49 protein-coding genes and 1 pseudogene (2 of these 50 only partly in view) are annotated in these 56,189 nt (G+C 71.9%); 24 read left to right on the top strand and 26 right to left on the bottom strand.

The window, feature by feature from the left end; genetic code table 11:
* Positions 1-989 carry the 5' portion of an RICIN domain-containing protein gene (locus BLV96_RS44335; protein ID WP_086677919.1) on the bottom strand. It extends 94 nt beyond the left edge of the window, so 989 of the gene's 1,083 nt are visible here — the first part of the coding sequence; its start codon is at positions 987-989; the stop codon falls past the left edge of the window.
* A gap of 224 nt (positions 990-1,213) precedes the next feature.
* Here BLV96_RS44335 and BLV96_RS44330 point away from each other — a divergent pair, with 224 nt between their 5' ends.
* From BLV96_RS44330 to BLV96_RS44315, 4 genes are all read left to right on the top strand, one after another.
* A complete protein-coding gene (locus tag BLV96_RS44330) occupies positions 1,214-1,474 on the top strand; it encodes a hypothetical protein (RefSeq protein WP_244180940.1) in 261 nt (86 codons plus the stop codon).
* 250 nt (positions 1,475-1,724) lie between these two features.
* Positions 1,725-3,083 carry an RICIN domain-containing protein gene (locus BLV96_RS44325; protein WP_086677920.1) on the top strand — a complete coding sequence of 453 codons (1,359 nt, stop codon included), beginning with the start codon at positions 1,725-1,727 and terminating at the stop codon, positions 3,081-3,083.
* A gap of 52 nt (positions 3,084-3,135) precedes the next feature.
* Complete coding sequence (locus BLV96_RS44320) at positions 3,136-4,149, top strand: LacI family DNA-binding transcriptional regulator (RefSeq protein ID WP_086677921.1); 1,014 nt, start codon at positions 3,136-3,138, stop codon at positions 4,147-4,149.
* Positions 4,150-4,217: 68 nt separating this feature from the next.
* Positions 4,218-5,675 carry an arabinofuranosidase catalytic domain-containing protein gene (locus BLV96_RS44315; protein WP_279627575.1) on the top strand — a complete coding sequence of 486 codons (1,458 nt, stop codon included), beginning with the start codon at positions 4,218-4,220 and terminating at the stop codon, positions 5,673-5,675.
* A 50-nt stretch (positions 5,676-5,725) separates the two neighbouring features.
* Here BLV96_RS44315 and BLV96_RS44310 read toward each other — a convergent pair whose 3' ends face one another.
* On the bottom strand, positions 5,726-7,339 hold the full coding sequence (locus tag BLV96_RS44310) for a glycoside hydrolase family 27 protein (RefSeq protein WP_086677923.1): 1,614 nt from the start codon (positions 7,337-7,339) through the stop codon (positions 5,726-5,728).
* Positions 7,340-7,361: 22 nt separating this feature from the next.
* Positions 7,362-8,711 carry a glycoside hydrolase family 43 protein gene (locus BLV96_RS44305; protein ID WP_244180939.1) on the bottom strand — a complete coding sequence of 450 codons (1,350 nt, stop codon included), beginning with the start codon at positions 8,709-8,711 and terminating at the stop codon, positions 7,362-7,364.
* 255 nt (positions 8,712-8,966) lie between these two features.
* Here BLV96_RS44305 and BLV96_RS44300 point away from each other — a divergent pair, with 255 nt between their 5' ends.
* Genes BLV96_RS44300 through BLV96_RS44290 form a run of 3 tightly spaced genes read left to right on the top strand, consistent with a single transcriptional unit; the run spans position 8,967 to position 14,828 of the window.
* Complete coding sequence (locus tag BLV96_RS44300) at positions 8,967-10,934, top strand: alpha-L-fucosidase (RefSeq protein WP_086677925.1); 1,968 nt, start codon at positions 8,967-8,969, stop codon at positions 10,932-10,934.
* Between the two features lie 26 nt (positions 10,935-10,960).
* The gene (locus BLV96_RS44295; protein WP_086677926.1) at positions 10,961-13,333 is read left to right on the top strand and encodes a ricin-type beta-trefoil lectin domain protein; all 2,373 of its coding nucleotides are present in this window, start codon (positions 10,961-10,963) and stop codon (positions 13,331-13,333) included.
* Between the two features lie 28 nt (positions 13,334-13,361).
* A complete protein-coding gene (locus BLV96_RS44290) occupies positions 13,362-14,828 on the top strand; it encodes an arabinofuranosidase catalytic domain-containing protein (RefSeq protein WP_086677927.1) in 1,467 nt (488 codons plus the stop codon).
* A 291-nt stretch (positions 14,829-15,119) separates the two neighbouring features.
* Here the strand turns inward: BLV96_RS44290 and BLV96_RS44285 are convergent, their stop codons facing one another.
* Complete coding sequence (locus BLV96_RS44285) at positions 15,120-16,052, bottom strand: alcohol dehydrogenase catalytic domain-containing protein (RefSeq protein ID WP_086677928.1); 933 nt, start codon at positions 16,050-16,052, stop codon at positions 15,120-15,122.
* 91 nt (positions 16,053-16,143) lie between these two features.
* Here BLV96_RS44285 and BLV96_RS44280 point away from each other — a divergent pair, with 91 nt between their 5' ends.
* Positions 16,144-16,716 (top strand): TetR/AcrR family transcriptional regulator, encoded by a 573-nt coding sequence (locus tag BLV96_RS44280; protein ID WP_086677929.1) that lies wholly within the window; start codon positions 16,144-16,146, stop codon positions 16,714-16,716.
* A gap of 4 nt (positions 16,717-16,720) precedes the next feature.
* Here BLV96_RS44280 and BLV96_RS44275 read toward each other — a convergent pair whose 3' ends face one another.
* The 3 genes from BLV96_RS44275 to BLV96_RS44265 all read right to left on the bottom strand — a co-directional run bounded on the left by BLV96_RS44275 (position 16,721) and on the right by BLV96_RS44265 (position 21,451).
* Complete coding sequence (locus tag BLV96_RS44275; RefSeq protein WP_086677930.1) at positions 16,721-19,408, bottom strand: glycoside hydrolase family 9 protein; 2,688 nt, start codon at positions 19,406-19,408, stop codon at positions 16,721-16,723.
* A 150-nt stretch (positions 19,409-19,558) separates the two neighbouring features.
* Positions 19,559-20,311: a GAF and ANTAR domain-containing protein gene (locus BLV96_RS44270; protein WP_086677931.1), complete on the bottom strand. Its 753-nt coding sequence runs from the start codon at positions 20,309-20,311 to the stop codon at positions 19,559-19,561.
* 87 nt (positions 20,312-20,398) lie between these two features.
* Complete coding sequence (locus BLV96_RS44265) at positions 20,399-21,451, bottom strand: YeiH family protein (RefSeq protein ID WP_208608495.1); 1,053 nt, start codon at positions 21,449-21,451, stop codon at positions 20,399-20,401.
* A gap of 96 nt (positions 21,452-21,547) precedes the next feature.
* Between BLV96_RS44265 and BLV96_RS44260 the strand changes: the two genes are divergently transcribed.
* From BLV96_RS44260 to BLV96_RS44250, 3 genes are read left to right on the top strand one after another with little or no spacing between them, the layout of a single operon-like run.
* Complete coding sequence (locus tag BLV96_RS44260; protein WP_086677932.1) at positions 21,548-22,303, top strand: GntR family transcriptional regulator; 756 nt, start codon at positions 21,548-21,550, stop codon at positions 22,301-22,303.
* A 9-nt stretch (positions 22,304-22,312) separates the two neighbouring features.
* Positions 22,313-22,993 carry a response regulator transcription factor gene (locus BLV96_RS44255; protein WP_086677933.1) on the top strand — a complete coding sequence of 227 codons (681 nt, stop codon included), beginning with the start codon at positions 22,313-22,315 and terminating at the stop codon, positions 22,991-22,993.
* On the top strand, positions 22,990-24,294 hold the full coding sequence (locus BLV96_RS44250; protein WP_167379928.1) for a sensor histidine kinase: 1,305 nt from the start codon (positions 22,990-22,992) through the stop codon (positions 24,292-24,294). The genes BLV96_RS44255 and BLV96_RS44250 overlap by 4 nt, the downstream gene beginning before the upstream one ends.
* Here BLV96_RS44250 and BLV96_RS44245 read toward each other — a convergent pair.
* Together BLV96_RS44245 and BLV96_RS44240 are read right to left on the bottom strand one after the other, a co-directional pair.
* The gene (locus tag BLV96_RS44245) at positions 24,291-25,499 is read right to left on the bottom strand and encodes a DUF1501 domain-containing protein (protein ID WP_086677934.1); all 1,209 of its coding nucleotides are present in this window, start codon (positions 25,497-25,499) and stop codon (positions 24,291-24,293) included. The genes BLV96_RS44250 and BLV96_RS44245 overlap by 4 nt on opposite strands.
* Complete coding sequence (locus BLV96_RS44240; protein WP_086677935.1) at positions 25,496-26,797, bottom strand: DUF1800 domain-containing protein; 1,302 nt, start codon at positions 26,795-26,797, stop codon at positions 25,496-25,498. Before BLV96_RS44240 ends, BLV96_RS44245 begins: the two co-directional genes overlap by 4 nt.
* A 139-nt stretch (positions 26,798-26,936) precedes the next feature.
* On the opposite strand from BLV96_RS44240, the gene BLV96_RS44235 reads away from it, so the two are divergent.
* A complete protein-coding gene (locus BLV96_RS44235; protein WP_086677936.1) occupies positions 26,937-27,308 on the top strand; it encodes a helix-turn-helix domain-containing protein in 372 nt (123 codons plus the stop codon).
* Between the two features lie 35 nt (positions 27,309-27,343).
* A complete protein-coding gene (locus BLV96_RS44230; protein ID WP_086677937.1) occupies positions 27,344-27,754 on the top strand; it encodes a VOC family protein in 411 nt (136 codons plus the stop codon).
* Positions 27,755-27,758: 4 nt separating this feature from the next.
* Here the strand turns inward: BLV96_RS44230 and BLV96_RS44225 are convergent, their stop codons facing one another.
* Positions 27,759-28,112 (bottom strand): hypothetical protein, encoded by a 354-nt coding sequence (locus BLV96_RS44225; protein ID WP_086677949.1) that lies wholly within the window; start codon positions 28,110-28,112, stop codon positions 27,759-27,761.
* A gap of 64 nt (positions 28,113-28,176) precedes the next feature.
* Between BLV96_RS44225 and BLV96_RS44220 the strand changes: the two genes are divergently transcribed.
* The gene (locus BLV96_RS44220; RefSeq protein ID WP_086677950.1) at positions 28,177-28,707 is read left to right on the top strand and encodes a DinB family protein; all 531 of its coding nucleotides are present in this window, start codon (positions 28,177-28,179) and stop codon (positions 28,705-28,707) included.
* Here the strand turns inward: BLV96_RS44220 and BLV96_RS44215 are convergent.
* From BLV96_RS44215 to BLV96_RS44205, 3 genes are all read right to left on the bottom strand, one after another.
* Entirely contained in the window at positions 28,704-29,018 is a 315-nt protein-coding gene (locus BLV96_RS44215) for a hypothetical protein (RefSeq protein ID WP_086677938.1), read from the bottom strand. The genes BLV96_RS44220 and BLV96_RS44215 overlap by 4 nt on opposite strands.
* A gap of 45 nt (positions 29,019-29,063) precedes the next feature.
* On the bottom strand, positions 29,064-29,975 hold the full coding sequence (locus tag BLV96_RS44210) for an aminoglycoside phosphotransferase family protein (RefSeq protein ID WP_244180938.1): 912 nt from the start codon (positions 29,973-29,975) through the stop codon (positions 29,064-29,066).
* Positions 29,976-30,197: 222 nt separating this feature from the next.
* Positions 30,198-30,602 (bottom strand): histone-like nucleoid-structuring protein Lsr2, encoded by a 405-nt coding sequence (locus tag BLV96_RS44205; protein WP_086677940.1) that lies wholly within the window; start codon positions 30,600-30,602, stop codon positions 30,198-30,200.
* Positions 30,603-30,857: 255 nt separating this feature from the next.
* Here BLV96_RS44205 and BLV96_RS44200 point away from each other — a divergent pair, with 255 nt between their 5' ends.
* Positions 30,858-31,601, top strand: coding sequence for a D-Ala-D-Ala carboxypeptidase family metallohydrolase (locus tag BLV96_RS44200; protein WP_086677941.1), 744 nt, complete (start codon positions 30,858-30,860; stop codon positions 31,599-31,601).
* An 18-nt stretch (positions 31,602-31,619) separates the two neighbouring features.
* Here the strand turns inward: BLV96_RS44200 and BLV96_RS44195 are convergent, their stop codons facing one another.
* The 5 genes from BLV96_RS44195 to BLV96_RS44175 are packed head-to-tail and all read right to left on the bottom strand — an operon-like array spanning position 31,620 to position 36,216.
* Positions 31,620-32,525, bottom strand: a complete 906-nt coding sequence (locus BLV96_RS44195; RefSeq protein WP_086677942.1) for an acetamidase/formamidase family protein — start codon at positions 32,523-32,525, stop codon at positions 31,620-31,622.
* 25 nt (positions 32,526-32,550) lie between these two features.
* Complete coding sequence (locus BLV96_RS44190) at positions 32,551-32,865, bottom strand: NIPSNAP family protein (protein ID WP_086677943.1); 315 nt, start codon at positions 32,863-32,865, stop codon at positions 32,551-32,553.
* Positions 32,866-32,888: 23 nt separating this feature from the next.
* Positions 32,889-33,365 carry a nuclear transport factor 2 family protein gene (locus BLV96_RS44185; protein WP_091390351.1) on the bottom strand — a complete coding sequence of 159 codons (477 nt, stop codon included), beginning with the start codon at positions 33,363-33,365 and terminating at the stop codon, positions 32,889-32,891.
* Positions 33,362-35,125 (bottom strand): CocE/NonD family hydrolase, encoded by a 1,764-nt coding sequence (locus BLV96_RS44180; protein ID WP_086681956.1) that lies wholly within the window; start codon positions 35,123-35,125, stop codon positions 33,362-33,364. The genes BLV96_RS44185 and BLV96_RS44180 overlap by 4 nt, the downstream gene beginning before the upstream one ends.
* Positions 35,122-36,216, bottom strand: a complete 1,095-nt coding sequence (locus tag BLV96_RS44175) for an FAD-dependent oxidoreductase (protein WP_086681952.1) — start codon at positions 36,214-36,216, stop codon at positions 35,122-35,124. The genes BLV96_RS44180 and BLV96_RS44175 overlap by 4 nt, the downstream gene beginning before the upstream one ends.
* 101 nt (positions 36,217-36,317) lie before the next feature.
* Here BLV96_RS44175 and BLV96_RS44170 point away from each other — a divergent pair, with 101 nt between their 5' ends.
* A complete protein-coding gene (locus BLV96_RS44170) occupies positions 36,318-37,226 on the top strand; it encodes a LysR family transcriptional regulator (protein ID WP_086681949.1) in 909 nt (302 codons plus the stop codon).
* 166 nt (positions 37,227-37,392) lie between these two features.
* Here the strand turns inward: BLV96_RS44170 and BLV96_RS44165 are convergent, their stop codons facing one another.
* Positions 37,393-38,133, bottom strand: coding sequence for an SDR family oxidoreductase (locus tag BLV96_RS44165; protein ID WP_086681945.1), 741 nt, complete (start codon positions 38,131-38,133; stop codon positions 37,393-37,395).
* Between BLV96_RS44165 and BLV96_RS44160 the strand changes: the two are divergent.
* A pseudogene (locus BLV96_RS44160) lies at positions 38,119-38,388 on the top strand (winged helix-turn-helix transcriptional regulator); the annotation flags it as partial. The gene BLV96_RS44165 and the pseudogene BLV96_RS44160 overlap by 15 nt on opposite strands.
* Before the next feature lie 47 nt (positions 38,389-38,435).
* On the opposite strand, the gene BLV96_RS44155 reads toward BLV96_RS44160, so the two are convergent.
* Together BLV96_RS44155 and BLV96_RS44150 are read right to left on the bottom strand one after the other, a co-directional pair.
* Positions 38,436-38,660 (bottom strand): DUF6480 family protein, encoded by a 225-nt coding sequence (locus BLV96_RS44155; RefSeq protein ID WP_086681942.1) that lies wholly within the window; start codon positions 38,658-38,660, stop codon positions 38,436-38,438.
* Positions 38,657-39,613 (bottom strand): SDR family NAD(P)-dependent oxidoreductase, encoded by a 957-nt coding sequence (locus BLV96_RS44150; RefSeq protein ID WP_086681939.1) that lies wholly within the window; start codon positions 39,611-39,613, stop codon positions 38,657-38,659. The genes BLV96_RS44155 and BLV96_RS44150 overlap by 4 nt, the downstream gene beginning before the upstream one ends.
* Before the next feature lie 500 nt (positions 39,614-40,113).
* Here BLV96_RS44150 and BLV96_RS44145 point away from each other — a divergent pair, with 500 nt between their 5' ends.
* From BLV96_RS44145 to BLV96_RS44130, 4 genes are read left to right on the top strand one after another with little or no spacing between them, the layout of a single operon-like run.
* A complete protein-coding gene (locus tag BLV96_RS44145; protein ID WP_086681962.1) occupies positions 40,114-40,608 on the top strand; it encodes a SigE family RNA polymerase sigma factor in 495 nt (164 codons plus the stop codon).
* Positions 40,608-41,504, top strand: coding sequence for a hypothetical protein (locus BLV96_RS44140; protein WP_091390348.1), 897 nt, complete (start codon positions 40,608-40,610; stop codon positions 41,502-41,504). Before BLV96_RS44145 ends, BLV96_RS44140 begins: the two co-directional genes overlap by 1 nt.
* 32 nt (positions 41,505-41,536) lie before the next feature.
* Positions 41,537-42,370 carry a serine hydrolase gene (locus BLV96_RS44135; protein WP_086678479.1) on the top strand — a complete coding sequence of 278 codons (834 nt, stop codon included), beginning with the start codon at positions 41,537-41,539 and terminating at the stop codon, positions 42,368-42,370.
* Between the two features lie 40 nt (positions 42,371-42,410).
* Positions 42,411-43,184 carry a maleylpyruvate isomerase family mycothiol-dependent enzyme gene (locus BLV96_RS44130; RefSeq protein WP_086678480.1) on the top strand — a complete coding sequence of 258 codons (774 nt, stop codon included), beginning with the start codon at positions 42,411-42,413 and terminating at the stop codon, positions 43,182-43,184.
* 10 nt (positions 43,185-43,194) lie between these two features.
* Here the strand turns inward: BLV96_RS44130 and BLV96_RS44125 are convergent, their stop codons facing one another.
* From BLV96_RS44125 to BLV96_RS44105, 5 genes are all read right to left on the bottom strand, one after another.
* Positions 43,195-44,127 (bottom strand): hypothetical protein, encoded by a 933-nt coding sequence (locus BLV96_RS44125; protein ID WP_086678481.1) that lies wholly within the window; start codon positions 44,125-44,127, stop codon positions 43,195-43,197.
* Positions 44,128-44,622: a chromosomal replication initiator protein DnaA gene (locus tag BLV96_RS44120; protein ID WP_086678482.1), complete on the bottom strand. Its 495-nt coding sequence runs from the start codon at positions 44,620-44,622 to the stop codon at positions 44,128-44,130.
* Positions 44,623-44,682: 60 nt separating this feature from the next.
* The gene (locus tag BLV96_RS44115) at positions 44,683-46,122 is read right to left on the bottom strand and encodes a flavin monoamine oxidase family protein (protein WP_086678535.1); all 1,440 of its coding nucleotides are present in this window, start codon (positions 46,120-46,122) and stop codon (positions 44,683-44,685) included.
* Between the two features lie 2 nt (positions 46,123-46,124).
* Positions 46,125-47,300: an LLM class flavin-dependent oxidoreductase gene (locus BLV96_RS44110; protein WP_158104174.1), complete on the bottom strand. Its 1,176-nt coding sequence runs from the start codon at positions 47,298-47,300 to the stop codon at positions 46,125-46,127.
* 226 nt (positions 47,301-47,526) lie between these two features.
* A complete protein-coding gene (locus BLV96_RS44105) occupies positions 47,527-49,812 on the bottom strand; it encodes an ATP-binding cassette domain-containing protein (RefSeq protein ID WP_086678484.1) in 2,286 nt (761 codons plus the stop codon).
* A gap of 211 nt (positions 49,813-50,023) precedes the next feature.
* On the opposite strand from BLV96_RS44105, the gene BLV96_RS44100 reads away from it, so the two are divergent.
* The 3 genes from BLV96_RS44100 to BLV96_RS44090 all read left to right on the top strand — a co-directional run.
* Positions 50,024-50,506, top strand: a complete 483-nt coding sequence (locus tag BLV96_RS44100; RefSeq protein WP_086678485.1) for a MarR family winged helix-turn-helix transcriptional regulator — start codon at positions 50,024-50,026, stop codon at positions 50,504-50,506.
* A gap of 426 nt (positions 50,507-50,932) precedes the next feature.
* Complete coding sequence (locus tag BLV96_RS44095) at positions 50,933-52,714, top strand: non-ribosomal peptide synthetase (protein ID WP_086678486.1); 1,782 nt, start codon at positions 50,933-50,935, stop codon at positions 52,712-52,714.
* A 57-nt stretch (positions 52,715-52,771) separates the two neighbouring features.
* A protein-coding gene (locus BLV96_RS44090) for a non-ribosomal peptide synthetase family protein (RefSeq protein ID WP_086678487.1) crosses the window boundary here: on the top strand, positions 52,772-56,189 show its 5' portion. It continues 998 nt past the right edge of the window; only the first 3,418 of its 4,416 coding nucleotides appear in the window; the start codon lies at positions 52,772-52,774; the stop codon falls past the right edge of the window.

The following is a 56,189-nucleotide window of genomic DNA, read 5'->3' as shown; positions in this document are numbered from 1 at the left end:
CAGAGCCCCGACTGGACTCCCGTGATCGTGCCGTTCGCCGTGATCGTCCACTGCTGGTTGGCCTGGCCGTGGCAGTCCCAGACGATCACCGGGGTGCCGTTGGCCGTTCCGTGGCCGGACGCGTCGAGGCACTTGGTCCCGCCGACGGTCAGCTCCTGGCCCGTCCGGGTCCACGCCTGGCCGGCCTGCCCGCCACAGTCCTGCAGCCGCACCTGGGTGCCGTCGGCGGCGCTCGCGGCGTCCACGCACCGGCCCGACTGCGTGCCGACGATCTGCTGGGCCGTGGACGTTCCCGCGGAGCCGATGCTCCCGGGCACCGACCGCAGCGCGCCGAACCAGGTGGCGGCCATCTTGTCGTAGCCGGTGGCTGTGGGGTGGACGCCGTCGATCAGGTCGCCGGTGGTCAGCGCGGCGTGCATGTCCACCAGGTGCACGTGCTTTCCCGCGTTCCGGTTGCTCTGCACGATCCCGGGAACGGCGGAGTTGAACGTGCGGGCCGCCGACTCCTGCCCGGGGTCGGCGAGCGGGATGATCGTCGCGACGAAGACCTCGGCGTCCGGCGCGGTCGCGGTGATGTGGTCGATCAGCCCGGACAGCCGGGCCGGCGCGCTGCCGGTGTCGTGGTTCTGCAGGATGTCGTTCGTGCCGATGTGCAGCAGGACCGTGTGCGAGCCGGTGTTCCGCAGCCAGCCGACGACGTTCGCGTCGATCTGGTCGATGCGCCAGCCGGGGTGGCCTTCGTGGTCGTGGTCGCCGAGGGCGGCCGGGCCGTTGTACTGCGAGCCGGTGAAGTCGACCCGGTAGCCGCCCGCGCTCAGGCGTTGCCACAGCCCGATCCGGTACCCGCCCGGGACTTGGGTGCCGTCGGTGATGGAGTCGCCGAGCGGCATCACCTTGACCCCGCCGTTGGATTCGGCGGCGGCCGGCGTGCCCGGCAGCAGGGCGCTCAGGAACAGGGCCGTCGCGGCCGCGATGAGCCGGATTCTCATGGTTCTCCTCGATCGGTCGGCCGGAGGTCCGCTGACGGATGTTCGTGACTCACGCCCGGCCATCGTCCCCGCCCCGGCCGGCGATGGGCACGGAAGCCGGGACGCCCGCCTTCGCACCTGCGGCAACGCGTGTAAGTTTCACGCCGGCCGCGCTGCTGTTGACTCGGTAACCGGGGCGCGAGGTATGGTCACTGGCCGGCGTCCATTGAGTCATACTCATCGGGGTGACCAGTGACGGGGAAACCGCACCACCGGTTCCGTACCGGCCCGGCCGCGGTGACGACGACTTCCACCTCGGGATCGCCACCGCGTCGCACAACCAGTTCCTCGTGGCGGCCGTGGGCGAAGCCCGCCGCCTGCAACGCCAGTCGAACATCATCGGGATGAACGGCGCGGTCGGCGGCCACGCGGCGGGCTCGGTCCACCTCGACAACACCCTGGAGGACTACCGCCGCGAGATCCAGCGCCGCCTCTTCGGCCGGTGAGTTCATTCCTTTGTGGACTCACCGGGGGTCTTGTCGTGGGCGGAATCCGTTGTGAGCGGGTAATTTTCACCGTGGATTGACCTTTGCCGTCAGTGGCTCTTATCTTGGCTCAGGGCCCTTCGGCCGGTAACCAGACAGCTTCGCAGTGCGCACCCCGCACCCGAGGACTTGGTCAGCGGTCGAATGTTAGCGCGAACACTGGGCCCCCCGGTGAACCGTGCCGGGCTCGACCGGTGGAAGGAGCCACACGATGAGGTTCAGACGTCTGCTCGCGTCCGCCGCGATCGGGGCGCTGCTGACGACGCCCGGGATCGGCACCGCGCACGCCGCCGCTCCCGAAGCGCCCCGGCCGTCGGTGGGCACCGCGGGCTGCGGCCAGGCCCCCGGGCTGGCGAGCGGCAGCCACACGATCTCCAGCGGCGGCCAGAACCGCGGCTATCTCCTGCGAGTGCCGGCGAACTACGACAGCTCCCACCCGTACCGGCTGTTCGTCGGACTGCACTGGCGCGGCGGCACGGCCGCCGACGTCGACTCGGGCGGGACCGACGGCTACAACTGGTCCTACTACGGGCTCCGGCGGCTCGCGGACAGCGCGGGCAACACCACGATCTTCGTGGCGCCCCAAGGCAACGGCAACGGCTGGGCCAACCCCGGCGGCCAGGACGTCACCTTCGTCGACGACCTTCTGCGGCAGCTCGAGACGGCGTTGTGCGTCGACACCTCGCAGGTGTTCGCCGGCGGGTTCAGCTACGGCGGCGCGATGAGTTACGCGCTCGCGTGCGCCCGGCCGGCGGTCTTCCGCGCGGTCGCCGTCTACTCCGGGGCCAACCTCAGCGGCTGCAGCGGCGGGACCCAGGCGGTCGCGTACATCGGGATGCACGGCATCGGGGACACCGTCCTGCCCATCGCGTCCGGGCGTTCGCTGCGCGACCAGTTCGTCCGGAACAACGGGTGCACCCCGCAGAACCCGCCGGAGCCCGCGAGCGGCAGCCGGACCCACGTCGTCACCGCCTACTCCGGCTGCCGGGCCGGCTACCCGGTGGTCTGGGCCGCGTTCGACGGCGGCCACGACCCCGGGCCGCGCGACGGGTGCGCCTGCAGCGGCTGGCAGACCTGGACCTCGGGCGAGGTGTGGAAGTTCCTCACGCAGTTCGATTCGCCGACCCCGCCGTCCGGGACGCCGGTGCAGGTCGGCGTGAACTACACCCTGGTCGCCGAACACAGCGGGAAGCTCCTGGACATCAGCGGTGTCTCGACCGCCGCCGGGGCCGCGCTGCAGCAGTGGACGGCCACCGGCGGGCAGAACCAGCAGTTCGACTTCCTGGACTCCGGTGCCGGCTACTACCGCGTCCGGGCCCGGCACAGCGGCCTGGTGCTCCAGGTGGCCGGGTCCGCCGCCGGCGCGGTCGTCAGCCAGCAACCCGATTCGGGGGCTCCGGCGCAGCAGTGGCGGGTCACCGACCAGGGCGGCGGGGTGGTCAGCCTGGTCAACCGGCTGAGCGGCCTGGCGATGGACGTCTGGGAAGCCTCGGCCGCCGACGGCGCACGGGTGTCCCAGTGGACGTCCACCGGTGCCGCCAACCAGCGGTTCCGGGTCCAGCGCGCCTGAGCCGCGGCTTCGAGCGAGCCCGTGAAGACAACGACGTCTTGGGAGAGCTGACGTGTCCGTCGCCGAGTCACCCGAACTCCGTCCGACCCTGGCCGATGTGGCCCGGGCGGCCGGGGTGTCGACCGCCACCGCGTCCCGCGTGCTCAACGGCTTCGCCCGGGTGCGGCCGAAAACGCGCGAGCAGGTCGAGTCGGCGATGTCGGCGCTGGGCTACGCCCGCCAGCGGGCCGCGCGGGCGGCGACCGGGCCGACCGGCTCGGTGGCGCTGGTGGTGTGCGAGGAGGTGCCGCGGCTGTTCGGCGACCCGTACTTCGCCCGCGTCGCGGCCGGGGCCGGCAAGGCGCTGAACGAGGTCGGGCTGCAGCTGGTGCTGATCACCGTGCCGGCGACGGAGAACTACCAGACGCCGGTGGTGCGGTACCTCGACGGCGGGCACGTCGACGGCGCGCTCGTCATCGGGATGCACGGGCGCCGGCCGCTCGACCTGGGCTGGCTCGGCATTCCGGTGGTGTTCGGCGGCCGGCCGGTCTGCGGCCGCTTCTCCTACGTCGACGTGGACAACCGGGGTGGCGCGAGGCGGGCCACCCAGCGCTTCCTCGACGCGGGGCGGCGGACGGTGGCGACCATCGCCGGGCCGCAGGACATGACCGCCGGGGTGGACCGGCTGCTCGGCTACCGGCAGGCGGTGGCGGGTGCCGGGCACGGCGACCGCGGCCTGGTCGTCTTCGGGGACTTCGGGCAGGCGTCCGGTGAGCACGCCACCGCGCGTCTGCTCGACCGCCGGCCGAACGTCGACGCGATCTTCGCCGCGTCGGACATGATGGCGGTCGGCGCGTTGCGGGCCCTGCGCCGGGCGGGGCGGCGGGTGCCCGGGGACGTGGCCGTCATCGGGTTCGACGACCTGCCGATCGGCCGGCGCACGGAGCCGCCGCTGACGACGGTGCGCCAGCCGATCGAAGAGATGGGCGCGCGGATGACGGCCGAACTGCTGGCGATGCTCGGCGGTTCGGACGGGCCGCGCCGCGCGGTGCTCGACACCGAGCTCGTCACCCGCATTTCCGGGTGAATCCACCCTGATCCGTCAGCGCCGACAATCGCATCGCGGCGGGATCCGCGGTGCCCGAAGGAGGATTCGTGACCACTCGAGTCAACCCGGTGCGGGCCGTCCTGGTCCTGGCCGTGCTGGTGGCGGCCGCCCTGGCCGGCGCGCTGCCGGCGGCCGCGGCGACGACCCCGCTCACGAGCGCGGCGTCGGGCCGGTGCCTGACCGTGGCGGGCGGTGCCGACACACCGGGCACGGCGCTGGAGATCCGGGACTGCGCCGGCCAGGCGAGCCAGGCCTTCGAGTTCACCGGTGCCGGTGAACTGCGGGCGTTGGGCGGGACGCGGTGCGTCGACGCCTACGGCAACCGGACGGCGCCGGGGACGGCGGTGATCATCTGGTCCTGCACCGGCGGGGCGAACCAGCAGTGGCGGCAGAACGCCGACGGGACGGTCACCGGCGTCCAGTCGGGGCTGTGCCTCGACGTGACCGGCGCCGGGACGGCCAACGGCACCGCGGTCATCCTGTGGACGTGCCACGGCCAGGCCAACCAGCGGTGGACCACCGGGACCTCGCAGCCCACCGGCTCGGGCCCGTGCGACCTCTACGCGTCGGGTGGTACGCCGTGCGTCGCCGCGCACAGCACGGTCCGCGCGCTGTACCGGTCCTACGGCGGGAAGCTGTACCAGGTCCGCCGCGCGTCCGACAACGGAACCCGCGACGTCGGCGTCCTGACCGCGGGTGGTGCCGCCGACGCGGCTGCCCAGGATTCCTTCTGCGGCGGCACTTCCTGCGTCATCACGGTGGTCTACGACCAGTCCGGGCGCGGGAACGACCTGTGGTACCAGGGGTCGAGCGTGGTTCCCGGCTCCAGCCAGAGCAGTCCCGCGAAGGCGGCCACGGAGTCGCTCACGGTCGGCGGCAGCAAGGCCTATTCGCTGTACATCAACCCGGGCAACAGCTACTGGCGCGACGGTCACCTGACCGGCGTGCCCACCGGCAGCGCGCCCGAGGGCATGTACATGGTGACCAGCGGGACCCACGTCAACAGCGGCTGCTGCTTCGACTACGGCAACAGCGAGACGACCCGCAAGGCCGACGCGGCCGGGGCCATGGACGCGCTCAACTTCGGCAAGCAGTGCTGGTTCGGCGGCTGCTCCGGCACCGGCCCGTGGGTGCAGGCCGACCTCGAGTGGGGGCTCTACCCCGGTGGCAGCCAGACGTGGAACCCGAACCAGCGGGCGTTCGGCGGCAAGTTCGTCACGGCGGTGCTGAAGAACAACGGGACGTCCCGGTTCGCCATCAAGGGCAGCGACGCGCAGTCGGGCGGCCTGACGACGTTGTGGGACGGCGGCCTCCCGAGCGGGTACAGCCCGATGAAGAAGCAGGGCGCGATCGTGCTCGGCAGCGGCGGCGACTGCTGCAAGCCGGGCGGCGGCGCCAACCTGAGCGCGGGGACGTTCTACGAAGGCGCGATGGTCGCCGGTTATCCGTCCGACGCGACGGAGAACGCGGTGCAGGCGAACATCGTCGCCGCCGGTTACCGCTGACCCACACGACAGGCCCGGGCCGTCCTCGGACGACCCGGGCCTGTCGTGTGTCAGGCGCGTCCCCAGCGCTGGTTGGGTTGACCGTTGCAGGCCCAGAGGATCGCGTGCGTCCCGTTGGCGGTGCTCGCTCCTTCGGCGTCGAGGCACAGTCCGGAATGGACACCGCGGATCGAGCCGTCCTGGGCGAACGTCCACTTCTGGTTGTCCTGCCCGGTGCACGGCCTGCTCGTCACCTCGGCGCCGCTGGTCGTGCCGTCGAGGCACTTGTCGCCGAACACGCGGATTTCGCCGTTACCCCAGGTGGTCCACAGCTGGTTCGCCGCGGTTTGGCAGTCCCACAGCAACGTGCCCGCGCCGGCCGCCGTCGAGGCGTTGTCGACGTCGAGACAACGGCCGGACCCCGCGCCGCGCAGCCGGGACGTCGTGGCCGCGAGCGGGGAACCGCCGGACACCCGGTACGCCGCGACGCCGTGCGCGGGCACGCTCGCGCTGATCGCCCCGCCGGTCGAGGACGTCGCGCCGGTCCACAGGTCGGTCAGGGTGAACGCCGTGCCGGCGAGCCCGGCCTGCGCCGCGGTCGTGCTGACAGTGGTCGTCCCGCTCCCGCGGTTGAGCAGCCCGACCGCCACCGATCCGTCGGCCAGCGGCTTGGCGAAGACCTCGACGGCGCCGTCGTCACGCACCCGGCGGCCACCCGCGCCGAGCCGGTCCTGGTCGACCGCCAGCAGCCGCGGGTTCCGCAGCACCGCGCCGATGTCGGCCGACATCGTGCGGATGTCGTTGCCCGCCATCAGCGGCGCGGCCATGAGGGCCCACAGGGCGAAGTGGGCGCGGGACTCGGTCAGCGTCAACCCGGGCCGCCCGACCACGAGCATGTCCGGGTCGTTCCAGTGCCCCGGCCCGGCCTGCGCGGCCAGCGGGGCGGTGACGTCGAGGACGTTGCCCACCCCCATCGGGTAGCTGTTGGTGTTGCCGTTCTGCCAGATGTCGAGGAGGTCCTCGGTGGTGCGCCAGAGATCGGCGACCTGACCCCAGTCGTACTTGTCGCCGGTGATGGCGTGGTAGCTGTTGGGGTTGATGCTGTAGACGATCGGGCGGCCGGTGGCGCGCAGCGCGTCGCGCATCACCGTGAACCGGGCGACCTGCTCGTCGCGGGAGCCGGCGGGGGAGCACCAGTCGTACTTGAGGTAGTCCACGCCCCAGGACGCGAACGTGCCGGCGTCCTGGACCTCGTGCCCCGCGCTGCCGGTCGAGCCGGGGTAGGTGCCGGTGCGCTGGGCGCAGGTGCGGTCGGTCGGCACCTGGTAGATGCCGAACTTCAGGCCGCGGCCGTGGATGTAGTCGCCCAGGGCCTTCATGCCGCTCGGGAACTTCGACGCGTTGGCGCGCAGCGCGCCCTGGGAGTCGCGTTGCGGGTCGAACCAGCAGTCGTCGACGACGACGTACTGGTAGCCCGCGTCCTTCATCCCGGACGAGACCATCGCGTCGGCCGCTTGGCGGATCGCGGTTTCGGTGACGCCGCAGCCGAAGCTGTTCCAGCTGTTCCAGCCCAGCGGCGGGGTGAGCGCCGGGCTGCCGGGCGCGGCCGCGGCGGCCGGTGGCACGGTGAGCACGGCCAGCGCGGTGGCCGCGGCGGTGAGCAGGTGGCGCGGTCGAACGGGCATCGTCGCCCCTTTCCGGGAGTCGTCAGGCCGCGAACTGCCACCAGTTCACGTTGAACAGGTAGCCGCTGCCGCCGGTGAACCGGAGGTACAGGTCGTGGGTCCCGGTGGCGCCGGTGACCGGGCAGGACACGCTCGTCCAGGTCTGCCAGCCACCGGTGCCCCCGACGGTGCAGGTGCCGGCCAGGGTGCCGCCGGTGCTGTCGAGCCGCAGCTCGATCCGCCCGCCGGCCGCCGCGGAAGCGACTCGCGCGGTGAAGGACCGGGCGCCGGAACCGAAAGCGGCACCCTTGACCTTGATCCAGTCCCCGTTCTCGAGGTAGCCGACGTTCATCCCGCCCTCGGTGGACGGCTCGGTCTCGACGCCGGACTCCCAGGCGATCGTCTCGGCCTCTTGCCGCGAGTACGGGTTCAACGTGCCGACCTGCGGCGCGCCCGTGCTGGTCATAGTGATCGTCGGGATGGAGCCGTCGGCGTTGTAGGTGAACTTCTCCACGGCCACCGAGCGCGTGTAGCCACCGCCGCCCGGCAAGGCGCCGTTGTGGTAGAAGAAGTAGGAGTTGCCGTTGAAGTCGATCACGCCCGGGTGGTTGGTGAAGCTGCTGCCCTGGGTGGGCATGACCGTCCCGCGGTAGGTCCACGGCCCGGTCGGACCGGGCGCGGTCGAGTAACCGATGAACTCGGAGCAGCACTTCGCCGCGAAAACGTTGTAGTACAAGCCGTTGCGCTTGTAGACCCAGGGGCCTTCCTCGAACAGCGTCGGCCGGTTGGCGTCTCCCGTGCGCGTGCCGAACCCGGCGGTGGTAAGGGGGATCTGGTTCACCCCGCCGGAGTAGGAGATCATGTCGGCGTTCAGCTTCACGTACCACAGGTGCGGATTGCCCCAGTACAGGTAAGCCTGCCCGTCGTCGTCGACGAACACCGTGGGGTCGAACTCGCCGTTGGCGACGAGCGGGTGCCCGAGGGCGTCGTGGAACGGCCCGGTGGGGCTGTCCGCCACGGCCACGCCGATGCCCATCGCGCCGGTCGCCCGGACCGTCATCGGGACGTACCAGTAGAACTTGCCGTTCCGGTAGACGGTCTGGCCCGCCCAGGCGTTGGCGCTCGCCCAGCTGAAGCTCGCGAGGTTCAACGGCGAGCCGTGGTCGGTCCAGTTCACCATGTCCGCCGACGACCACACCCGCCATTCCTTCATGGTGAAGTACGTCGAGGCGTCTTCGTCGTGGCCGGTGTAGAGGTAGACGCGGCCGTTGTACACCAGCGGCGCGGGATCGGCGGTGTAGATGGTCTGGACGATCGGGTTGTCCGCCACGGCCGCGGCCGGGAAGAGCCCGAGCGCGCACAGCACCGCGACGACGAGGGTGACGACTTTCACGGGTGCTCCTTCGGTTGTGGTCACCGTTGCTCGCGCTCCGAGGCCAGGCGGGGAGCAGTCTGGCACGCTGATGTTCACGCTCACAAGCATTCGTCGCAACGCATGAAAGTTTCACGTCGTGCGAGCGGGTGCACGCTGGGAGTTCGCCGCATTCCTCGTTTTCCCGCGCAGGCAAAGCTTGACCCGCCGTAGCGCCCGAGCCTAAACAGAGTGTGTTAGCGCTAACTCAATCCGGCTCCGAGGAGGCTTCCCGCCATGCCCGAGTTCAGCCGCCGCGCCATGCTGGGTCTGATCACCGTGAGCGGCGCGGCGACGGCCGGGCTCCTGCGCGGCGGGATCGCGTCGGCCACCGCCGGACCGGGCAGCTACACGCCCACCTGGGCGTCGGTCGACCAGCACCCGCCCGCCGCGGAGTGGTTCTCCGACGCCAAGTTCGGCATCTACTTCCACTGGGGCGTCTTCAGTGTCCCCGCGTTCGGCAACGAGTGGTACCCGCGGAACATGTACGTCAGCGGGTCGAGCGAGAACAACCACCACAAGGCCGTGTACGGCGACCCTTCGGCGTGGCCGTACCACAACTTCGTCAACGGGGCCCGGGACAAGGCGGGCAACTGGGTGCAGTTCGCGCCCAAGCTCAAGTCCGCGGGCGGGAACTTCGACCCGGCCGAGTGGGCGCAGCTGTTCGCCGACGCCGGCGCGAAGTTCGCCGGGCCGGTCGCCGAGCACCACGACGGCTTCTCGGGGTGGAACAGCGCCGTCAACGAATGGAACTCGGTCGCCAAGGGGCCGCGGCTGGACCTGGTGCGGCTGCACGCCGACGCGATCCGCGCCCGGGGCCTGAAGTTCATGGTGTCGCTGCACCACGCCTACCACTTCACCGGCTACTACGACCACGTGCCCGCGCAGTCGGACGCGAGCCTGCGCAAGCTGTACGGCCAGCTGGGCTCGGCGGCGGAAAACCAGCTCTGGTACGACAAGCTGGCCGAGGTGATCGACGGCTATCAGCCGGATCTGCTGTGGCAGGACTTCAACCTGCCCCGCGTCGACGAGTCCCGCCGACTGAACTTCCTTTCGTACTACTACAACAAGGCCGTCGCGTGGAACAAGGACGTCGTCGCGACCTACAAGGACGGCTTGAACAACCGGGGCGAGGTCTTCGACTTCGAACGCGGCGGTCCGGGCGACATCCAGAACCCGTACTGGCTGACCGACGACAGCATCTCCTCGTCCAGCTGGTGCTACACGACCGGCATCGGCTACTACTCGATGAAGGCGATGTTGCACTCGCTGATCGACCGCGTCAGCAAGAACGGCACCATCCTGCTCAACATCGCGCCGACGGCCGACGGCACCATCCCGTCGGGACAGCGGACGATCCTGCTCGGCATCGGCGACTACCTCGGCCGCTTCGGCGAGTCGATCTACGCCACCCGCGCGTGGTCGGCCTACGGCGAGGGCCCGACGCAGATGGGCGGCGGATCGTTCACGACGCCGCGCGAGGGCACCAGCCGCGACATCCGGTTCACCCGCGGCAAGGACAACACCGTCCTCTACGCCACGGTCATGGGCTGGCCGGGCGGCACGCTGGACATCACCACGCTCGGCTCGGGCCGGATCAACCTCGCCTCGCTGAAGTCGGTGCAGCTGCTCAGTTCCACGGCCGGGTCGTACACCGACCTGCCCGACCGCACCCAGGACGGCTCCGGGCTGCACATCCGGCTGCCGTCGACGCCGTTCAGCGCCCCGGCGTACGTGGTGAAGCTGACGTTCTCCGGCCAGATCCCGTCCCTGGGCTCCGGCCCGGTCCCGACGAGCTGGGTGCGGATCGCCAACGTGACGACCGGTCTCGTGCTCGACAGCGGCGGGAGCGTCGCGGCCGGGTCGGTGCTCAAGCAGTGGTCGTACGACGGTTCCACGAACCTGCACTGGCAGCTGGCCGACCTGGGCACCGGCTACCACCGGATCGTCAACCGCACCAACGGCCTGGTCGCCGACAGCGGCGGCCGGACGGGCAACGGCGTCAACGCCGTGCAGTCCGCGTGGACCGGCGGCGACAACCAGCAGTGGCGGTTGACCGCGCTGGGCAACGGCCGCTACCAGATCGTCAACCGGGGCACCGGTACCGCGCTCGACGGCGCGGGCAGCATGACGGCCGGCTCGGCCGTGGTCCTGTGGGCCCCGAACGGCAGCACCAACAACCAGTGGACCGTCACGGCCGTCTGATCCCTTCGTCGGAAGAGAGAGCTGCCATGTCCCGAACCCCGCTGCGGATGGTGGTCGCCACCGTCGTCCTGGCCGCCGGTGTGGTGGCCGGTGCCGCACCGGCCGCGGCCGCCACCTCGATCACGATCGACGGCGGGTCGGCCGGGCGCACGTTCGACGGCGTCGGCGCGGTCAGCGGCGGCGGGGGCAACAGCCGCCTGCTGATCGACTACCCGGAGCCCCAGCGCGGCCAGATCCTCGACTACCTCTTCAAGCCCGGCTACGGCGCCGCGCTGCAGATCCTCAAGGTGGAGATGGGCGGGGACACCAACTCGACCAGCGGCGCGGAACCCAGCCACGCGCACTTCCGCGGCGACCTGGACTGCAACCGCGGGTACGAGTGGTGGATCATGGAGCAGGCCAAGGCACGCAACCCCGGCATCAAGCTGGTCGGCCTGCCGTGGGGCGCACCCGGCTGGATCGGCAACGGCACGTTCTTCTCCGACGACCTGACCGGTTATTACCTTTCGTGGCTCGGGTGCGCGAAGCAGCACGGGCTGACGATCGACTACCTCACCAGCGTCCAGAACGAGAAGCAGTGGAGCGCCGACTGGACCGTGACCCTGCGCAATGCGCTCAACGCCAACGGGTACAGCGCGGTCAAGGTCATCTCCGGCGACTCGTGGCCGGGGGACTGGGGACCGGCGAGCGCGATCTCGACGAACACCGCCTACCGGAACGCGACCGATGTTTTGAGCGCCCACTACACCTGCGGCTACCTCAGCGCGCAGACGTCGTGCAGCGTGCCTTCGAGCGTCACCGGTACCGGAAAGACGCTGTGGTCGAGCGAAAACGGCTCCCAGGACTACAACGACGGTGCCAAACCGCTGGCCCGCGGCATCAACCGCGTCTACCTCGACGGCAAGATGACCGCGTACCTCAACTGGGACCTCATCGCCGCCACCACGCCGAACATCCCCTGGCCGACTGTGGGCCTGGTGCTGGCCAACCAGCCGTGGTCGGGCTACTACTCGGTCGGCAAGGACGCCTGGGCGCTGGCGCACACCACGCAGTTCACCGCGCCCGGCTGGAAATACCTCGACACCTCCAGCGGGTACCTCGGCGGAAACCGCGCCAACGGCAGCTACGTCTCGCTGCGGTCCCCGAACTCCGGTGACTACAGCACGATCATCGAGACGATGGACGCCACGTCGGCCCAGACGCTGAACCTGAACGTCACCGGCGGGCTGTCGACCGGCCAGGTGCACGTGTGGGCGACGAACCTGAACTCGAACAACTCGGCGGACTTCTTCAAGCACACGGCCGACATCACGCCGTCCGGGGGAGCGTTCTCGCTCACCGCGCAGCCCGGTTACCTGTACACGATCACGACCACCACCGGACAGGGCAAGGGCACCGCGACCAGCCCGGCGCAGGGTTCGCTGAACCTGCCCTACAGCGACAGCTTCGACGGGTACGCGACCGGCAAGGAAGCCAAGTACCTGATGGACATGGAGGGCGCCTTCGAGACGTCCGCCTGCGGCGCCGGCCGCGCGGGCACGTGCGTGCGCCAGGCCGCACCGCAGAAGCCGATCCCCTGGAAGAAGTTCGTCGATCCCTACGCGCTGCTGGGCAACATCGCCTGGAGCGCCTACACGGTCAACGCGGACGTGCTGCTGGAGAAGTCCGGGTCGGTCCAGCTGCTCGGCCGGGTCGGCTCGCAGGACACGGGCAACCAGGGCGCGGTGAACGCGTACTACCTGCGGATCAGCGACACCGGCGCGTGGTCGATCCAGCGCAACAACACCAGCCAGCAGGTCACGACGCTGCGCAGCGGCACGACGACCGCGCTGGGCACGAACCGCTGGCACAAGCTGTCGCTGGGCTTCTCCGGCAGCACCATCACCGCTTCCGTCGACGGCGCCGTGCTCGGCACGGTCACCGACAGCACCTTCCCGGCCGGCCAAGCCGGGATCGGCACGAGCACGGGGGAGACCGCCCAGTTCGACAACCTTTCCGTGACCGGCACGGGTGGCGGGTCGACGTCGGTGCTGCGCAACACCGGCTCCGGCCGCTGCCTCGACGTCCCGAACGTTTCCCAGACGAACGGCACCCAGGTCGCGCTGTGGGACTGCAACGGCGGCGGCAACCAGCAGTGGACGCTCACTTCCGGGAAACAGTTGCTGGTGTACGGCGCCAAGTGCCTCGACGCCGAAGGCGCGAGCACCGCGGCCGGCACCCGGGCGATCATCTGGGACTGCACGGGCGGCGCGAACCAGCAGTGGAACGCCAACGCCGACGGCACGATCACCGGCGTCCCATCAGGACTGTGCCTCGGCCCGGGCGGCACCGCGAACAGCGCTCCGGTGACCCTGCAGGCCTGCACGGGCAGCGACGCCCAGAAGTGGACACGGAGCTAGCAGCATCTCGTCCGGACAAAGGAGTTCGATGAAAACACGATGGAGCAGAGCGCTTCGGACCACGGGAGCCGCGGTGGTGCTCGCCGCGGGCGCGCTGGCCGGCCCGGCCGTACCGGCGCAGGCCGCCACGCAGGGACCGTGCGACCTCTACGCCGCCGGCGGCACACCGTGCGTGGCCGCGCATTCCACCACCCGGGCGCTGTACGGCGGCTACAACGGGGCGCTGTACCAAGTCCGGCGGGCCTCCGACAACGCGACGCGGGACATCGGCCTGCTGAGCGCGGGCGGCGTCGCGAACGCGGCGACCCAGGATTCCTTCTGCGGCGGGACGACGTGCCTGATCACCGTCATCTACGACCAGTCCGGCCGCGGCAACCACCTCACGCAGGCGCCACCCGGCGGGTTCCAGGGGCCGGCCGCCGGCGGGTACGACAACCTCGCCAACGCGGCGGCCGCTCCGATCACCGTCGGCGGGCAGAAGGCGTACGGCGTGTTCGTCGCCCCGGGCACCGGGTACCGGAACAACAACGCCACCGGCACGGCGACCGGTGACCAGCCGGAGGGCATGTACGCGATCTTCGACGGCACGCACTACAACGGCGGCTGCTGCTTCGACTACGGCAACGCCGAGCGCAACAGCCGGGACAACGGCAACGGCACGATGGAGGCCATCTACTTCGGCAACATCAAGGTCTGGGGCTACGGCGCCGGGAACGGCCCGTGGATCATGGCCGACCTCGAAAACGGTCTGTTCTCCGGGATCAACCAGCGCTACAACGCCAACGACCCGAGCATCAGCCACCGCTACCTGACGGCGATCATCAAGGGCGCGCCCAACCACTGGGCGATCCGCGGCGGCAACGCGCAGTCCGGCGGCCTGTCGACCTTCTACGACGGCGCCCGCCCCAACGTGTCCGGCTACAACCCGATGCGCAAGGAAGGCGCGATCATCCTCGGCACCGGTGGCGACAACAGCATCGGCTCCGCGGGGACGTTCTACGAAGGCGTGATGACGTCCGGCTATCCCTCCGACGCCACCGAAAACGCCGTGCAGGCCAACATCACCGCGGCCGGGTACGGCACCGGCGGCAGCGGCACCACGACCGGGCCGCTGCACGCGGTCGGCGCCGGCAAGTGCCTCGACGTCCCGGGGTCCACCACCACACCCGGCACCCAGCTGCAGATCTACAGCTGTTCCGGCCAGGCGAACCAGAGCTGGACCCGCACATCGTCGAACCAGCTGACGGCCACCATCGGCGGGCAGACGCTCTGCCTGGACGCTTCGGGCAACGGGACGAGCCCCGGGACGAAGGTGGTGACCTGGTCCTGCAACGGCGGGGCCAACCAGCAGTGGACAGTCAACTCCGACGGCACGGTGACCGGTGCGCAGTCCGGGCTGTGCCTGGACGTGACGGGCGCGTCGACGGCCAACGGCGCGCTGGTCGAGCTGTGGACCTGCAACGGCGGCAGCAACCAGCGGTGGACGCTGGGTTGAGCACCTTCGAGGAAGGAACGGGATTGTGATGACCACCGGTTGGACCCGGCGAGCACACAACCGAACGCAGGCCGGCGGCGCAACTCGCACCCCCACCAGCCAGACCGCCCCGCAACCCCGATCCGAAGCCAGAACACGGCCGGCGGTGCCGGGTCAAGGCACGCTTTCCCGCCTTGACGCGGTACTGCCGGCCGTAGTCACAATCGGGCTTCGGGGTTGTGGGGAACCCGAGCCCGCGGCCTGCGGCAGCACGCCGCCTGGACGTGCCGGGCACCACTCCGCCACGACCGTTCAGCGAGGAGCCACCTGGAGCACCACCTTGCCACCAGGACGCTGTGACTGGCTCGTTTCGATGGCCTCCCGCCAGTCGGCGAGCGGGACGACCCGGGCGACCGGGATGCCGAACCGGCGCCGCGCGGCGAGCCGGGCGCACTTGCCGACGACGTCGTAGCGGTGGCCGAGAGGTCCCTCGGTAAACGCGTCGCGGGCACCGAGTTCGCGGGCGGCCGCCAGGTTGCTGATGGTCAGGACGTGGCTGGGGTCGGTGACCGTGCGGAGGAGTTCGGGAATGGTGGCGTCGTCGGGTGGTGAGACGTCGAGGACGACGTCGACCGGTCCGCCCGCCAGTTCGCGCACCCGCCCGGCCATGCCGCCGCCGTAGGGGGTGACCTCGGCTCCGGTGGCGCGCAGGGCTTCGGCGTGGGTCGGGCCCGCCGTGGTGAGCACGCGCGCGCCGGTCCGGCGGGCGAGCTGCACGGCGGCGAAGCCCGTGGTGGTGCCGCCGCCGCTGACGAGCAGGGTCGTGGCGGGGGTGATGGCGAGCAGGTCCAGGCCGAGCTGGGCGGTGTCCACGGCCATGGGCAGCGCGGCCGCGGCCGCCGGAGCCAACGCGGGTGGCCGGGGGAACCAGGTGTCGAGCACCGCCAGGTCGGACGCGCCCGCGGTCGGTCCGGTGAATGGGACGGGGCCGAAGACCGCGTCCCCGAGCCGGACGCCGGTCACGTTCTCGCCGAGGGCGTCGACCGTGCCGGCGACCTCGAGCCCGATCCCGCGCGGCAGGTCGCCGGGGTAGAGACCCCGGCAGAGCGCCAGGTCGGCGGGGTTGACGGTGCAGACCTCGACGGTGACGCGGAGCTGCCCCGGCGCCGGCTGGGGCGGCTCGGCCTCTTCCAGCCGCAGGACGTCGAGGGGTTCGCCGGTCCGGTGGAAACGCAGGGTGCGCATGGGGATCTCCCGAAGATGAGTGACAGCAGATGCTGTCGTCACTCGACGGTAGCACAGTGATGACAGCATCTGCTGTCGCTATGCTGGGCGCATGGCGCGTTGGGAAGGCAACACCCGTGAGCGGCTCGAGCGCGCGGCGCTGGAGCTGTTCCGCGATCAGGGCTACGACCGCACCACGGTCGCGCAGATCGCCAAGCACGCCGGCCTGACCGAGCGGTCGTTCTACCGCTGGTTCACCGACAAGCGGGAGGTCCTGTTCGCCGGCGACGAGCTGCAGGCCTGCCTGGAAGCGGGCATCGAAGACGTGCCCGCCGGCACCGGCGCGCTCGCGACGCTGATGGCCGCGTTCACCGCCGTGCCCCGCGTGCTGCGGCCGCCCGAACTGCTGATCGAGCTGCGTGGCGTCATCGCGGACAACCCGCCGCTGCGCGAACGCAGCCTGATCAAGGAAGCGATGCTGGCGGAGGTGACCGCCGCGGCGCTGTGCCGCCGGGGCCACGACGAGCAGACCGCGCGGCTGGCCACCGCCCTCGGCATGGCGATCCTGGCGTCGGCCACCCGGCGCTGGGTGCTCGGCGAACGGGCCGATTTCGCCGACCTGCTGGCCGGCAGCGCCGCGGACCTGCTCGCCGTCGCCGCCGACCTGCCGGACGAACCGGAGTAGCCGATCAGGGTTCGGTGCCCCAGACGAGGGCGCCGGCCTGGTAGGCGGTCGCGGTGGCGAGGTCGCTGTACGACGTCGTCGCGCGGTAGCTGTAGTCGTCGGCCTGGTCGAACGGCGTCCAGTCGGCCTTGGCGAGCCGGATCTGGAGCTCCCCGGTGTCCACGCCGGCGGCGAGGGTGCCGCCGCTGAAGCCGGCCTCGACGTAGGCGTCGGCTCCCGCGCGGGGAGTGCCGAGCTTCACCACGCGCAGCGTGACGTTGCCGCAGCCGACGACCGCGTAGTCGCACCAGACCTGGTAGCCGGGGTCGGCCGCGTCGCCGGTGAACCAGTAGCGCGCGGTGACGCCGGTCAGGGCGACGGAAGTGGTGCCGCGGTTGACGATCCGGAGGCTGGTGCGGATCTGGTTGTCGGTGGCTCCGCTCCCGGAGCGTTGCTGGACGGCGAGCGATCCCGTGCCGGTGGCGCCGCCGGTCGTCGTGGTCGTTACCGACACCGGACCGCCGGCCGCGGACCGGTTGCCGGCGGCGTCCCGGGCGCGCACCGAGAACGTGTACGCGGTGCCGGGCGTGAGGCCGGTGACCTGGTAGCCGGTGGTCGTGGTGCTGCCGATCGTCGCGCCGGCGGAGTCCAGCACGTCGTACCCGGCGACACCGACGTCGTCGGTGGCGGCGGTCCACAAGAGACTGACGCCGGTGCTGCCCGCGACGGCGGTGACCCCGGTCGGCGCCGACGGCGGCGTGGTGTCCTCTGTGGATGGTCCGGGCGGGCTGCCCCACAGCACGGCGGAGCCCTGGGCGAGCACCAGCCGCGAGGCGTTCGCGGGCGCGGACCCGCTGGGGGCCAGGCCGGTGTGCGACCAGTCGTTGCCGGGGTCCCAGGTGCCGGTGCTGGTGATCCGGAACTGCACTTCCTTGCGGTATCGGGACTGCCCGCCGGGAGCGACCCCGCCGGAGCACGTCACGTCGACGTAGTAGACCGAGCCGGAGAACTGGCGCACGGCCGGCGCGTCGCACTGGTTGTACGCGGAGGAAACCGAGATCTGGCCGGGCGTGGTGGCGCCGTCGAGCGTGAAGTAGTAGCGCAGCGAGCCGGTGAACGTGCGTGCCGGCCACGCCGACTTGTTGAGCACGTACGCTTTGACCTCGGTGAACGTGCTGCCGTCGGGCTGGTTGAGGGCGCCCTGCGCCAGGATTTCCGGGCCGTCCGGGGTTTCCGCCGGCGGGAAGGACGCCAGTGGCGCGCCGCCGTACTCGCCGTACAGGCGGGCCAGCGCGCCGGTGAAGCCGGCGTTGTAGTCGAGGGCGACCTCGTTCATCGTGTAGTTGCTGCGGTCGTCGGTGTACGCGTCATTGGGCGACGAGGGGCCGCCGACGAGCGCGCCGTACAAGGTGTGCCGGCTCTGCGCCGGTTCGGTCAGGCTGTCGGCCCAGGAGCCGTGCGCGGTGCGGTGGTGCGGGTTGCGGGGCGGGTTGACGCCGAACCCGACCTCGAAGCTCGCGCCGCGGGGGTTGTCGCCGAGTGCGTAGTCGATCTGCCGGACGCCGAAGGCGTGGTAGGTCGCCGCGCGCGTGGGATCGTTGGCGCGCAACCAGTCCGAGTAGGTCAGCGCCACGAACGCGGTGTTCGCCGCGTACCGCAGTGAGCCCCACTGGTCGAGCACGGCCTGGCCGCCGGGGGAGTAGGGCACGCGCTGACCGTTCACACCGGTGGTCCACCAGTCGAGCCAGCGGTTGGCGTCGGCGACGTACTCGGGATCGCCGGTGAGCTGGGCGAGCAGGACGTAGGCGCCGTAGGACTTGTCGTCCCAGGCCAGCGTCCAGCGGTAGGAGCGGGTGGTGGTCTGCGGTTCGGTGGCCAGCTTCTCGTACTCGGTGCGTGCCTTGGTGAGGTAGCCGCTGTCACCGGTGGCCTTGTAGAGCCAGATCGCGCCCCACACCAGCTCGTCCTGGTAGCCGCTCCAGGACTTGTAGAAGTTCTGGGCGTCGGTGATGCAGTTCGAGTAGGCGCCGCGGTGGTTGTCGGCGAACGAGTACAGCTGCTTGGCGTGCGTGAGCAGGGTGCCCGCGTAGGTGGGGTCGTCGGCCTGGAAGACCAGTGAGCCGGCGGCCAGCTGTGCGGCGGCCTCGCCGGCGAGGTCCGAGCCCGGGCAGGAGTCGTCGACGCGGTAGGCGGGGCGGGCCATGGTCATCGTCTCGGCGGGGCCCCACCACTTGTGGTCGTCGTCGCCCTTGCCGACCTGGCCGTACAGGACGTCGGGCTGCGGGTGCGCCTTGATCAGCCAGTCGGCACCCCAACGCAGGTTCGCGAGCAGGTACGGCCATTGGCCGGAGTCCCGGTAGGCGGCGCGGTTCTCCAGCCCGCCCCAGGCGAGCATGGTCATGCTGAACTCGAACGGCAGCCCGAACTTGACGTGGTCACCGGCGTCGTAGAACCCGCCGGTGAGGTCGAGGCCGGCGTCCTTGCCGTCGTCGAGGGCGGACGGACCGCGCCAGGAAACCCGGTTGCCGGCGGGCAAGGCGCCGGAGCGCTGGGCGTCGTAGAACCAGACGGCCTTCTGCAGCGCCTCGCCGTAGTCGAACTTCCCGGTGGCGGCGCCGGTTCCCGCGGACACCCCGGGGATCGCCAGGCTCAGGCCGAGCACGAGGAGTGCGACGACCACCCGGGAAATCGCCTTCGTCGTCGAAGTGCGCACGCCGCCTCCTGGAGTCTGGGAGCGCTTCCAGATTGGAGGGTATGGAGGTGGGTCGGTCGTGTAAAGGATCGGCGCTCGGACTGGGCGGTTCGGCGGCAGCGCGTGGAGCTGTCCGCAGCAATCCGGAGGACCGCGCTCTTGGGAGCGCTCTCAGGCAGGCGGGGGTGCCGGCTGGTTCGTGGCCGTGGTCACGAAGTTCCGGGCGACTTCCCGTAGTTTCAGGTTCTGCTCTTGCGACGCCTTGACGAGGAGTTCGAAAGCGTCGTCGGACGGGATGCAGTGCAGGGCCATGAGGATGCCCTTCGCCTGGTCGATCACCGCCCGGGAAGTCAGGGCGGTGCGGAGCTGGCCCATGGTTTCGCGGGCGGCCTGGTGCCGGCGGGTGCTGCGCAACGCGGCTTCGGCGGCGGCGGTGTACAGGTCCAGTAGCGCCGCGTCGAGAGCGCCGAAGCTGTTGCCGCCGGTGTCGTACAGGTTGAGCGAGCCGTGGTACTCGTGGTCGACGAACAGCGGAGCGGACAGGTAGGCGATGACCGCGCAGTCGTCCGCGGCCGCGGCGAACTCGGGCCACCGGCCGGCCGCCTCGCCGACCTTGACGCGCTGGACTTCGCCGGTGCGGGCGGCCTCCAGGCAGGGTCCTTGCCCGGCGTCGTACTGCGCCTGGTCGACGCGCAGCGCGTTGTCATCGGTCGCGGTCGCGGTGTAGGGGACGCCGTCGCGCAGCAGCGTGATGCTGGCGATCTCCGCGTCCGGGACCGCGTGCATGACCTGGTGGCACACCCGCCGCAGGACCACCAGCAGCTCCTCTTCCTGCGCGAAGGTACTGGCCAGCCGATCCAGCGCGGCGGTGACCTCGTCCACCCTTCGCGCGGCGTCCCGCTCGTGAAGCATCTCGTCGTCCATCCAGCGCTCCCTCCGGTCGTCCGGGAGACCACAGTAGGCGCCGGCCGCCCGGTCAGCGCGACAGTTGTGGGGACCTGCGGCTGCCGGTCAAAGGGCCCCGGTGAGTGCCTGGAGGCCGAGGCTCGCCGCCGCGACGGCGAGCCAGAGCAGGCCGCCCAGCAGCAGGGGCCGGGGCCCCGCCCGGCGCATGTCGGCCAGGCGCGTCGACAGCCCGATGCCGGCCAGCGCCGTCGTGATGAGGAACGCGCCCAGCGCCGACAGAGCCGGGTGCCACGAAGCCGGGACGACACCGAGGCTGTTCAGCGACGCCGCGGCGAGGAAGCCCAGCAGGAACAGCGGGACGATCTTCCGCCACGGCAGCGCGGGAACGCCGGAACCCGGCCGCCCCGCCTCGCGCCGGGCCTTCAGCACAGCCAGCACCAGGACGATCGGGATCAGCGTCAGCGTGCGGGTCAGCTTGACGACCAGGCCGTGGGACCCCGCGTCGCCGCCGTAGGCGTAGGACGCCGCGACCACCGACGACGTGTCGTTGATCGCCGTGCCCGCCCAGAGGCCGAACGCGTGCGCGTCCAGCCCGAGCAGGTGCCCCAGCGGCGGGAAGAGCAGCACGGCGGCGATGTTGAAGGTGAAGATCGTGCCGATGGCGTAGGCGACTTCCGCCTGCCGCGGCTTGATGACCGCGGTCGTGGCCGCGATCGCGGACGCGCCGCAGATCCCGGTGCCGACGCCGATCAGGGTCTGCGTGTCACCGCGGACGCCGAGCCACCGGCCCAGCAGCCAAGCGCCGCCGAGGGCGACCGCCAGCGTGCCGAGCATGACCGGCAGCGACTCCCCGCCGACCCGCAGCACCTGCGTCAGCGACAGCCCGGTGCCGAGGACCACGATCGACGCCTGGAGCACGGGCTTGGCCGCGACGGCGTAGCCCGGTGCCCACCGCTCGCCCCGCAGGCCGGGGACCACGGCGCCGGCGACCGCGCCGAGCACGATGCCGAACACCGGGCCGCCGACGACCGGGACCAGCTCGCCGAGACCGGTCGCGACGGCCGCGACGGCGACGGCGACCAGCAGGCCCGGCAGCGCCCGGGCGCCGCGGGCCGGCGGCGCCGGCGTCTCGGCGGGCGCGTCCCGGAATGTGGTCACCGGCTCCTCCACGGGTAAATGTACGTACAATCAAAGTAGATGATGTTCGGACATTTGGCCACGGGTAGGGTCGGGCGCGACAGCCGGGAGGAAGCCATGCCGCCGCGGACGCTCAGCCGCTCGGGCACCGAGCCGCTCTGGCGCCAGCTGCAGCACGAGCTGCTGACCAGGCTCGACGCGGGTGAGTTCACCGATCGCTTCCCGGGTGAGCTCGCGCTGGTCGACGAGTACGGCGTGAGCAGGCACACGGTCCGGCAGGCCCTGCGGCAGCTGCGCGCGGACGGCGTGATCGTGGCCGAGCGCGGCCGGCAGCCGCGCGTGGCGCCGCCGGCCGAGATAGCTCAGCCGATGGGCGCGCTCTACAGCCTCTTCGCGTCGGTGGAGGCCGCCGGCCTGCCGCAGCACAGCGTCGTGCGCACGTTCGACGTCCGCGCCGACGCCCTCGTGGCCGAGCGCCTCGACCTGGAAGCGTCCACCCCGCTGATCTACCTCGAGCGGCTCCGCCTCGCCGGCGACGAACCGCTCGCCCTCGACCGGGTCTGGCTCCCGGCGGACCTGGCGAAACCGTTGCTGCGGGCCGATTTCACGCACACCGGCCTCTACGCCGAACTCGCCCGGCGCACCGGGGTCAAGCTGGACCACGGCCGCGAAGAGGTGCACGCGGTCATCCCGACCGCGGCCGAACGCGCCCAGCTCGCCTGCGCGCACGACGTCGCGGCGTTCGCGATCAACCGGCTCAGCCACGCCCGCGGCCGCCCCGTGGAGTGGCGCCACACCCTCGTCCGCGGCGACCGGTTCGCGCTCACCGCGGAGTTCTCGGCGGCGGGCTACCGGCTGCTCGGACGCGCCTAAGCTGGCCGGGTGGACGAGCCGACCCCGCCGCGCATCCTGGTGATCGAGGACGCGGAAGCGATCCGGGTGCCGGTCGAGTCCGCGCTGGCCGGCGCGGGGTTCACCGTCCGTTCGCTGCCCGACGGCACCGGGCTGGAGGCGGAGTTCGCCCGCGCCCGCCCGGACCTGGTCGTGCTGGACGTCATGCTGCCCGGCCGGGACGGGTTCGAGCTGCTGCGGGTGATCCGGCGCGCGTCCGCGGCCGGGGTGGTGATGCTGACCGCGCGGGACGGCGTCGAGGACCGGCTGCGCGGACTCGGCGACGGCGCCGACGACTACGTCGTGAAGCCGTTCGTCCTCGCCGAACTGGTCGCGCGGGTGACCGCGGTGCTGCGCCGGACCGGGCGCACCCGGCCGGCCGTGGAAGTCGGCGGCCTCGTGATCGACGTCGAAGGCGGCCGCGCCCGCTACGGCGGCACCGACGTCGAGCTGACCGCCACCGAGTGGAAGCTGCTGCTGTACTTCGCCCGCCACCGCGACCGCGTGGTGTCCAAGACGCAGGTGCTCACGGCCGTCTGGGGCTACGGCGAATTGGCGCCCAACCTCGTCGAGGTCAACGTCAGCACGCTGCGCCGCAAGCTCGAAGCGCACGGCCCGCGCGTGCTGCACACCGTGCGCGGCCAGGGGTACGTGCTGCGCGGTGAGGCGTGAGCGGGCTGCGGACGGCGTCGCTGCGCCGGCGGGTCACCGTCACCGTGCTGGTGGTGCTCGCGCTGGTGCTGGTCGCCGTCGGCCTGGTCGTGGACACGGTGTTCCGCACGCAGGCCGAGCGGGACGTCAACGCGGTGCTGACCGCCCGCGTCCAGCTGGCGCAGCAGCTGGCCAAACAGAACACGGCCCCGCAGACCCTGCTACGGCGCGTCGAAACGCGCGGGGTGCAGGGCTCGCTGACCCTGCCCGACGGCACGGTCCTCGGCGGCCCCGGCCTGCCGGCGGATGCCCGGATCCGCCAGGTGCGGGCGACGCTGTCCGGGCCGGCGCGGATCAACGGCGCGAAGCTGACGCTCACCGCGGACGAGTCCCTGATCGCGGCGGCCGAGCAGAGCCTGCGGTGGGTGTTGCTGGCCACCGGCGTCGGCGCGCTGGTCGTCGCCGCGGTCGCGCTGCTGCTGGCCGTCCGGTTCGCGCTCGCGCCGCTGGACGCCATGACGCGGCTGGCCCGCTCGATCGTCTCCGGCGGCCGGGGCGGGCGGCTGGCCCCGGAGAAGTCCGGCACCGAGCTGGGCCGCGCGGCGGTCGCGTTCGACTCCGCGCTGGACGCCCTCGAAGGTGCGGAGCGGGCGGCGCGCGAGTCGGAGGAGCGGACCCGGCGGTTCGTCGCCGACGCGGCCCACGAGCTGCGCACGCCGCTGGCCGGCGTGCAGGCGGCCGCCGAGGCGTTGCTGCAGCAGCCGCCGGACACGCCCCAGGAGCAGCGGGAACGGCTGCAACTGCTGGTGGTCCGCGAGTCCCAGCGGGCCGGCCGGCTCGTCGCCGACCTGCTCGACCTGGCGCGGCTGGACGCGGGTGCCGAGCTCGACCGGGCGCCGGTCGCGCTGCGGGAGCTGGCGGCCGCGCAGGCCGAGCAGGTGCGGCTGACCACCCCGGACGTGACGGTCGAGGTCACCGGGCCGGACACGGTCGTCGTGGGTGACCGGGCGCGGCTGACGCAGATCCTGGCCAACCTGGCCGGCAACGCGGTCCGCGCGATGGCCGGCCGGGGCACGCTCACCCTGGAGGTCACCGCCGACGGGTTCACGGTGACCGACACGGGACCGGGCGTGCCGGGCCCGGAGCGCGAGCGGATCTTCGACCGCCTGGTCCGCTTGGACGCGGCGCGCGAGCAGGGCGGCTCGGGCCTGGGGCTGCCGATCGCCCGCGGTTTCGCCCGCGCCCACGGCGGCGACCTGTGGTGCGAGGCCGCCCCGGGCGGGGGAGCGCGGTTCCGGTTGACCGGTTTGCCGCCGGCCTAGGCGAACAGGCCCTCGATCCGTCCACTGTGGCCGGCGAGCACCTGGCCCGCGTCGGTGCCGAGGACGTCCTCCACCAAGGTCGCGTACACGTCGCGGAAGTCGGTCGACAGCTTCAGGTCGCCGTCGTCCAGGTCGGTCAAGCTCGGCTCGGCGCCGTGGAAGCCGCCCTGCACCCGGGGGCCGAGGACGAACACCGGGCCCGCCGTGCCGTGGTCGGTGCCCTGGCTCGCGTTCGCCGTGACCCGCCTGCCGAACTCCGAATACACCAGCACGGTCGCCTGCTTGCCGCGGTCGGACTTCGCCAGCCGCTGGACGAACGGCGTCAGCGCGCCGTCCAAATCGGTCAGCAGCCGCTGCTGGGTGCCGCGCTCGTCGGCGTGCGTGTCGAACCCGCCCAGCGACACCGAATACGCCCGCGTCGGCACGCCCGCCTCGATCAGCCCGGCGACGACGTCCAGCTGGGCCGCCAGTTCGCCCTTCGCCTTCTTCCCGGCGTCGCCGGGCTTGCCCAGGGTCGCCACGGCCCGGTGCAGGTCGGTGACCGACCGCGCCGCGCGCGCCTGCCAGAAGCCCTCGCCCGGCTGGGGCGTCCCAAGGTCCTCGAACGCTTTGCCCAGTGCGCCTTCCGGGAGCGTCAGCCCACCCACCGGCAGGGACGCCGCCGCGGTCCGTTCCCCGGCGAGCAGCGGCGGCAGCACCGGGTCGACCGACACCGCGCGCAGCGGGTCGTCGCCGGTGGCGTCCAGCCAGCGGCCGAGCCAGCCGGTCGGCACGGACGTCTCCGGCGACGCCGTCTGCCAGATCGCCATCGACCGGAAGTGGCTGTGGTCGGGCTTCGGGTAGCCGACGCCGCGCAGCACGGCGAGCTGCTTGCTGTCCCAGAGACCCTTGAACCCCTTCATCCCCGGGTTCAGCCCGAGGCCCTCGCCGAGGTCGAGCACCTCTTCCGGCCGGTACGCCAGCTCGGAGCGCGCGGCCTGGTACGCGGGGTCGCCCGCGGGGACGACGGTGTTGAGGCCGTCGTTGCCGCCGTAGAGGGTGACGACCACGAGCACGCCCGCGTCCGGGTCGAGGGGGTTCTCCTGCGCGGCCGACATGAGGTGGCCCCAGTCGACCTGCGTGGCGCCGGCGGCCAGGGCCGCGGCGGCCGTCACGCCGGTCGCGGTGAGGAACCGGCGGCGGTTCACCTTCTGCACGATCGTCACCCGCTCACTACGTATTCGGGGGCACAAGCGGCCACTGTGGACAGTTGACGGACGTTGCCGCCGACGCCGGCCAGCGCGGTGCGGGTCCGGTCCGACCACGCGTCGACGCCGAGCAGGTCGCCGATCGCCGCGGCCTTGTCCCGCGCCTTCGCCACCGCGCCGAGGTCGGCGTGCTCGGCGACGAGCTGGGCCGCGTGCAGGCGGGCCACGCCCGCCGACGTCGTCAGCCAGGCCCCGCCGGCCGCCCAGCCGCCGACGCTGGGGGGCTGGAACGGCACCTGGCCCATCCCGCGCAACGCCGCCAGCAGCTGGGTACGGGTCTTGTCCTCGAGCTTCGCCGGCCGCACGCCCAGGGCGCGCAGCAGCCCGGCCAGCCACTCGACGGGCTGCTTGACCAGCGACGTCGCGCTGTCGTGGAAAGCGGCTTCGTCGGTGATCGCGCGCAGCAGCGCGCGGATGTCGCGCCGGCTCCCGTACGCGGCGACCAAGCGGTTGAGCACGTCGGCCGGCGGCGGGGTCGCGGACACCAGCCGGAACCAGACGCGGCCCGCGACGAACGGCGCCGATTCCGGGCGGCTCAGCACCAGGTCCACAAAGGACTGGGTGGTGTAGTCGCCGTCGGTGCCGAGGATGTGCTTGACGCCGTCGTCGTGCCGCTTGGCGACCAGCTGCGCGCCGGTGGCGTCTCGCTTGGCGGTCCAGCCGGTGAGCGCGCGGGCGGCCTCGCGGACGTCGTCTTCGGTGTAGTGCCCGACGCCGAGGGTGAACAGCTCCATGAACTCGCGGGAGAGGTTCTCGTTGGGTTTGCCCGCTTTGTTGCTGTTGCCGTCGAGCCACAGCAGCATCGCGGGGTCGACGACCATGGCGCGGGCGAGGTCGGTGAAGCTGCCGAGGGCGTGGTCGCGCTGGGCCCGGTTCTGGGCGAGCATCAGCCGCGGGCTGCACACCTTCTGCTCACTGGTGGCGAAGTGGCCGTGCCAGAACCAGGTCAGCCGCTCGACGGAGGCGAGGTCGGCGGCCGCCATCCGGTCCAGCCACCAGCTCACGGCCTGCGTGGCCTGGGCCTGCGTCTGCTTCCGGGCCTGCTGTTTCGCGGCCGGATCGGCGTTCTTGCCGGGTTTGCCCGGCGGCGGGCCGGGATCGGGCATCGGCGTCGCCTCGGCGCCGGCGTCCGGTCCGGCGCCCAGCAGCCGGTCCCGCGTCTCGGCGAACCCGCGGTCGAGGTCGCCGGGCCGCGGCCCGAAGCCGAGCCGGTCGTGCAGCCGCCGGACGGCCGCTCGTTCGGAAAGCACCACCATGTCTTCGATGGTGGAACGCGGGAGTGCGTCGCGGCGACCGCTCGGAGCGGTCCTTAAGCCGATCCACAGCTACGCGGCCCCGGGACGCGTGTGGTGTGATCCGGGGGTGAGCCGTGCCGTGGAGGAGAGCAACCGCCGGATGCTGCGCGCCCGGGACACCATGGACCGCGACTACGCGAAGCCTCTCGACATCGCCGCTCTCGCTCGGGTCGCCCATGTCTCCGTTCCGCACTTCGGGCGGACGTTCCGGGCCACCTTCGGCGAGACCCCGCACCGCTACCTGCAACGCCGGCGGGTGGAACGCGCCATGTTCCTGCTGCGCTCGGGGGAGCGCAGCGTCACCGACATCTGCCTGGAAGTCGGCTTCACCAGCCTCGGGACGTTCAGCCGGACCTTCCGGGACATCGTCGGCGAGTCGCCGACGGCCTACCGGCGGCGGGGGCCGCTGGCCGGCGTGCCGACCTGCTTCGCCATGGCGTGGATGCGGCCGCGGGACGATCGTTTCGGATAAGCGTCCCGGCGGGCTCCTGCGTTAGCGTCGCCGCCATGCTCAACGCAATCACGATCTCGCAGATCTTCGTGCTCGACCAGGACCAGGCGCTCGACTTCTACGTCGGCAAGCTCGGCCTGGAGGTCCACACCGACGCCGACCTGGGCTTCATGCGGTGGCTGACGATCAACGTGCCCGGTCAGCCCGACCGGGAGATCCTCCTGGAGAAGCCCGGCCCGCCCCGGATGGACGAGGCGACGGCGGAGCAGGTCCGGGACCTGCTGACCAAGGGCGCGATGGGCGGCTCGCTGTTCTTCGCCAGCGACGACTGCCGCAAGACCTACGAGACGCTGCTGGCCCAGGGCGTCGAGTTCACCGACGAGCCGACCGAACGCCCGTACGGGATCGACTGCGGCCTCCGCGACCCGTTCGGCAACAGCATCCGGTTCAGCCAGCCGCTGTCCTGACCCTTCAGCGCAGCCATCGCAGCGCCGCGTCGACGCAGTCCTCGGGGCTGCTGTCGAACGCGATGGCCGCGGCGGGGGCGTGCCGGCGGACCAGGTCGACCACTCGCTCGAAGAGCTCGACGAGGGGTTCGTGGGTGCGGATGCCGCCGCCGATCACGACGCAGTCGTAGGGGTGGCCGGTCAGCGCCTCCTCGACGGCCTCTTCGGGTCGCTCGCCGGGGGAGACCAGGCAGTAGTCGGCCGCGATGCCGTGCTCGTCGAACCGGGCCCGGCCGCGGGCGATCGCGGCCTGGACCGGTTCGGGGTCCCAGCCTTCCAGCTCGGCGGGGTCCAGACCGATGACCAGCACTCGTGTCACCGCCGGAACGATACGCCGCCCACCGTGGTTGCCGGACGACCCGCGTCCGGCGACCATGGTGGGCATGTCCGGCATCCCGCCGCTGGCCGCGGAAGACCACACCTGCACCGGATGCGGACTGTCCTATCCCGAGCTCACGCTCGACACCGCCCGGGCGATCATCGGATCGCTGCCCGACGCGGTGGACGCCGTCGCCGGGTCCGCGTCCGGGCCGGACCTCCGGCGCCGGCCCGCGCCGGACCGCTGGTCGGCGCTGGAGTACCTGGTCCACCTGCGCGACGTCTGCGTGACGTACACGATCCGGGTGCACCGCGCCCGCACCGAGGACCGGCCCGTGCTCGAGCCGATGCTCAACGACCTGCGCGCCCGGCGGTTCCGCTACAACGACCGGCCCCCCGAAGGAGTGCGTGCCGAGCTCGCGGCCTGCGCCGCCGGACTCGGCGACGAGATCGGGCGGCTGACCCCGGCGGACTGCGAGCGCGTGGTGACCCGCCTGCCGGGCGAGCACCGCACGGCCCGCTGGCTGGTCCGCCAGGCGGCCCACGAGGTCACGCACCACCTCGAGGACATCAGGCGCTGCCTGAGCGCGGGCTAGGCCGTGCCCTGGTGTTCGTCACCGGTGTCGAAGAAACGGTCCACGTACTCTTCCGGCGGCAACGCGCTGTCACGCAGCAGCGAAAACACCTCGCTGCCGGACAGCAGCTCCCCGTTGCCCGTGGCATAGGCCTGGGCGAGCCCCACGTAAGCCGCCCCCATTTCCTTCGCGTACTCCCGCGCTTCCGCCTCGGCCAGCGCCAGCGCCGAGTCGACGTCGACCGCGTGCCACACCGTGACCCGTTCCTCGTACGACGGTTCGGCAGCTTCGGTCCACCGGAAGACGCACCGCACCCCGAACCACTCGGTCATGACTTCGCTCCCCCTCGGCTTCGCGGCAACCCGGACGCCGGAAACCTACGTGGTCGGGTGAACCAAGGCATCCCAGCCACCGAGCCGGCTCAACGCGGCGCCGAGGAAGGCGTCTCGGCGTTGCCCGAGAAGGCCGGCGTCGAGGTCTGTCCGGCCCTGGTCGTGCAGCGCCGGAATGCTGAACGCCATGTCGGCCAGGGTGCCCGACGCCGCGACGACGTCCCAGTAGGGGACCTGGTCCGCGGGTCGGCCGGTGGCCAGCTGCCAGCCTTCGAGGACCTGCTCGGCGGCGGGTGGCCCGAACATCAGCGCCGCGTCGAAGCGCGCCGCGCCGAGGTCGATGCCCGGCGATCCGGCGCCGGCGCAGTCCCAGTCGACCAGGCCGGTGCAGCGGTCGCCGGACCACAAGGTGTTGCCGTACCAGAGGTCGCCGTGCACGAAGACCGTCGGGCCGCCGGGCACGGGCAGCCGGTCCAGGCATTCTTCGGCCGCCGTCAGCAGCGCGGTGGTGCCCTTTTGACGGCGTTGGGCCGCGAAGTCCACATCGGCGATCGAGCGGGTCCGCAGCGGCAGCGCGGCCCGCGGTGCCAGCGGAACCGATTGCAGTGCGGCCGCGACGGCCCCCAAACCCCGCAGCCGTTCGGTGGACGCGGTCGGCGGGATCCGGCTGTGTCCGGGCAGGACCGTGGTCAGCACCGCCAGCGCCCCGGTCGCGGCACCGTCGAGATCCGTGGCGATCAACCGGGCCGCGGGGAGCCCGTGGTCACCGGCCACCCGCAGCGCCGCCACCTCGGTGGCGAACCGCAGGCGGTGGTCGGGATCGGCGGGGTCACCTAGCCGGAGGACGGCCGTTTCGACCCGGCCGGCCGGGTCGAAACCCAGCAGCCACGGATCGGCATCTTCACGCAGGCCGGTGACCGCGGCGACCCGGACGCCGCTTCCCACCGCGTCGGTCACCCAGCGCAGAACTTTCCCGGACGGCTTTGGCACCGCGATCACACCCCCGTGTCACGTCGGGATACCGAGTGACCACGATGGCACGGGTAGTGCGGGCGAAGCCGCCCGCCGGGCCGAGAGCTCCCGGCGAAATCCGTTTGCGCACGGCGCGCAGATCAACCGAAACGGGCGTTTTCCCGAGGTGCTCCGGCGCGGCCGGAATTGCCGCCGTCGCCGGGAGGGCTACTTCTTGGCCGCGGCGACCTTCTTTCGCGGAGAGCGCTTCCGCGGGGCCGGTGCTTCCGTCGCGGTGGCCTGAGCCTCGTCGTACGCGGCGATGACCTCGGACGACAGCCGGCCCCGCTCGGAAACCTCGTAACCGTTGGCGTTGGCCCACGCCCGGATCTGCTGGTTGCGTTCGCGGTCGGTCGAAGAAGTGGTCGACTGGCCTGCGGCGACGCGGACCTTGCGGCCGCCGGTCCGGCGGCCGGCGCTGATGTAGCGGGCCAGCCCGTCACGCAGGGCGGCCGCGTTGTCCTCGGAGAGGTCGATCTCGTAGGTGACACCGTCGAGTGAGAACGGGATGGTGCGGGTGGCGGGCGTACCGTCGATGTCGTCGAGCATCTCGACGAGGACCTTCTGGGCCATTCCTTCTCCTTGAAGCGGTATATACCAGTTACTCGACCTTTCTCGCGAAGTATATACCGGGCCCGGTGATTTTTGTAAATTCGCGCAAGTCGCACCGCGGATCTGCGAGTCGCGGAAGAGGGAAATCGACGACGTCGGCGCCGTGTGGTGCGAACGTCCCACAGTGCCGGGCCCGGAACCGCATTACCGTGCGGGGCGGTGAATCGCAGACCATCTGCGGGGTCCCACCTTCCTCCCACGAAAGGTGTTCCTGTCATGCGCATTCGTCTTCTGCTGCCCGTGCTCGCCCTGGTGGCCGTCTCGGCGGCCACGCCCGCGGCCGCCGATCCCGGTCCCGTGACGGCCAGGTCGGTCACCGACGCCTGCTACACCTGGGGACGCACGCTGGCGCAGGGCGCGTCCGGTGACGACGTCCGGCAGCTGCAGATCCGGGTCGCGGGATATCCGGGTTACGGCGGTGTCCTGGCCATCGACGGGCAGTTCGGACCGGGGACCAAGGCCGCGGTCACCCGGTTCCAGCAGGCCTACGGCCTCGGCGCGGACGGCATCGCCGGCCCGGCGACGTTCGGCAGGATCTACCAGCTGCAGGACGACGACTGCACACCCGTCAACTTCACCTACGCCGAACTGAACCGGTGCAACGCGGACTGGTCCGGCGGCAACGTCCCCGCGGCGACCGCGAAGGCCAACGCGCTGGTGTCGATGTGGAAGCTGCAGGCGATGCGGCACGCGATGGGCGACCGCCCGATCGTGGTCAACGGCGGGTTCCGCAGCGTGGCGTGCAACAACGCGGTCGGCGGAGCGGCCGCGAGCCGGCATCTCTACGGCGACGCGGTCGACCTCGGAGCGGGGGCGCAGGGCTTCTGCGGACTGGCGCTGCAGGCCCGCAACCACGGCTTCGCCGAGATCCTCGGCCCGGGCTACCCGGGCCACAGCGACCACACCCACGTGGCGAACCGCTCGACCCGCTTCTGGTCGGCGTCCGCCTGCGGGATCTGAGCCGGGGCTTCCGCGCCGTCAGCGGATCGCGCCGTGGGGGAGGACGGCGTGCACGCCCCACGTCTCGTTGGCGACCTGGGTGATCCGCAGGTCGACGACCGGCGAGGCCAGCGCGAGCGCGGTGGGCCGGTCCAGGTCGTGGAGCCGCTGAAGCCAGGTCACCATCGTGGCCAGCGCGTCGGCCACGGCGTCGTTGAGGTCGGCGCCGAAGCCGAAGGTGACCCGGCCTTCCGGGGTTTCCGCGTGGATGCCCGGGACCACCGCGTCCGCCGTCAGGGTGAGGGTCACCTCGGTGGTCATCGGGCACTCGATCGCCGTTCCGCCCACTTCGCCGTTGCCCTGGGCCGCGTGGCCGTCACCCAGGTGCAGCAGCGCGCCCGGCACGGTCAGCGGCAGGAACAACGTCGACCCGGCGACGAGGTCCCGGCAGTCGAGGTTGCCGCCGCCGAGCGCGCGCGGCGGAATCGTCGAGTGCGGTCCCGGCTCGGCCGGTGGCACGCCGACGACACCCAGGAAGGGGGCGACGTCGACGGTGTGGCCGAGGTTGTCGGTGGCGGTTTCACCGCCGATGTCCCACGTCAGCCACGTGTCCGGGCCGTCGGCGACGCCGAGCCGGCGGTTGAGCGCGGTGTCCTTCACCCCGGCGCTGGTCCAGCCCCAGCCGCCGGGCGTGATCGACGTGAAGTGCACGCCCAGGACCATGCCCGGCTCGGCGCCGCGCACCTCGATCGGGCCGGTCAGGCAGTGCCCGCGCCGGTCCGGGAACATCGCCGGGCCGTGCACCCGCCGGTCCAGGTAGCCGGCGGCGTCGAGGGAGCCGACGAGGACGGAGTCGCCCGGATCGACGGTGAGCACGGGCGGGGTGGCCCGGTCGAGGACGTCCACTGTGGTCTCCCGCGTCGCGGGAAGCCGGTGCTCGGCCACGGTTGTTCCTTTCCGGTGCGGACGGTCAGCGGAGCGGGGACCCGGCGGTCGGGACCAGGCGCACCGTGGACGCGGGTTCCCCGGTCAGCGCGGCGACGGTCCCGGCCAGGGCCGCGCACCGGGGATCCCGGTGGACGGCGTCCAGCGTACGTTCGCGGTCGGCGTCGTCGTCGAAGCGCCTGATCCAGACGACGGCGTCCTCGTCGCCGGCCACGGTGAACGAGCCCACCACGGCCATCCCCAGTTCCCGGTGCAGCGGGACGACGGTCTCGTCCAGGTAGCGGGCCAGTTCGGCGCCGCGGCGCGGCCGGGCGTGCTCGGTGCGGATTTCGTAGAACATCGGCGGTACTCCTCGAGGTGCGGTCAAGCGCGGCGGGCGGCGGCGAGGGCGTAGACGTCCGGGGAGCCCTCCCACGGCGCGGTGCGCCGGACGGTCCAGTGGTGGATGAGCCACCGCCCGTCGGGCTTGCGCAGCGTCAGCTCCCAGCGGCCGCGCATCGTGCAGTGGTCGACGACGCCGGGCTCGGCGGGGACGTGGTGGTAGGCGACGACGTGCGCGCGGCACGTGGCGTCGTCGCCGGAGCGCCGCACGACGAGGTCGGTGGCGGCGTGGTGGGTGCAGTCGAAACCCTCGAGGGTCGCGCGGGCCAGCTCGACCAGGTCCGCGGCGGCCATCGTCGCCGGCGGCGTGCCGTGGTGGTGGGTCGAGAGGTCCAGCGTCACCTCGTCGGCGAACAGCCGCCGCAGGGCGGGCCAGTCCCGGTCGTCCTGGGCGTGGGCGAGACCGGCGACGACGTCGGCGATGGCCGCGCGGTCGAGCAGATCCGGTGGTGCGCTCAAGGTCGGGCCTCCTCGGGTGCGGGCCGGTCGATCAGCGGCAGGATCAGCCGGCTGGGGTGCGCGGGCCCGTGGTGGACGTGGTTGACGGCGACCACCGCGTCGTCGTCGCCGTCGGTGGCGATCGTCGCGCCGGTGTTGGTGTTGCGGTCGTAGCGGGGGAAGTTGCTGCCGGCCACTTCGAGCCGGATGCGGTGGCCGGGCCGGAAGACGTTCGCGGTGATCCCCAGGTCGAGGGTGAGCTCGGCGTCCGTACCCGGCGCCAGGAGCGCGGGTTCGGTGAGGGAATCGCGGTAGCGGACGCGCTGGATGCCTTCGCACAGCAGGATCGCCCGGCCGTCGGGGTGCACGTCGACGAGCTTGCCGGTGAAGTCGGTGTCCGGTGTGGACGATCGGATGTGCAGCACCAGGGTGACGTGCCCGGTGACCTCGACCGGGCGCTCGAGCACGGGAGTCGTGAAGCACAGGACGTCCTCGCGCGCTTCGACCGCGGCCTGGTCGGCCGGGCCGGGGTAGGTCCCCGGCGCGGCGGCGAGCACGGTGCCGCCGAGGCTGGGCACCGGATCGCGCGGGTCGCAGCGGAACGTGTCCGTCGCTCCTTCGGCCGGGGCGTCGACGTTCAGGACGCCGTCGCCACCCGCGGTGTTGGCCCGCCCGCCGCCGTCAAGGAAGAAATCGGTGTATCGGGTGTCCGGCAGTGGCCAGTCCGGCTCGTCGCGCCACTCGTCGGTCCCCATCACGAAGATCCGGACCCGGTGGGGGTCGCCGGGAGGCTCGCTCCGGCCGCGGACCCAGCGGTCGAAGAACCGCAGGTGTGCTTCGGTGAGGCCGGCGGTCTTGATGCTGCCGGCGAGCCCGAACGACCGGTCGGGGTACGTGCCGAGATCGGTCCCGTCGGCGTGCGACCAGGGGCCGACGACGAGCCGCTGGCCGTCGCGGGCGGCGGCACTGCCGCCGTGCCGGCGCAGCATCGTGTACGACCGCACGGTCTCCCGGACGAACACGTCGTACCACCCTCCGATGTGGAGCGCCGGCACGGTGATCCGTCCACAGTGGTCGATCGCGGCGATCTCCCGCCAGAAGGCGTCGCGCTCCGGGTGGCCGAGCACGTCGCCGAGCCAGGGCAGGGACCGCGTCACCGCGGCGCGATCGGCGAGCGGCAACGGCTCGTGCAGCGACCGCGGGTCGGCCAGGCCGGACAGCAGCGCACCGGCGTCGCCGTGCCCGTCGGCGGAGCCGCGCCGCAGGGTGCGCAACGCCGAGAGACTGGCCCAGGTCAGGACCGCGTCCTGGGACAGCGCGCCGCCGGGGGAGCGCCACGGCGCCGCGTACGGGTCGGCCGAGGTCATCACCGGCGCGATCGCCCGCAGCGCCGGCACGTCGTGCGCCGCGGCCTGCCACTGGCTGAACCCCATGTACGACCCGCCCCACATGCCGACCGCGCCGTCGCACCACGGCTGCGCGGCCAGCCAGGCCAGCGTGTCGACGCTGTCCGGGCCCTCGTGGGTGTGCGGCACGAACGTCCCGGGGGACCGGGACGTGCCCCGGACGTCCTGCGCCACCACGGCGTACCCGGCCTCGACGAGGGCGAACACGTCGGGGAGCTTCGGATTGCCGTACAGCCCGGCCTCGTCCTTGCCGTAGGGCGTGCGGACCAGCAACGCCGGGAACGGACCGGTCCCGTGCGGGAGCCACACGTTGGTGGCGAGCGCGACACCGTCGCGCATCGGCACCGGCACGTCCACCTCCACCGTGAAGGTCATGCCGTCACCGGGTTTCCGGCGGACGAGGTGAGCATCCAGTGGCTGAACGCGGCGTAGTGCCGCGCGAACTCACGCGGTGTGGGCGAATGCTCCACGGCCGCCGAGAGTTCCGCGACCCGGGCGTACCGCGGGATGCGGTCCGCTTCGTAGGCGGCCAGCGCCGCGGGCACGTCGCCGGAAGAGAGCAGGCGGCCGAGCAGCGCGGCGTCCTCGATGCCCAGCGTTGCCCCGGCGGTGATGTGCGGCGACATCGCGTGGGCGGCGTCGCCGGCGAGCACGACACGACCGGAAGCCCAGTGCGGCAACGGCGGCACGAGCATGATCCGGTTGTGCAGGATCAGGTCCTCGGGCGTGGCGCGGACGAGCTCGGTGAGGACCCCGTCGTCCAGGTGCGCCGCCCGGGCCATGGCTTGGTCCTTGAGGGTGCCGGCCGGTTCCGGCGCGTCGAACTGGTTCACCAGCCAGTAGACGCCGCCGTCGTGGGTGCGCACGTACCCGCCGCGGCAGCGGTCGCCGCCCAGGACCAGCCGGTTCCCGGGCACGGCGACCCCCGGATCCGGGAGCACCGCGCGCCACGCGTGATGTCCGCGGTGCTCTTGCGCGGGCTTGCCCGGCACCAGCTGCGCGCGCACCGCCGAATGCGCGCCATCCGCTCCGACGAGCACGTCGGCGGTCTCCTCGCCGCCATCGCCCAACCGGACGGTGACGTGGTCCGCGTGCTCGTCGTACGCGGCGAACCCGGTGGCGAGGCGGATGTTGTCCCGCCCCACGGCGTCGGCGAGCAGGTCGGTGAGCTTCGCCCGGTGCACCAGCAGGAACCGGTGGTCCTCGACCCCGAACTCCGGCGTCTCGAGCAGCCGCCCGGCCGTGTCGTGGAAGTACATCTCGCCGGGTTCGCCGATGGCCCGCACCCGGTCGCCGACGCCGAGGTCGTCGAACACGGCCAGCGCGTTGGCCCACAGTCCCAGCCCGGCCCCGGCCGCGCGGATCTCTGGAGCCCGCTCGCAGACCACCACGTCGATTCCCTTGCGGCGCAAGGCGAGACCGCTCGTCAGTCCCACGATCCCGCCGCCGATCACCACAGTTCGCATCACTGTCCTCCTCCGTCGTCCGAACCCGACGTTAAGGACGGCCGCCGGTTAACTCCAGTGCAACCTCGGTACGAACTCATTCCACCTGTGATAATCGGCGGGTGGACCACGACCTGAACCTCATCGAGGCGCTGGACGCACTGCTCACCGAAAGCAGCGTGACGAAGGCGGCGGCGCGCCTGCACACCTCGGCACCGGCGATGAGCCGCACGCTGGCCCGGCTGCGGCGCGCGTTCGACGACCCGCTGCTCGTCCGGGCCGGCCGCGATCTCGTGCCGACGCCCCGGGCGCTGGAGCTGCGCGGGGAGGTGCACGCCGTCGCCGCCCGGGCCCGCGCGTTGTTCGGCCCGTCGACCGCCGCCGACCCGCGCACCGCGGTGCGCGTGTTCGACCTGCAGGTCACCGACATGCTGTCCACGACGTTCCTCCCGTCCCTCATCGACGACCTGCGGAGCCAGGCGCCGGGGATCTCCCTGCGGCTGCGACCGGAGAACGTCCAGGACACCCCGGCGCTGCGCGAAGGGCTCGTCGACCTGGAAATCGGGACACTGCGCCCGGGCGACCCCGAAATCCACTCGGAGGAGCTCGTCACCGAAACGCTCGTCGGCGCGATCCGCCCGGAACACCCGCTGGCGAAGGTCAAAACCGTCACCCCGAAGAGGTTCGCCGCGGCCGACCACATCGTCGTCTCGCGCCGCGGCCGCGCGCACGGCCCGATCGACGAGCGGCTGGCCGAGCTGGGCCTGAGCCGCCGGGTGACCGCCGTGCTGCCGAGCTTCGCGGGCGCGCTGCACGTGGCCCGCGGAACCGACGTCGTCTGCGTGACCCCGGCCAGGCTGGGCCGGCCGATGCTGGAGACGCTGGGGCTGCGGACGTTCCCGCTTCCCGTGGCGGTGCCGGAAGTGGTGCTCGCCATGGCGTGGCACCCCCGCAACCACCACGACCGGACGCACGCGCTGCTGCGTGAGCGGGTCCGCCGGATCATGGCCCTCGCCGCGAGCCCGCCGTGATCGCGGCCGGCGCTTCCGCTTTCTGTGCTGACGAGCGCGCGCGAGCCGGTCGCGGCGTCGAGTCGACGCCGGTCGACCACCGCGACCGCCATCGGCACGCCCAGCGCCGCCGCTTCCGCCCGGGCCGCCCGCACCAGTGCGAGCGCGACCTCGACGCCCACTCCGGTCATGACGCACTCCTCGTCAGCCCGCCGTCGACGTAGGTCGTGGTGCCGGTCAGGTAAGCGGCCCGGGGCGAGGCCAGGAACGCGGCGACGTCGGCGAACTCCCGGACGGTTCCCCAGCGCCGCAACGGGATCTCCTCGGCGAGCCCGGGCGGCACGCCGTCCGGGAACACGGCGTCCCGGCGCGGGGTGGCGATCCGGCCCGGGGCCAGGGTGTTGACGGTGATCCCGTCCGGTCCCAGCTCGGTGGCCGGCGTCTTGAGGTACCCGTGGATGCCCGGGCGGACCGCGTTCGACGCCGCCATGCCCGGCGTCGGCTCCCGGACCCCGGTCGTCGTGATCGCCAGGATCCGCCCGGCGGAACTCCGCCGCAGGTGCCCGGCCCCGGCCCGCACCAGGCGGACGAGTGGCAGCAACACGACCTCGGCGGCCTCGGCGACGTGCTCGGCGGTCAGCTCGAGCGCGCTGCCCGGCGGCCCGCCGCTGTTCCACAGCACGATGTCCAGTCCGCCGAAGCGCCGCACCGTTTCCGCGACGACGCGCGCGGGCTCGCCGGGCCGGCTCAGGTCCGCGGGTACCGCGTGCGCGCCGATCCTGGCCGCGTGGCTGGCCCGCACGTCCCCGCGCAGGGTGGTCACGACGACGTCGGCGTCCTCGGCCGCGAGGACTTCCGCGATGCCGAGTCCCAGCCCGGACGACGAGCCGCTGAAACCGGGAGCGACCAGGCGATGGGCACCGCGCACGACCTGCTGACCGCCCGGTGCCCGAGCTGGGCGGTGCTCGCCGCCCTGGACGCCCGCCCGCTGAGGTTCACCGAGCTGAAGGGGGTCGTCGAAGGGGTGACGGCCAAGGCGCTGACGGAGACGCTGCGCACCCTGGAGCACGACGGGATCGTCGACCGGACCGAGACGCCCGCGGTGACGCCGCCGAGGGTCGAGTACTCGCTCACCCCGCTGGGGCGCTCGCTGCTCGCGGTGCTCACCCCGGTGCGGGACTGGGCCGAGCGGCACGCCGTCGGTACCTGCCGGACGCGCCCTGACGGCGGTCAGTCCAGGAAGTCCAAGGCGCGCAACAGGAAGAACGCCGCCGTTCCCGCCACGATGATCCCGATGACCACCAGCGCGAGCACCGGTCCCTTCTTCGACGGCATCGGCTGGGGGTGGGACAGGCCGGACGTCTGGCCGGCGTCCGGTGGCGTGTCGCCCGGGGTGACCGATCCGCCGGGTTCCAGGCCCGGCACCTCCTCGGGCTCCGGTCCGGGCGCGGTCACGAGCTCGCCGCCGCGGTGTCGATCGGCATGGGCTTCACCTGTTCTCCGGTCGGGGCCGGCCAGCGGCCGTGGACGCGTTCGCGGGCGGGGGCCGGCCGGTGCACGGTTCCCGGCGTCGGCCGCAGCCGCTCGCGGGTGAGCACGGCCAGCCCGAGCAGGGGACCGACCAGCCGGTCGTAGAGCCGGGGCAGGAGCCGGAACCCGGTGATGATCAGCGGGTTGCCCGGCCCGATCGGCACGGACACGTGCCGGCGGGGGTGGTCGGCCAGCCGGGTGATCGCCGCGGCCACCCGTTCGGGGGCGAGGACCGGCCACGGCGGCCGGGCGGCGTGGCCGGTGTAGTTGGCCGCTTGGTAGTAGATGGGGGTGTTGATGCTGCCGGGGCTGACGATGCAGACCGACACGCCGGGCTCGTCGCGGGTTTCCTGCTGCAGGGTGCGCAGCAGGGCGCGCTGTCCCCACTTCGACACGGCGTAGGCACCCATCCGGGGCACGGTGACCGAGCCCAGCAGCGAGTTGACGCCGATGAACGTGCCGGTGTGCTGGGCGCGCAGGACCGGGAGCGCCGCGCGGGCCAGGTGGAGGGTGCCGTGCACGGCGGTGTCGACGACGGTGGTGAACACGTCCGGCGGCATCTCCTCGACACCGCCGTAGCCCATCACCGCGGCGGTGTGCACGACGACGTCCAGCCGGCCGTGGCGGTCGAGGGTCCGGGCGACGATCCGGCCGGCCGCGGCCGGGTCACCGATGTCCTCGGCCTGGGTGTCGACCACGTCGGCGCCTGCTCGGCGACAGGCCGCTTCGGCGGCGTCGAGCGCTTCGGGGCTGCGCGAGACGAGGACGAGCTTGTCGGCCCGGGCGGCGAAGGCGACCGCGGCGGCGAGCCCGATCCCGCTGGTGGCGCCGACGATCAGCACGACCCGCGGTGCGGCCGGTTTCCGGCGACTGCGCATGGGGCTCCGTTCGAGATCCGGTCCGGGACACTGACGGCTACCCGGCTGAAACGATGGCAAACCGATGCGGCGCGCGACGCGTTACGGTTCGGTGTGTCCCTCACCCGGGTCCTCGACGCGGCAGTGCGCGCCTCACCGGCGAGGTCGCCGCGGTCCCGCCGCTGATGGTGCGGACCGCCGCCGGCCCGGACGGCCTCCCCAATAGCGCCACTACCTGCGGGCGCAGCTGCTGACGGACCGGTCGTCGTTCTACCTATCACCGGCGGCCGATCGGGGCCGCCGATAGGGGCGGCGGGTTGATCGATACCGGGCGGAGCCGATGGGTGGGACCGGCTCCCCCGGCCACGACCCGCCGATGCGCACGTCGCCGTTTCCGTGGGCTGGATGGGGCCGGGGCCGCCGACGTGGTGCTCGCCGCCCGTGACGTGGAGAGCCCGGCCCCCGGAAACTTCTCGGCCGCAACTGCAACAGACCCCATGGGCAGCGGCATCTTATGGGGTGTGCAGTTCGAAGAGTTCTCCCGCGAGCAGCTCCCCGGCCTGGTGCGGTTCGCCGCCGTCCTGACCGGGGATCGTGAGCTGGCCCAAGACGTCGTCCAAGACGCGCTCGTGCGGGCGCACCGGGCGTGGCGGCAGGTGGCGGCGGCCGATCGGCCCGAGCTCTACCTGCGGAAGATGGTCGTCAACGGCTATCTCGGCTGGCGGCGCCGGTGGTACCAGCGGTCCGTCCACCCCACCCCGGACGTCGCCCTGCTGCGGGAGCCGACCGCGCCCGATCCGGCGCGGCGGATCGCCGACGCCGACCAGCTCAGCGGGCTGCTCGCCCGGCTCAGCCGGGCGCAACGGGCGTCGATCGTGCTGCGGTTCTACGAAGACCGCGACGACGACGAGATCGCCGCTGTGCTCGGCTGCGCGACCGGAACCGTGCGCAGTCACATCTCGCGTGGCCTGAGCTCGCTGCGCCTCGGGATCGAAGAAGGCAAGGAGAGCGTGTGATGACCGACCTCGACGAGCTGCGCCGCGTGCTGCGCGACCGGGAGTCCCTGGCCCCCGACCCGGCGGCCGTGCTCGCCACCGCCACCCGCCGGATCCGGCGGCGCCGGGCGGCCGGTGTCGCCGCGGTGACGCTCACCGTGGCCGCCCTGGGCGCCGGCGCCGTCGGGCTGCTGAACCGGGGTGCCCCGGCCGCGACGCCGCCGCCCGCCACGCTCGCCACCCCGGCGTCGTCCGCCGCGGCGAGCGAGGCCTCGGACGCCGCGAAGGTGCCCCCGCCCGCGCCGGCGATCAGTCTCGAGGACAAGTCCTGGGACCTGGTGTTCTGGGCGGTCCACCCGGGCTTCGCCAGCCTTCACTACCAGCAGGGCCAGAAGTACGGGCTCGAAATCGACGTCCAGGACGGCACCGCCCCCGGGAGCGTGCTGCCCGCCAAACCCACGTCCGCCGATCAGCTCACGAACCCGAAGACGGTCCTGTGGCAGGACGGACCGCGGCGGTGGATCCGGGTGCGGACCGCGAAGCCCGTGACGGCCGCGGAAATGGTCGGCCTGCTGGCGAAGATCGGCACGACACCGCCGGTGCTCGCCTCCCCGCTGAAGTCGCTGCAGGTCCCCGACGGGCTGAAGGTCGCGACGTTCACCAGCGAGCCCGAGACCAACACCCTGGTGCTCTGCCCCGACCTCAAGGCGGACATGGCGCCGCTCGACCCCGGCTGTTTCTCGATGTTCGTGTTCCTGACCGGCACCGGTGAATCGGCGGGCGGTGTCGACCCGAAGGACCCGCTGCCCGCGCACCAGAGCAGGAAACTCGGCGGGTACACGCTCGAAATGAACAGCTCGTACCCCAACAAGGCGGCCGCGCTGGCCCTGCTGGATTCGGTCCGGCTCACCCGATAACCGCGCCGCACCGCCCGGCCGAGGGGGTTCCGATGCGTGTTTCCGTGCTCGTCGTCCTGGTCGGCCTGGTCTTCGGCGCGCTCACCGCGGCGGTGTGCCTTCGTCCCGCGAAGGCACCCGCCGCGGCGGAACGGCCGGTTTCCCACGTCGCGCCGGCGCCGGCCCCGGTCGTGCCGGGGCCGGAGCGGGCCGAGGTGACCGTCGACGTCCGCGGCGAGTGGTCGTGGGCGTTGCGCGAACTGGGGACCGGTGCCGTGGTCGGCGCCGGGACCCTGCGCAACACGACCGAGTCCATGATCAAGGTCTGGCTCGCCGCGGACTACCTCGCCTCGCGGGACTCGCGGGTCTCGGCCGAAGACGAGGCCCGCGTGACCCGAATGATCCGCAGCAGTGACGACCGCGCCGCGCAGACGCTGTACCTGCGGCTCGGCGGGGACGCCTCGATCGTCCGGATGATCCGGACCTGCGGGCTGCGCGAAACGCGGGTCCACCCGGGCTGGTGGTCCAAGACGACGATGTCCGCGGCGGACGCGAGCCTGCTCGGCCGGTGCGTGGCCGGCGGCCCGGGCCTGAGCCCGCGGTGGCGGGACGCACTGCTCGGCCTCATGCGCTCGGTCGACCCCGGTGACGCGTTCGGCATCCCGGACGCCCCGGCGTTCGCGGGCCTGCGCCCGGCCGTCAAGAACGGCTGGACCCGGCACGGGGACTGGTGGGCGGTGAACTGCCTGGCGATCTGGGACCGCTGGGTGCTCGCGGTCATGGTGCACTACCCGGAGCAGGGCGACGGGCACCGCTACGGGGCCGCGGTGTGCGAGAGCGTCGCCCAGCAGCTGTTCGGCCGCACGGACGTCGGAGCGCGCCGGTGATCGACGGAACATCCGCGGCCACCCGGGAGTTGAGGGTGGCATGAGCCCCCTCGTGGACCGCACGATCACCGCCCTGCGCGCCGAGCACGACGTGCTCGCCGGCCTCGTCCGCACCCTCACCGACGAGCAGCTGGCCGCGCCCAGCGGCGCGTCCGAATGGACCGTCGCCCAAGCCCTTTCCCACCTCGGCAGCGGCGCGGAGATCGGCCGTGCGCCCATCGCCCGGGCCGCGGGCGAGACCGTGCCGGCCGAAGACAACCCGACGATCTGGGCCCGCTGGGACGGTTCCTCGCCGCGCGCGCAGGCCGACGGCTTCCTGGAGCACAACGCCCGCTGGCTCGACCTGGTCGAGGCGCTCACGCCGGAGCAGCGTTCGTCGCTGACCGTCGACCTCGGCTTCCTGCCGGAGCCGGTCCCGCTGGTGACGGCGCTCGGCATGCGGCTCAGCGAGGTCGCCAACCACTCGTGGGACGTCCGGGTGGCGTTCGACCCCGCGGCCGGGGTGGCCGCCGGCTCGGCCGACGTGCTCGTCGAGCTGCTGGCCGGACCGGTCGGGTTCCTGGTGGGCTTCCTCGCGAAGCCGGCCGAGCTGGAGAAGCCGGTGTCGGTCGCGGTGCCCGGTGGCGGCTTGGTGATCGACGACACCGTGACCGTGGTGGACCACCTCGAGGCGCCGTCGGCGACGTTCAGCGGTCCGGCGGAGGCGTTCGTCCGGCTGCTCAGCGGCCGGCTCAAGGCGCCCTACGACGACGGCGTCACCGTCGAGGGCGGCGTCACGCTCGACGAGCTGCGGCGGGTGTTCCCCGGCTTCTGAGCGGCGGCCGTCAGCACGCCCCGCTCGGCTTGGTGCCGGGCGGGGCGAATTCCAGGCGCAGCGCAGCCGAGCGGGGGACGACGAACGTCACGCCGTTCGACGCCCGCCAGCGCGCGGTCACGAACACGTACTGCCCGCCGGACTGGAGCAGCAGTTTCAACCCCGTGTACCGGTACTTGTACGCGGCTTCCGGCTGTCCGCACACGACTTGCCGGACCCCGTCCGCTTCGAGGTTGAGGCTGCGCTCGCTGTAGACGGTCACCCCCGGCAGCGAAGGTATCCGCGCCGCGGTGGTGAAGGCTTCCCGGACCCCGACCTGGGCCGAGTAGTCGGAGACCGCCCAGAACAGCCCGAACGCCACGAGCAGGTACGTGGTGAGCCATTCGGCGACGAGGAACGCCGGCGTGTGCGTGCCGGGGACCAGCCGGCGCCAGCCGACCACCGCGAGGACGACGCCGACCGCGAACGCGAGCCCCGGCAAGCCTGGGTACCAGCCGAACAGGTCCGGATCGAGCACCACGGGCACCGTCACCCCGACGAGGGCGAGGCCGGCGATCGTCGCGACCGGCGGACCGAACCGGGCCAGCCTGGCCCGGATCCGCGCCGGCAGCAGGAAACGCGCGAGCCGGACGAGGCCGAACAGGACGAGCCCGGTCCCCGCCGCGGCGCCGATCGGCAGGTGCAGCCCGAAGGCGCCGCGCGCGAGGACCTCTTCCGCGGCCTGGTCGAGCACGGTGTAGTGCACCCGGAAGTAGCCGAAGAACCGCTGCGTGTAGACGAGTCCGAAGAAGTAGAGCAACGCACTGGACAGCGCGAGGTTCGCCGCCACCGACGCGATGACCTTGACGGCCTGGGAGGCCCCGGCCTTCGTGCGGGCGGCGCCGTCTTCGGGTGCGGGCCGCCGCAGGCCGGTGCGGCGGGCGACGCCGGAGACCGCGCGCACCTAGGGTGTTTCCGAAGGCGTGTCCGACGTGCTTTCCGCCGGCGGAACCGGATCCCCGGTGGGCGGGCACGGACCGGTGTGGATGACGATCACCCCGCCGCGCTCGACTCTTTCGGGTGGGGTGAGCAGCTTGGCGCAGTCGGTTTCCCCGCCGGTGATCCGGACGGTGATGCCGCACCGCGGTCGCGGGCACCCCAGGTTCCGGGTGTCTTCGTCCAGTTGCCCCAGGATGGACTCGCGGACGTCCTCGGCCAGGCGGTCGCCCGACCCGACCTGGGTGCTCTGGTAGTCGATCGGGCTGCCCAGCGCGCCGGGCGGGTCCGGCTCCGAGGTCGAAGGTGGATCCGATTCCGGCGGTCCGGTCGGCTCCGCCGGGATCCCGGAGGTCGCCGGAGCCGATTCACCGGGTGCCGCCGGCGGGTCGCCGGGTGCCGCCGTGCTTGCGCAGCCGGCCAGCAGGACCGCCGCCGCCGCGCTCCACCAGAACTTCGTCACGAGTTCGCCCCCTCACCTGGACTTCCTGGGAAGGAGAGACGCGAAGCCGCGAAAAAATACTCAGGTGGCGGTGCTCAGTTCGACGAACGCCCGGACCCCCGATTCGAGCGCGTAGTTCATCGACCCGCCGTTGGGTTCGAAACTGGTGTGCTCACCGGCGAAGTGGATGCGGTTCTCCTGTGCCCGGATGGCCGGCATCAGCTTGCTGTGCCCGCGCTCGGGCAGGACGTACGAGCCCTCGATCCACGGCTCGTGGTCCCACGCCACCGAAACCCCCAGCTCGAACTGCTCGTGCGCCCCCGGGAACATCGTGTCCACGTGGTCCAGCACGAACCGCACGCGCTCCTCGCCGCTCATCGCCGCGATCGCGCGCGAGCGCCAGCCCGTCATCAGGACCTCGAGGATCCGCCGCGGGCCGGGCTGGTTCGCCGTCGCGTCGCGGACCCAGCGGATCGGCAGGTCCGTCGACACCGAGACGTTGTGCCCCTTCCAGAACTGCTCGCGCACCTGGAGGTAGACCCGGACGATGGACGCGTACCGCAGCTTCCGCATCGCCTCGACCTTGGCCTCCGTCAGCCGCGCGTGGCTGACGTCGACGTGGCGGATCGCGCTGAACGGCACCGTGACGACGACCCGGTCGGCGCTGAGCCGCGCCAGCCGGCCGTGGTCGAGGTAGGTCACCCTGGCCGAGTCGTCGTCCTGGTCGAGCCGCACGACCGGCGCGCGGTAGCGGATGCGGTCGCGCAGCGCGTGGGCGAACGCGCGCGGCAGCTCGTCGGTGCCGCCGGCGATCTTCCCCCAGCCCTCGGTCGAGGTGAGCAGCGAGCGGTAACCGCTTTCATGACGCAGCCACGACAACGCCGACGCCGACAGCAGGTCCCCGCCCCGCATCTCCAGGAACATCGGTTCCATGAGGTCGATCGCCGTTTGCGAAGCCCCACGCGACCGCAGCACTTCGTCCACAGAGGACTGGTCGAGCTCCTCGAGGTCGGCCGAGGGTGCCCAGTGCGGCGCGGTCAGGCCGGCGCCGAGCTCGTCGGCGGCCGCCGTGACGTACCGGGCGATCAGCTCGGGGACACCGAGACCGCGCTCGTGCTCGGCGAGCGGGAGTCCGGCGGCGGCGAGGGAATCCGCGTCCGGGCGGACGAACTTGCCGTCGACGAAGTAGGAGAAGTCCTGGTCGAGCAGGTCCGAGCGGTCCAGCCCGACCCCGAGCCGCTCCCGGTAGTGGGTGACGTAGTGGCATTCCGGGGTCACGGTCATCGCCCCGGCCTCGACGCGCAGGCCGTCGGCGAACGGCTGCCGCAGCGTGCGGGCGCGGCCGCCCGGCCGGTCGGCGGCTTCGAGCACGGTGACTTCGCAGCCTGCCCGGTTGAGCTCGTGGGCGGCGGCGAGGCCGGCCAGCCCCGCCCCGACGACGATCGCCGTCCGGGGCGGGCGCAGGCCGCGCAGGTCGTCGCCGAGGTGCCGGCGCAGCTCGGCGGGGGTGAGTGCGGGCACCGTCACCAGCTCCAGCCGCGCTCCGCGGGCGGGGTCCAGACGTTCGCCTTCTCCAGGTACGGGAAGACCTCGCCCATCAGCTCGATCTGCTCGGCGTCGTACATCACCGGCAGGAACATGAACCCGCGCACGCCGGTTTCGCGGTGCAGGTCCAGCAGCTGCCCGGCGACCGTCTCCGGCGAGCCGACGAGCACCTTGCTGCCGCAGGCGAGGCCGAGCGTGCGGGCGATGTCGTCGAACTCGCCCTCGTAGTTCTCCTGGTAGGTCTCGCTGCCGCCCATCAGCTCGGTCGCGATGTCCCGCGCGGCGCCCATGTCGAGCGAGTCGCGCACCCACGAGAACTTCTCCTGGGCCTCGGTGTCGGTCTTGCCGAGCAGCACGCCGACCGCGCCGGCCATGTTGACGTCGAGGGGATCGCGGCCGGCGGCCTCGGTCCGTCCGGCCAGCGAGTCGACCGTCTTGCGGACCTTCGAGTAGTCGTCGGGCAGCGGGGTGAACGCGAAGTCGCAGGTTTCGGCGATCAGCTGCTGGCCCGCGGCCGAGACGCCCGCGTTGAACAGGCACGGCCACGGCTGCTGCTCGATGTGCGGGCCGATCAGGCTGCCCCGCAGGTCGTGGTACTCGCCGTGGAATTCGACGTGCTCGCCGCGCGAGGCCCACAGCGTCTTGACGGCTTCGACGGCCTCGGTGGTGATCTTGTACCGGAGGTCGTGGTCGGTGTCGGTGGGCGCGCCGAGCAGCTCGGCTTCCGGCGTTTTCCAGCCCGGCACGATGTTCCAGCCCCAGCGGCCGCCGCTGAGCGCGTCCAGGTTGGCGCCGAGGCGGGCGATGACGCCGGGGGAGAGGTAGCGGGTGTGCATGGTGGTGACGACGCCGATGTGCTGCGTCGCGGCCATCACGACCGGCGCGTAGATCGGCGCCGAGATGTGCGGCTGGGCGTGCCCGATGCGGGCGCTGTTCTCGCCGTGGGTGATGTAGCCGTCGGCGAAGAAGACGTAGTCCATGCCGATGTCTTCGACGCGGCGGGCGAGGTCCATCTGGGTGGCCGGGTCGAGCGAGTCCGGGTTGCGGTCGGCGACCGCTTTGGACGTCGCGGTGGGCGTCGGCGAGCTGAGCCACATGAAGCCGAATCGCAGCTGCCCGTCGGGGAGGCGGTCCTTGGTCGTGCCACGGGACATGCGCATCTCCTATCCGATGGTTGCTTTCCGGCAACCATGGTAATCACGCTATCGGGTGAGATGTCAACCGTTTCCCTTGTGGATCAACTAAAATCCGCGAGTTATCGAGTCCGTTGTGGACAGTTAACGAATACGCCGGGAAATCACTTTGCAGAACGTGCGCGCGCGAAAGCCGCGGCGGCGAGACCGTGCGTGGTCTCGCTACCGCGGCTGTCGTGAGTGCCCGCTAAGCGTTCTTCAGATCCGCCCGCAGGTATTCGGCCGTATAGGACTTCCGGTCCTTCAGCAGCTTTTCCGGCGTCCCCTCGAACAGCACGCGTCCACCGTGCCGCCCGGCCTCCGGGCCCAGGTCGATCACCCAGTCCGCGTGCTTCACGACGTCGAGGTCGTGCTCGATCACCACGACCGTGTTGCCGCCGTCCACCAAGCGGTCCAGCAGGTCCAGCAGGTGTCCGATGTCGGCCATGTGCAGGCCGGTCGTCGGTTCGTCGAACAGGTAGACGTTGCCGGTCTCCCGCAGCCGGTGCGCGAGCTTGACCCGCTGCCGCTCACCGCCGGACAACGTCGACAGCGGCTGCCCCAGCGTCAGGTACGACAGCCCGACCTCGGCCAGCAGGTCCAGCTTCTTCGTGATGGCCTCTTCGGAAAAGAAACCGAGCGCCTCTTCGACGGTCAGCGCCAGGACGTCGACGATGTTCTTGCCCCGCAACGTCTTGTCCAGCACCTCGGGCCGGTAGCGCCGCCCGTCGCACGCCTCGCAGATCGTCGTCACCGGGTCCATGTAGGCCAGGTCCGTCTCGATCACGCCGCGGCCCTTGCACTCCGGGCAGCCGCCCTCGGAGTTGAAGCTGAACAGCCCCGGCTGCGCGTTGTTGGCCTCGGCGAACAGCTTCCGGATGACGTCCATGACGTCCAGGTAGGTCGCCGGCGTCGAGCGGGTCGACACCCCGATCGCCGACTGGTCGATCAGCACGGCGTCCGGGTGCTGCTTGCGCAGCGCCCCCGAGACGAGGGTGCTCTTGCCCGAGCCCGCCACCCCGGTCACCACGGTGAGCACGCCGGTCGGCACGTCGACCGTCACGTCGTGCAGGTTGTGCAGGTCGGCCTTCTTGATGGGCAGCTGCCCGGTCGGCTCGCGGAACTCCTCCTTGAGCCCCGGGATGTGCGTCAGGCACTTGCCGGTCAACGTCGACGCGCGCCGCAGCTGCTTGACCGTGCCTTCGAAGACGACCTCGCCGCCGTGCGTGCCCGCGCCGGGGCCCATGTCGACGACGTGGTCGGCGATGGCGATGACGTCGCGGTCGTGCTCGACGACCAGGACCGTGTTGCCCTTGTCCCGCAGCTCGCACAGCAGCTCGTTGAGCCGGTGCACGTCCCGCGGGTGCAGCCCGACGCTCGGCTCGTCGAAGACGTACGTCAGGTCGGTGAGGCTGCTGCCGAGGTGCTTGACCGTCTTGAGGCGCTGGCCCTCGCCGCCGGACAGCGTCGAGGTCTCGCGGTCGAGGCTCAAGTAGCCCAGCCCGATCGCTTCGACGCGTTCGAGCGCCGCGAGCGCGCCGGCCAGCACCGACTTCGCCGCCGGGATGTCGAGCGACTTCAGCTCGGCGATCAGCTCGCTGACCTCCATCGCGCAGTGGTCGGCGATGGTCTTGCCGTGGATCTTCGACGCCAGCGCGGCTTTGTTCAGCCGGCCGCCCTTGCAGACCGCGCACGGCCCGGCGACGACGATCTTCTCCACCTCGCGGCGGTCGCGCTCCTTGAGCGTGTCCAGGCCGTTCTTGAGGTAGCGGCGGGTGAGCTTGACGACGACGCCTTCGTATTCGTTCGAGTAGTTCTGCCGCTTGCCCGAGCGGTCCACCCGGAACCCGCCGCCGTGCAGCAGCAGGTCCCATTCCTTCTTGGTGAACTTCTTGAGCGGCTTGTCCGCGTCGAACAGCCCGGACTGGGCGTACAGCTGCCACATGTAGCTGCCGATCGCGAACAACGGCGAGTCCAGCGCACCTTCGTTGAGCGTCTTGTCGTAGTCGATCAGCAGGTCGAGGTCCAGTTTCGTGGTCTTGCCCAGCCCCTGGCACTCCTCGCACATGCCCTGCGGGTCGTTGAACGAGTACAGGTTCGACGACCCCGCGCTCGGCTTGCCGTACCGCGAGAACAGCACGCGCAGCATCGCGTGGATCTCGCTCATCGTGCCGACGGTCGAGCGGGCGTTGCCGCCGATCGGCTTCTGGTCCACCACGATCGCGGTGGACAGGTTGCTCATCCGCTCCGCGCGCGGGCGCTCGTGCTTGGGCAGCCGGTTGCGGATGAACCAGCTGAACGTCTCGCTGAGCTGCCGCTGCGACTCGACCGCGATCGTGTCGAACACGATCGACGACTTGCCCGAGCCGGACACGCCGGTGAACACGGTGATCTCGCCCTTGGGGATGCAGAGCGAGACGTTCTTCAGGTTGTTCTCCGACGCACCCTCGAGCACGATGTGGCCGCCGGTGCGCCGGGTCTGCCCGTTCGCCATGACCTGCGCCTCCTCGTCCCGGGGCAGCGGGTGCGCGGCACCGGGGTCGATCGGACGGTTGGTTTCCGTACGGCAATCAGTTTACCAGTTCGACACGCTCGCGGCCGCGCGAGGAGCGCTGTGCTCCGAGGGTGACCTGCCGGCGAACGGGAAGTGATATCCTCTGATCTTCCGATCGCAGTGCGCTTTCCCTCGAAAGCTGAGGTGGGCAATGACGAAGTTCCACGGTTCCCCGACCGCCCCGCCGGGCCGTCCCGGCGAACTGGAGAACGCGCTGTCCTACCTGCAGTGCGTACTGGTGGCCCGGCGCACGCGCGCGACCCCGGAGAAGATCACCTGGTCGCAGTACGACGTGCTGGAGACGCTGCGGATCCACGGCCCGATGACGCCTTCGGCGATCGGGGAGTCCCTGGGCATCTCGCGCCAGAGCACGTCCAAGCTGCTGCGCGTGCTCAAGGACCAGTTCCTCATCGAGCAGGCTTCGCGCGGCACCGACCGGCGCGAGCAGACGACGTCGCTGACCGAAGAGGGCGAAGAATTCCTCATGCGCGCAGCTCAGGGCCGTCGCGAGACCGCGAAGGTCGCCGGCTCGGCGCTGAGCGCGGGCGAGGCGAGCCTGTTCGCCGAGCTCTGCCAGAAGGTCGCCGACTCCTTGCACTCCACACCCCAGCCTTTCCCGCTCCGCGACGTCTGAGCCGCGCCGGTCACGCCCGGCCCCCAGACGTGCACACCGTGTGGCGGATGCCCTGGCGCCGCGGTGCCCAAACGCCCCCGCGGCGATGTCACCCGGCGTGCACGCCGGCGTCCCCGGTGGCGCCATCCGCCGATCGGAGCAGCACGCACCGCCGACTGTCGTCAATCCACAAGGGATTCGCGGGCCCGAGTTGCAGGGCCCGGCACGGCCGGTACCGTTCGCGCGCGAATTCACGGCATTTCACCATTTTCTCAGGTAATCGTTTTCAGCGGATAAACGCGACCCTCGGTTATTTGAGCATTCGACGATTTCCAGCGGGTTGACAGTCCTCGGGGCACTTTGCATACTGGTTGCTGAAAAGAAATCATCTTGTCCTAATTGATCATTGCTGCCGCCGTGCGCGGCGCATCCCGACAGGGGGACCCCATGCCCGTCGACGGAAATCCGGCCGGGCGCGAAGAACTCGTGCTGCCGCGGCTGTTCGAGCGCGCCGCCGCCGGCCATCCACATCGGACCGCGCTGAGCGGCGACGGCCCCGAAGTGTCCTATTCGGACTTGAACGCCCGCGCCAACCGCCTCGCCCGGACCCTGCGCATGATGCAGGTCCGCGACGGCGCCCCGGCCGGGCTCTTCCTGGACCGCTCGACCGACCTCGTGGTCACCCTGCTCGCGGTCCTCAAGGCCGGCGGGTGCGTCGTCCCGCTCAACCCGGCCTACCCGGCCCGGATGATCCGCCACATCGTCGAGGCGACCGGCCTGCGGACGGTCGTCCACCAGGGACAGCCGGCGCTGGCCGAAGCGGACCTCCCGGTCCGGCAGGCGCACGTCGCCGACCTGGTGGGGGAAAGCGCTTCACAGGAGGACGGCAACCTGCCCGCGGCCCCGGCCGCCGGCGACGACGCGTTCGTCCTGTTCACCTCCGGGTCCACCGGGCGGCCCAAGGGCGTCCGGCTGGCCCACCGCGGCCTCGCCCGGCTGGCGGTCGCCGACCCGAAGCTGACGATCACCCCGGACGACTGCCTGGTGCAGCTGGCCGCGTTCTCCTTCGCCGCCTCCGGCAACGAGTTCTGGCTGAGCCTGCTCAACGGCGCCGAGCTCGTCCTGCTGCCGCCGGGTCTGCCGTCGCTGTCCGATCTGCGGGACGTCATCAAGAAACGCGGCGTGAGTGCGCTGAGCCTGCCGTGCGGCCTGTTCAACCTCTTGGTCGACAACGAACTCGAGGTCCTGCGTGAAGTGCGCGTGATCATGGTCAGCGGCGACTTCCCGTCGCCCGCGCACCTGGCGACCGCCGCCGAGAACACCGGCGCCGCGATCTTCAACGGCTACGGCTGCACCGAGAACTCCGCCATCTCGTCGCTGTACCCGGTCACGCCGGCGGTCCGCGACCTCGACCGGGTGCCGGTCGGCAAGCCCCTGGCCGGCGTCACGATGGACGTGCTCGACGCCGACCTGAAGCCGTGCCCGCCCGGTGACACCGGCGAGCTGGTCATCGGCGGCCTCGGCGTGGCCAACGGCTACCTGGACCTGCCCGGGCAGCAGGCGGAGAAGTTCATCGACGACGGCACGCGTTACCGCACCGGCGACCTGGCCCGGCTGACGCCCGACGGCGACGTCGTGCTCGTCGGCCGGTCCGACAGCCTGGTCAAGATCCGCGGGTTCCGCGTCGAGACCAGCGCCGTCGAGCTCGCCCTCAAGTCCTTCGACGACGTCGAGCACGCCGTCGTCAAGGCGTTCGGCAACGAGGCCAACGAAAAGAGCCTCGTCGCGTTCTACACCACCTGGAGCGGGCAGGAGATCGGCGCCGGTGAACTGATCGCGCAGCTCGCCGATTCGTTGCCGGACCACATGATCCCCTCGGACTTCCACCGGCTCGACGCGATGCCGGCGAACCTCAACGGAAAGATCGACCGGGCCGCACTGCACGACCCGCGCGCCCGGTCCCGGGAAGAAAAGGAGCAACCCATGGCCAACCCCCTCGAAACGGTCATCCTGCAGATGTGGCGCGACACCATCGGCACCGACGACTACTCCGCCACCGACCCGTTCGTCGGCCACGGCGGCAATTCCCTGCACTTCGTGAAGTTCGCATCCGGGCTGCAGTCGGTCTTCGCGGTCGAAGTGCGCCCCGAAGACGTGTTCCGGCACGGCACCGTCCGCGGGCTCGCCGAGCACATCGAGTCGCTGCGAGCGAGCGCACCCGCCCGCTGAGCCGGCAGACCGAACCGACGCACGGGGGGCCGCGATGATCGGAGAGGTACTGACACCATGGAAAACCCACTCGAGTCGGTGATCCGCCGGACCCGCTCCGGCGTCACCGCCGACGGTGCGGCCGGCCACGAGCAGTTCGCCGGGCTGCTCAGTGCGCTGCTGGGGGTCACCCTGGGGGCCGAGGACGTCCGGCGGCACGACGATCCCGCCGACCTGGCCCGGCACATCGACGACCTGCGCGGTGGCCCGCCCGGGCTCACCGCGACCGCGGCGGACGGTCCCGCGCCGGCGTCCTACGGCCAGCGCGGCATCTGGTTCATCGACCAGTACTCACCGCGCCCGGCGGCCTACAACGCGCCGTTCGTGTTCACCGTCAAGACGCCGCTCGACACCGGCGTGCTGCACGAAAGCCTCCGCGCGCTCCTGGCCCGCCACGAAATCCTGCGCACGACGTTCTCCGCGGCGGACGGCGACGTCCGCCAGCACGTCGGCGCGGAACCGTCGTGCGACTTCTCGGTCGTCGAACTGAGCGAGGCCCGTCCGCTGGACGACGTCGTCGCCGACGTGGTCGACACCGAGTTCGACCTGGCCGCCGGGCCGCTGGTCAAGGTCGTTTGCGCGGTCGAGCCCGACGGGCCGGCGCACGTCGTGTGCAGCATCCACCACATCGTCTTCGACGCGGCCTCGGCCGGGGTGTTCCTCACCGAGTGGTTCACCCGCTACCACGCCGCGCTCGCCGGGGACGCCTACGACGAAGGCGAACCCCGGCCGCAGTACCGCGACTTCGCCCGCCGGCAGCGGGAAACCGTCCGCGGCGACCGCCTGGCGGAGCTGCTCGCGCACTGGGAGAACCGGCTCGCCGGCCCGCTGCCGCTGCTGGACCTGCCCACCGACCGGCCGCGGCCGCAGGAGCAGTCACACTGCGGCGACATCGTCCGGTTCGACCTCCCGCCGGAGCTGACCGACCGGTTGCGCGGCCTCGCCGCCGACGAAGGCGTCACGCTGTTCATGCTGCTGGAGGCCGCCTACGCGGCGTTCCTGCACCTGCACACGCGCCAGGACGACCTGCTCGTCGGCAGTCCCGTTTCGCTGCGGGACCTGCCGGAGACCGCCGACATGCTCGGCTACTTCGTCAACATGGTCGTCTTCCGCCACACTGTGCGCGCGGACCTGCCGCTGCGGGAGCTGTACGCGCAGGCGAGCACCGAGGTCACCGAGGCGCTGCGGCACAAGGAAGCGCCGTTCGAGAAGGTCATCGAGCGGGTCAACCCGCCGCGCAGCCCGAGCCACGCACCGGTCTTCCAGACCATGTTCGTGCTCCCGGACTCCGACTGGGCGGCCCTGGACCGGCTCGGCCTCGACGCCGACCTCGACCTCTACGTCAGCCGCAGCTCGAAGTACGACCTGTCGCTGATCGTCGAGCAGGACGGCTCCGCGCTGCGCGGGGTGTTCGAGTACGACACGGCGTTGTTCGACCGCGAGACCGTCGAGGCGTTCGGCGACCGGTACGTCCGGCTGCTCGACGCCCTCGCCGCGCACCCCGGCGGCACCGTCGGCGAGCTGGGGCTGCTCTCGGAGGAGCAGGAGCGGGAAGTCCTGGACTGGTGCGCGCCGCCGCCGGAGGACACCACCCGCCGGCCGGTCGCGGAGCTGTTCGAGACCCAGGCCGCGGTCACGCCGGACGCGCCCGCGCTGGAGCACGGCGACCGCGTGCTGACCTACCGCGAGCTCAACGGCCGCGCCAACCGCCTGGCCCGGGACCTGCGGGCGAAGGGTGTCGGACGCGGCGACCGCGTCGGCATCCACGTGCCGCGGTCGCCGGAGATGGTCGTCGCCCTGCTGGGCGTGCTGAAGGCGGGCGCGGCGTACGTGCCGGTCGACCCGTCCTACCCGGCCGAGCGGATCGAGTACATGCTGGCCGACTCCGGCGTCGCGCTGGTGCTCGAGTCGGTGGAGCCGGAAGCCGGCGACGAAAGCGATCTGGGGCGGCTGAAGAGCGGCGACGACGAGATCTACGTGATCTACACGTCCGGGTCCACCGGCCGGCCGAAAGGTGTCGTGCTCACCGAAGCGACGGTCACCAACCTCGTCGAGTACATGCGGCGGACCTCGCCGGTCGGTGCGACCGGGCGGACGCTGCAGTACATGACGCTGTCGTTCGACGTCTCGGTGATGGAGATCCTGGGGACGCTCTGCGCGGGCGGCACGCTCGTGCTGATCGACGAAGACCTGCAGAAGGACCTGCACCGGCTGACCGGCTTCCTGCGCGAGCACCGCATTTCGCGCACGTACCTGCCGTACGTCGCCGTGCAGCAGCTGGCCGCCGTGGCCGAGGACAAGCCGTTCCCGGACCTGGCCGAGGTCGCTTCCGTCGGCGAGCAGCTGGTGATCACCCCGCAGATCCGCGAATTCTTCGCCCGCCGCCCGGAGATCCGGTTCCTCAACATGTACGGCCCGTCCGAGACGCACCTGGCGTCCGCGCACGAGCTGACCGGGGACCCGGCCGGGTGGCCGGAGGCGCCGTCGATCGGCGGCCCGATCGGGGGCCTGTCGATGCTGGCCCTCGACGAGGGCGGCCGGCTCGTCCCGCCCGGCGTGCCGGGGGAGCTGTACCTCGGCGGCGACCTGCTCTCGCCCGGTTACCACGGCCTGCCCGAGCAGACCCGCGAGCGGTTCGTGGAGACGCCGTTCGGGCGGCTCTACCGGACCGGCGACCTGGTCCGCTACGACCGCGACGGCGAGTTCGACTACCTCGGGCGCGCCGACACCCAGATCAAGATCCGCGGCTACCGCGTCGAACCCGCCGAGGTCGAAGCGGCGCTCAACGAGCTGCCCGGCGTCCGCGCGTCCGCCGTCGCCGCGGTGGCGTTCGGCGCGGGGGACCGGCGGCTGGCCGGCTACCTCGTCACCGACGACGAGATCGACCCGGTCGCGGTGCGGTCCGCGCTGTCCGGTTCCCTGCCGGACTACCTGGTGCCGTCGCACTTCGTGCGGCTCGCCGCGCTGCCGATCGCGCCCAGCGGCAAGATCGACCGCAAGGCGCTGCCGGACCTGTTCGACCCCGGCCCGGCGGGCTCGTCCCGGCCGCCGGAGACGCCGACCGAGCTGGCCGTCGCCGAAGCGTGGACGGACCTGCTGGGCACCGGTGCCGTCGGTCTCGACGAGGACTTCTTCGCCGCCGGCGGGCACTCGATCCTGGCGACCGAGCTGATGTACCGGCTGCGCAAGCGGTTCGACGTCGACGTCCCGCTGCGGACGCTGTTCGACGACCCGACCGTCGGCGGGATGGCCGCGCGCATCGACGCCCTGGTGGCCGGGACCGACGACGGTGGCCGCGTCGACCTGCGCGCCGACGTGAAGCTGCCGGAGCACATCCGGGCCACCGGAGATCCGGCGACCGCCGGGGACGTCCTGCTCACCGGCGCGACCGGCTTCCTCGGCATCCACCTGCTGCGCGAGCTGCTGGCCGAGACGA

This window comes from Amycolatopsis pretoriensis (genome assembly GCF_900107925.1).
Lineage (GTDB): Bacteria > Actinomycetota > Actinomycetes > Mycobacteriales > Pseudonocardiaceae > Amycolatopsis > Amycolatopsis pretoriensis.
The sequence above is the reverse complement of the archived record's forward strand: the minus strand, read 5'-3'. Positions and strand labels throughout refer to the sequence as shown.

Excerpts from the sequence above, each read along its gene's own strand:
- BLV96_RS44230 (WP_086677937.1), top strand. The coding sequence starts at position 27,344 with ATGCTCAACGCAATCACGATCTCGCAGATCTTCGTGCTCGACCAGGAC.
- BLV96_RS44325 (WP_086677920.1), top strand. The coding sequence starts at position 1,725 with ATGAGGTTCAGACGTCTGCTCGCGTCCGCCGCGATCGGGGCGCTGCTG.
- BLV96_RS44110 (WP_158104174.1), bottom strand. The coding sequence starts at position 47,300 with ATGTCCCGTGGCACGACCAAGGACCGCCTCCCCGACGGGCAGCTGCGA.
- BLV96_RS44135 (WP_086678479.1), top strand. The coding sequence starts at position 41,537 with ATGCGTGTTTCCGTGCTCGTCGTCCTGGTCGGCCTGGTCTTCGGCGCG.
- BLV96_RS44175 (WP_086681952.1), bottom strand. The coding sequence starts at position 36,216 with ATGCGAACTGTGGTGATCGGCGGCGGGATCGTGGGACTGACGAGCGGT.
- BLV96_RS44235 (WP_086677936.1), top strand. The coding sequence starts at position 26,937 with ATGCTGCGCGCCCGGGACACCATGGACCGCGACTACGCGAAGCCTCTC.
- BLV96_RS44180 (WP_086681956.1), bottom strand. The coding sequence starts at position 35,125 with ATGACCTTCACGGTGGAGGTGGACGTGCCGGTGCCGATGCGCGACGGT.
- BLV96_RS44295 (WP_086677926.1), top strand. The coding sequence starts at position 10,961 with ATGTCCCGAACCCCGCTGCGGATGGTGGTCGCCACCGTCGTCCTGGCC.
- BLV96_RS44270 (WP_086677931.1), bottom strand. The coding sequence starts at position 20,311 with ATGGACGACGAGATGCTTCACGAGCGGGACGCCGCGCGAAGGGTGGAC.
- BLV96_RS44205 (WP_086677940.1), bottom strand. The coding sequence starts at position 30,602 with ATGGCCCAGAAGGTCCTCGTCGAGATGCTCGACGACATCGACGGTACG.
- BLV96_RS44285 (WP_086677928.1), bottom strand. The coding sequence starts at position 16,052 with ATGCGCACCCTGCGTTTCCACCGGACCGGCGAACCCCTCGACGTCCTG.
- BLV96_RS44100 (WP_086678485.1), top strand. The coding sequence starts at position 50,024 with ATGACGAAGTTCCACGGTTCCCCGACCGCCCCGCCGGGCCGTCCCGGC.
- BLV96_RS44310 (WP_086677923.1), bottom strand. The coding sequence starts at position 7,339 with ATGCCCGTTCGACCGCGCCACCTGCTCACCGCCGCGGCCACCGCGCTG.
- BLV96_RS44300 (WP_086677925.1), top strand. The coding sequence starts at position 8,967 with ATGCCCGAGTTCAGCCGCCGCGCCATGCTGGGTCTGATCACCGTGAGC.
- BLV96_RS44200 (WP_086677941.1), top strand. The coding sequence starts at position 30,858 with ATGCGCATTCGTCTTCTGCTGCCCGTGCTCGCCCTGGTGGCCGTCTCG.
- BLV96_RS44095 (WP_086678486.1), top strand. The coding sequence starts at position 50,933 with ATGCCCGTCGACGGAAATCCGGCCGGGCGCGAAGAACTCGTGCTGCCG.
- BLV96_RS44215 (WP_086677938.1), bottom strand. The coding sequence starts at position 29,018 with ATGACCGAGTGGTTCGGGGTGCGGTGCGTCTTCCGGTGGACCGAAGCT.
- BLV96_RS44190 (WP_086677943.1), bottom strand. The coding sequence starts at position 32,865 with ATGTTCTACGAAATCCGCACCGAGCACGCCCGGCCGCGCCGCGGCGCC.
- BLV96_RS44105 (WP_086678484.1), bottom strand. The coding sequence starts at position 49,812 with ATGGCGAACGGGCAGACCCGGCGCACCGGCGGCCACATCGTGCTCGAG.
- BLV96_RS44140 (WP_091390348.1), top strand. The coding sequence starts at position 40,608 with ATGACCGACCTCGACGAGCTGCGCCGCGTGCTGCGCGACCGGGAGTCC.
- BLV96_RS44290 (WP_086677927.1), top strand. The coding sequence starts at position 13,362 with ATGAAAACACGATGGAGCAGAGCGCTTCGGACCACGGGAGCCGCGGTG.
- BLV96_RS44130 (WP_086678480.1), top strand. The coding sequence starts at position 42,411 with ATGAGCCCCCTCGTGGACCGCACGATCACCGCCCTGCGCGCCGAGCAC.
- BLV96_RS44240 (WP_086677935.1), bottom strand. The coding sequence starts at position 26,797 with ATGGTGGTGCTTTCCGAACGAGCGGCCGTCCGGCGGCTGCACGACCGG.
- BLV96_RS44220 (WP_086677950.1), top strand. The coding sequence starts at position 28,177 with ATGTCCGGCATCCCGCCGCTGGCCGCGGAAGACCACACCTGCACCGGA.
- BLV96_RS44150 (WP_086681939.1), bottom strand. The coding sequence starts at position 39,613 with ATGCGCAGTCGCCGGAAACCGGCCGCACCGCGGGTCGTGCTGATCGTC.
- BLV96_RS44260 (WP_086677932.1), top strand. The coding sequence starts at position 21,548 with ATGCCGCCGCGGACGCTCAGCCGCTCGGGCACCGAGCCGCTCTGGCGC.
- BLV96_RS44280 (WP_086677929.1), top strand. The coding sequence starts at position 16,144 with ATGGCGCGTTGGGAAGGCAACACCCGTGAGCGGCTCGAGCGCGCGGCG.